The 57671-nt window shown below is 48.1% G+C and carries 53 protein-coding genes (1 of these 53 running past the window's edge); 30 read left to right on the forward strand and 23 right to left on the reverse strand.

The features are described from left to right. Positions 1 to 280: 280 nt before the first annotated feature. From ACO0LI_RS24335 to ACO0LI_RS24370, 8 genes are all read left to right on the forward strand, one after another. Positions 281 to 853, forward strand: coding sequence for an RNA polymerase sigma factor (locus ACO0LI_RS24335; RefSeq protein WP_422952394.1), 573 nt, complete (start codon positions 281 to 283; stop codon positions 851 to 853). Between the two features lie 14 nt (positions 854 to 867). Further along, positions 868 to 1290, forward strand: coding sequence for a hypothetical protein (locus ACO0LI_RS24340; protein WP_423035912.1), 423 nt, complete (start codon positions 868 to 870; stop codon positions 1288 to 1290). 1 nt (position 1291) lies between these two features. Continuing rightward, positions 1292 to 1588 carry a 4Fe-4S dicluster domain-containing protein gene (locus ACO0LI_RS24345; protein ID WP_423035914.1) on the forward strand — a complete coding sequence of 99 codons (297 nt, stop codon included), beginning with the start codon at positions 1292 to 1294 and terminating at the stop codon, positions 1586 to 1588. A gap of 113 nt (positions 1589 to 1701) precedes the next feature. Continuing rightward, on the forward strand, positions 1702 to 2181 hold the full coding sequence (locus ACO0LI_RS24350) for a GNAT family N-acetyltransferase (RefSeq protein WP_423035916.1): 480 nt from the start codon (positions 1702 to 1704) through the stop codon (positions 2179 to 2181). Positions 2182 to 2183: 2 nt separating this feature from the next. Next, complete coding sequence (locus tag ACO0LI_RS24355; protein WP_423035918.1) at positions 2184 to 3143, forward strand: AraC family transcriptional regulator; 960 nt, start codon at positions 2184 to 2186, stop codon at positions 3141 to 3143. Positions 3144 to 3323: 180 nt separating this feature from the next. Continuing rightward, the gene (locus ACO0LI_RS24360; protein ID WP_423035920.1) at positions 3324 to 4358 is read left to right on the forward strand and encodes an alpha/beta hydrolase family protein; all 1035 of its coding nucleotides are present in this window, start codon (positions 3324 to 3326) and stop codon (positions 4356 to 4358) included. 105 nt (positions 4359 to 4463) lie between these two features. Further along, entirely contained in the window at positions 4464 to 4895 is a 432-nt protein-coding gene (locus tag ACO0LI_RS24365) for a hypothetical protein (protein WP_423035922.1), read from the forward strand. A gap of 127 nt (positions 4896 to 5022) precedes the next feature. Next, positions 5023 to 5766 (forward strand): TMEM175 family protein, encoded by a 744-nt coding sequence (locus ACO0LI_RS24370; RefSeq protein WP_423035924.1) that lies wholly within the window; start codon positions 5023 to 5025, stop codon positions 5764 to 5766. A gap of 23 nt (positions 5767 to 5789) precedes the next feature. Here ACO0LI_RS24370 and ACO0LI_RS24375 read toward each other — a convergent pair whose 3' ends face one another. After that, on the reverse strand, positions 5790 to 7496 hold the full coding sequence (locus ACO0LI_RS24375; protein WP_423035926.1) for a cation:proton antiporter: 1707 nt from the start codon (positions 7494 to 7496) through the stop codon (positions 5790 to 5792). 722 nt (positions 7497 to 8218) lie between these two features. Between ACO0LI_RS24375 and ACO0LI_RS24380 the strand changes: the two genes are divergently transcribed. Beyond that, the gene (locus ACO0LI_RS24380; protein ID WP_423035928.1) at positions 8219 to 10183 is read left to right on the forward strand and encodes a PAS domain S-box protein; all 1965 of its coding nucleotides are present in this window, start codon (positions 8219 to 8221) and stop codon (positions 10181 to 10183) included. A 101-nt stretch (positions 10184 to 10284) separates the two neighbouring features. On the opposite strand, the gene ACO0LI_RS24385 is transcribed toward ACO0LI_RS24380, so the two are convergent. Continuing rightward, on the reverse strand, positions 10285 to 10464 hold the full coding sequence (locus ACO0LI_RS24385; RefSeq protein ID WP_422952382.1) for a hypothetical protein: 180 nt from the start codon (positions 10462 to 10464) through the stop codon (positions 10285 to 10287). 174 nt (positions 10465 to 10638) lie between these two features. Continuing rightward, on the reverse strand, positions 10639 to 10845 hold the full coding sequence (locus ACO0LI_RS24390) for a hypothetical protein (protein ID WP_422952381.1): 207 nt from the start codon (positions 10843 to 10845) through the stop codon (positions 10639 to 10641). Between the two features lie 490 nt (positions 10846 to 11335). Between ACO0LI_RS24390 and ACO0LI_RS24395 the strand changes: the two genes are divergently transcribed. From ACO0LI_RS24395 to ACO0LI_RS24405, 3 genes are all read left to right on the forward strand, one after another. After that, entirely contained in the window at positions 11336 to 11749 is a 414-nt protein-coding gene (locus ACO0LI_RS24395) for a BON domain-containing protein (RefSeq protein ID WP_422952380.1), read from the forward strand. 123 nt (positions 11750 to 11872) lie between these two features. Next, complete coding sequence (locus ACO0LI_RS24400; protein WP_422952379.1) at positions 11873 to 12391, forward strand: hypothetical protein; 519 nt, start codon at positions 11873 to 11875, stop codon at positions 12389 to 12391. A gap of 108 nt (positions 12392 to 12499) precedes the next feature. After that, positions 12500 to 14605: a catalase gene (locus ACO0LI_RS24405; RefSeq protein WP_422952378.1), complete on the forward strand. Its 2106-nt coding sequence runs from the start codon at positions 12500 to 12502 to the stop codon at positions 14603 to 14605. An 88-nt stretch (positions 14606 to 14693) separates the two neighbouring features. On the opposite strand, the gene ACO0LI_RS24410 is transcribed toward ACO0LI_RS24405, so the two are convergent. Beyond that, positions 14694 to 15947, reverse strand: a complete 1254-nt coding sequence (locus ACO0LI_RS24410) for an alpha/beta hydrolase family esterase (protein ID WP_422952377.1) — start codon at positions 15945 to 15947, stop codon at positions 14694 to 14696. Positions 15948 to 16042: 95 nt separating this feature from the next. After that, positions 16043 to 16456, reverse strand: coding sequence for a CopG family transcriptional regulator (locus ACO0LI_RS24415; protein WP_422952376.1), 414 nt, complete (start codon positions 16454 to 16456; stop codon positions 16043 to 16045). 346 nt (positions 16457 to 16802) lie between these two features. Between ACO0LI_RS24415 and ACO0LI_RS24420 the strand changes: the two genes are divergently transcribed. The 4 genes from ACO0LI_RS24420 (at position 16803) to ACO0LI_RS24435 (ending at position 22171) form a co-directional block, all read left to right on the forward strand. Continuing rightward, on the forward strand, positions 16803 to 17339 hold the full coding sequence (locus tag ACO0LI_RS24420; protein WP_422952375.1) for a hemerythrin domain-containing protein: 537 nt from the start codon (positions 16803 to 16805) through the stop codon (positions 17337 to 17339). 284 nt (positions 17340 to 17623) lie between these two features. Then, positions 17624 to 18814 (forward strand): mechanosensitive ion channel family protein, encoded by a 1191-nt coding sequence (locus ACO0LI_RS24425; RefSeq protein ID WP_422952374.1) that lies wholly within the window; start codon positions 17624 to 17626, stop codon positions 18812 to 18814. A gap of 276 nt (positions 18815 to 19090) precedes the next feature. After that, positions 19091 to 21472 carry an ATP-binding protein gene (locus tag ACO0LI_RS24430; RefSeq protein WP_422952373.1) on the forward strand — a complete coding sequence of 794 codons (2382 nt, stop codon included), beginning with the start codon at positions 19091 to 19093 and terminating at the stop codon, positions 21470 to 21472. Between the two features lie 273 nt (positions 21473 to 21745). After that, positions 21746 to 22171 (forward strand): response regulator, encoded by a 426-nt coding sequence (locus ACO0LI_RS24435; RefSeq protein ID WP_422952372.1) that lies wholly within the window; start codon positions 21746 to 21748, stop codon positions 22169 to 22171. 82 nt (positions 22172 to 22253) lie between these two features. Here the strand turns inward: ACO0LI_RS24435 and ACO0LI_RS24440 are convergent, their stop codons facing one another. Then, complete coding sequence (locus tag ACO0LI_RS24440; protein ID WP_423035930.1) at positions 22254 to 23906, reverse strand: response regulator; 1653 nt, start codon at positions 23904 to 23906, stop codon at positions 22254 to 22256. A 296-nt stretch (positions 23907 to 24202) separates the two neighbouring features. Between ACO0LI_RS24440 and ACO0LI_RS24445 the strand changes: the two genes are divergently transcribed. Then, positions 24203 to 30481 (forward strand): HAMP domain-containing protein, encoded by a 6279-nt coding sequence (locus tag ACO0LI_RS24445; RefSeq protein ID WP_422952370.1) that lies wholly within the window; start codon positions 24203 to 24205, stop codon positions 30479 to 30481. A gap of 11 nt (positions 30482 to 30492) precedes the next feature. Continuing rightward, complete coding sequence (locus ACO0LI_RS24450) at positions 30493 to 31320, forward strand: CheR family methyltransferase (RefSeq protein ID WP_422952369.1); 828 nt, start codon at positions 30493 to 30495, stop codon at positions 31318 to 31320. Positions 31321 to 31344: 24 nt separating this feature from the next. Here the strand turns inward: ACO0LI_RS24450 and ACO0LI_RS24455 are convergent, their stop codons facing one another. Together ACO0LI_RS24455 and ACO0LI_RS24460 are read right to left on the reverse strand one after the other, a co-directional pair. Further along, positions 31345 to 32418: a DNA topoisomerase IB gene (locus ACO0LI_RS24455; RefSeq protein WP_422952368.1), complete on the reverse strand. Its 1074-nt coding sequence runs from the start codon at positions 32416 to 32418 to the stop codon at positions 31345 to 31347. A 471-nt stretch (positions 32419 to 32889) separates the two neighbouring features. Further along, the gene (locus ACO0LI_RS24460) at positions 32890 to 33096 is read right to left on the reverse strand and encodes a hypothetical protein (RefSeq protein ID WP_422952367.1); all 207 of its coding nucleotides are present in this window, start codon (positions 33094 to 33096) and stop codon (positions 32890 to 32892) included. Positions 33097 to 33396: 300 nt separating this feature from the next. Between ACO0LI_RS24460 and ACO0LI_RS24465 the strand changes: the two genes are divergently transcribed. Genes ACO0LI_RS24465 through ACO0LI_RS24475 form a run of 3 tightly spaced genes read left to right on the forward strand, consistent with a single transcriptional unit; the run spans position 33397 to position 37243 of the window. Continuing rightward, positions 33397 to 33930 carry a (2Fe-2S)-binding protein gene (locus ACO0LI_RS24465; RefSeq protein WP_422952366.1) on the forward strand — a complete coding sequence of 178 codons (534 nt, stop codon included), beginning with the start codon at positions 33397 to 33399 and terminating at the stop codon, positions 33928 to 33930. Further along, positions 33927 to 34958 carry an FAD binding domain-containing protein gene (locus ACO0LI_RS24470; RefSeq protein ID WP_422952365.1) on the forward strand — a complete coding sequence of 344 codons (1032 nt, stop codon included), beginning with the start codon at positions 33927 to 33929 and terminating at the stop codon, positions 34956 to 34958. The genes ACO0LI_RS24465 and ACO0LI_RS24470 overlap by 4 nt, the downstream gene beginning before the upstream one ends. Beyond that, the gene (locus ACO0LI_RS24475) at positions 34955 to 37243 is read left to right on the forward strand and encodes a xanthine dehydrogenase family protein molybdopterin-binding subunit (RefSeq protein WP_422952364.1); all 2289 of its coding nucleotides are present in this window, start codon (positions 34955 to 34957) and stop codon (positions 37241 to 37243) included. Before ACO0LI_RS24470 ends, ACO0LI_RS24475 begins: the two co-directional genes overlap by 4 nt. Before the next feature lie 151 nt (positions 37244 to 37394). On the opposite strand, the gene ACO0LI_RS24480 is transcribed toward ACO0LI_RS24475, so the two are convergent. After that, positions 37395 to 37892 carry a hypothetical protein gene (locus ACO0LI_RS24480; protein ID WP_422952363.1) on the reverse strand — a complete coding sequence of 166 codons (498 nt, stop codon included), beginning with the start codon at positions 37890 to 37892 and terminating at the stop codon, positions 37395 to 37397. Positions 37893 to 38420: 528 nt separating this feature from the next. Between ACO0LI_RS24480 and ACO0LI_RS24485 the strand changes: the two genes are divergently transcribed. Further along, the gene (locus ACO0LI_RS24485) at positions 38421 to 38612 is read left to right on the forward strand and encodes a hypothetical protein (protein ID WP_422952362.1); all 192 of its coding nucleotides are present in this window, start codon (positions 38421 to 38423) and stop codon (positions 38610 to 38612) included. A 163-nt stretch (positions 38613 to 38775) separates the two neighbouring features. Next, complete coding sequence (locus ACO0LI_RS24490; protein ID WP_422952361.1) at positions 38776 to 39777, forward strand: LPO_1073/Vpar_1526 family protein; 1002 nt, start codon at positions 38776 to 38778, stop codon at positions 39775 to 39777. A 242-nt stretch (positions 39778 to 40019) separates the two neighbouring features. Here the strand turns inward: ACO0LI_RS24490 and ACO0LI_RS24495 are convergent, their stop codons facing one another. The 3 genes from ACO0LI_RS24495 to ACO0LI_RS24505 form a co-directional block, all read right to left on the reverse strand. After that, positions 40020 to 40658: a hypothetical protein gene (locus ACO0LI_RS24495; RefSeq protein WP_422952360.1), complete on the reverse strand. Its 639-nt coding sequence runs from the start codon at positions 40656 to 40658 to the stop codon at positions 40020 to 40022. Positions 40659 to 40723: 65 nt separating this feature from the next. Then, positions 40724 to 41440 carry a hypothetical protein gene (locus ACO0LI_RS24500; RefSeq protein ID WP_422952359.1) on the reverse strand — a complete coding sequence of 239 codons (717 nt, stop codon included), beginning with the start codon at positions 41438 to 41440 and terminating at the stop codon, positions 40724 to 40726. Positions 41441 to 41656: 216 nt separating this feature from the next. Next, positions 41657 to 42061, reverse strand: a complete 405-nt coding sequence (locus tag ACO0LI_RS24505; protein ID WP_422952358.1) for a hypothetical protein — start codon at positions 42059 to 42061, stop codon at positions 41657 to 41659. Positions 42062 to 42574: 513 nt separating this feature from the next. Here ACO0LI_RS24505 and ACO0LI_RS24510 point away from each other — a divergent pair. Beyond that, a complete protein-coding gene (locus tag ACO0LI_RS24510) occupies positions 42575 to 43789 on the forward strand; it encodes a tyrosine-type recombinase/integrase (RefSeq protein WP_422952356.1) in 1215 nt (404 codons plus the stop codon). Here the strand turns inward: ACO0LI_RS24510 and ACO0LI_RS24515 are convergent. Further along, complete coding sequence (locus tag ACO0LI_RS24515) at positions 43779 to 44960, reverse strand: hypothetical protein (RefSeq protein WP_422952355.1); 1182 nt, start codon at positions 44958 to 44960, stop codon at positions 43779 to 43781. The genes ACO0LI_RS24510 and ACO0LI_RS24515 overlap by 11 nt on opposite strands. Before the next feature lie 537 nt (positions 44961 to 45497). Between ACO0LI_RS24515 and ACO0LI_RS24520 the strand changes: the two genes are divergently transcribed. The 4 genes from ACO0LI_RS24520 to ACO0LI_RS24535 all read left to right on the forward strand — a co-directional run bounded on the left by ACO0LI_RS24520 (position 45498) and on the right by ACO0LI_RS24535 (position 48973). Then, the gene (locus ACO0LI_RS24520; RefSeq protein WP_422952354.1) at positions 45498 to 45743 is read left to right on the forward strand and encodes a helix-turn-helix transcriptional regulator; all 246 of its coding nucleotides are present in this window, start codon (positions 45498 to 45500) and stop codon (positions 45741 to 45743) included. Positions 45744 to 46290: 547 nt separating this feature from the next. Further along, positions 46291 to 47430 carry a hypothetical protein gene (locus ACO0LI_RS24525; RefSeq protein WP_423035932.1) on the forward strand — a complete coding sequence of 380 codons (1140 nt, stop codon included), beginning with the start codon at positions 46291 to 46293 and terminating at the stop codon, positions 47428 to 47430. A gap of 85 nt (positions 47431 to 47515) precedes the next feature. Further along, entirely contained in the window at positions 47516 to 48583 is a 1068-nt protein-coding gene (locus ACO0LI_RS24530) for a hypothetical protein (RefSeq protein ID WP_422952352.1), read from the forward strand. Between the two features lie 45 nt (positions 48584 to 48628). Beyond that, positions 48629 to 48973, forward strand: coding sequence for a hypothetical protein (locus ACO0LI_RS24535; RefSeq protein ID WP_422952351.1), 345 nt, complete (start codon positions 48629 to 48631; stop codon positions 48971 to 48973). A gap of 186 nt (positions 48974 to 49159) precedes the next feature. Here ACO0LI_RS24535 and ACO0LI_RS24540 read toward each other — a convergent pair whose 3' ends face one another. From ACO0LI_RS24540 to ACO0LI_RS24555, 4 genes are all read right to left on the reverse strand, one after another. Then, positions 49160 to 49507: a hypothetical protein gene (locus ACO0LI_RS24540; RefSeq protein WP_422952350.1), complete on the reverse strand. Its 348-nt coding sequence runs from the start codon at positions 49505 to 49507 to the stop codon at positions 49160 to 49162. 94 nt (positions 49508 to 49601) lie between these two features. After that, positions 49602 to 49943, reverse strand: coding sequence for a hypothetical protein (locus ACO0LI_RS24545; RefSeq protein WP_422952349.1), 342 nt, complete (start codon positions 49941 to 49943; stop codon positions 49602 to 49604). Positions 49944 to 50028: 85 nt separating this feature from the next. Then, positions 50029 to 50334, reverse strand: a complete 306-nt coding sequence (locus ACO0LI_RS24550) for a hypothetical protein (protein WP_422977716.1) — start codon at positions 50332 to 50334, stop codon at positions 50029 to 50031. 50 nt (positions 50335 to 50384) lie between these two features. Beyond that, positions 50385 to 50546: a hypothetical protein gene (locus tag ACO0LI_RS24555; RefSeq protein WP_423035934.1), complete on the reverse strand. Its 162-nt coding sequence runs from the start codon at positions 50544 to 50546 to the stop codon at positions 50385 to 50387. A gap of 179 nt (positions 50547 to 50725) precedes the next feature. On the opposite strand from ACO0LI_RS24555, the gene ACO0LI_RS24560 reads away from it, so the two are divergent. After that, the gene (locus tag ACO0LI_RS24560) at positions 50726 to 50971 is read left to right on the forward strand and encodes a helix-turn-helix domain-containing protein (protein WP_422952409.1); all 246 of its coding nucleotides are present in this window, start codon (positions 50726 to 50728) and stop codon (positions 50969 to 50971) included. Between the two features lie 21 nt (positions 50972 to 50992). Here the strand turns inward: ACO0LI_RS24560 and ACO0LI_RS24565 are convergent, their stop codons facing one another. From ACO0LI_RS24565 to ACO0LI_RS24590, 6 genes are all read right to left on the reverse strand, one after another. Then, entirely contained in the window at positions 50993 to 52567 is a 1575-nt protein-coding gene (locus ACO0LI_RS24565) for a DUF4942 domain-containing protein (RefSeq protein WP_423035936.1), read from the reverse strand. 52 nt (positions 52568 to 52619) lie between these two features. Continuing rightward, entirely contained in the window at positions 52620 to 53585 is a 966-nt protein-coding gene (locus ACO0LI_RS24570; RefSeq protein ID WP_423035938.1) for a hydrolase or metal-binding protein, read from the reverse strand. Between the two features lie 94 nt (positions 53586 to 53679). After that, on the reverse strand, positions 53680 to 54720 hold the full coding sequence (locus tag ACO0LI_RS24575) for a YqaJ viral recombinase family protein (protein WP_423035940.1): 1041 nt from the start codon (positions 54718 to 54720) through the stop codon (positions 53680 to 53682). A gap of 246 nt (positions 54721 to 54966) precedes the next feature. Beyond that, positions 54967 to 55926, reverse strand: coding sequence for a DUF932 domain-containing protein (locus ACO0LI_RS24580; protein ID WP_423035942.1), 960 nt, complete (start codon positions 55924 to 55926; stop codon positions 54967 to 54969). 159 nt (positions 55927 to 56085) lie between these two features. Next, positions 56086 to 56460 (reverse strand): hypothetical protein, encoded by a 375-nt coding sequence (locus ACO0LI_RS24585; RefSeq protein WP_422952342.1) that lies wholly within the window; start codon positions 56458 to 56460, stop codon positions 56086 to 56088. 105 nt (positions 56461 to 56565) lie between these two features. Then, a complete protein-coding gene (locus ACO0LI_RS24590; protein ID WP_423035944.1) occupies positions 56566 to 56895 on the reverse strand; it encodes a hypothetical protein in 330 nt (109 codons plus the stop codon). A gap of 252 nt (positions 56896 to 57147) precedes the next feature. On the opposite strand from ACO0LI_RS24590, the gene ACO0LI_RS24595 reads away from it, so the two are divergent. Then, positions 57148 to 57671: the 5' portion of a hypothetical protein gene (locus ACO0LI_RS24595; RefSeq protein WP_423035946.1), read on the forward strand. It continues 343 nt past the right edge of the window; 524 of the gene's 867 nt are visible here — the first part of the coding sequence; it begins with the start codon at positions 57148 to 57150; its stop codon lies beyond the right edge, outside the window.

A 57671-nucleotide genomic window follows, 5' to 3' on the forward strand; every position in this document is an offset into this window, starting at 1 on the left:
ACCGTCGTCTAAAAATGCGTTATGAGAAACTAGCTATGACACACGAAGCATTTCTTTCGTTGGCTTGTTCTCTCATTTGCTGGAACTTTCTTAAACCTTTAATTTAATTTCGCAACAGCTTCTTAGTTTCTGAATTTTCAATATCATCCCAGCAAACTGCGTCAGAAATAAATTGTTATTTGATAACATTTTTCTCTATCCTATGCGTTGATATGCTAGTGTTTGCCAATTATTTTGCCTGTATCTGCAATATTCGCCCTTATTGCGCGTCTTCACAGGCATGGAGACTACACATAACCCACCAGAGCTGATGGCTGACCAGAACAAAGACCTTGCTGAAACGGTCAGGCGCGAACGTGGGCGGCTGGGTAGCTTCATACGCAAGCGCGTGGCAGATGCCAGCGAGGCAGAAGACATTTTGCAAGATGTCTTTTATGAACTGGTTGAGGCTTATCGCCTGCCAGAGCCTATAGAACAGGTCGGTGCATGGCTGTTCAGGGTTGCCCGCAACCGCATCATAGACCGCTTTCGCAAGAAAAAAGAAGTCGCCCTGCCTGATGTAGAGGAGGGTAGTGAAGATGAATCCTGGCTCGACAGAGTCATGCCATCTGTAGATGAAGGACCAGAGGCCGCCTATGCACGCAATGTCATGCTGGAGGCCTTGTATGAAGCCCTGGATGAATTGCCAGAAGAGCAGCGCGATGCCTTCATAGGCCATGAAATCGAGGGGCTGAGCTTTAAGGAAATGTCCGCCGCTACTGGCTTGGGCGTAAACACTTTGCTGGCGCGCAAGCGCTATGCCGTCTTGCATCTGCGCATGCGCCTGCAAGACTTATTGGAAGAATTTAATTAAGACAGGAGTTTGATATGTTAATGCGATTTAGAGTATTAAAAATCATGGTGGTAGTGATCGCCGGCATCAGCGCACTGAGCTGGGTAGTCATGATGTTGTGGAACTGGCTCATGCCAGCTTTGTTTGTCGGTGCCCGCAGCATTGATTTCCTGCAGGCGCTGGGCTTACTTGTGCTCAGTAAAATCCTGTTTGGCGGCATGCGTGGACATGGTGGCTGGCATAAACATGGTGAACACCACTGGCATCGTCGCTGGGAAAAACTGACGCCGGAAGAAAGAGAGAAATTCCAGCACGGCATGTTTGGCCGCAGAAGGCACAGGGATGAAGCCTATGCCCAGGCTTGCCGCCATCATCAGGATCATAACAGCCATAAGCCTGAGAGTCAGCCTGACAACAAGCCTGAAAGCAAGCCTGAAAACAAGCACGAGCAGGCTTGAAATGCAGACGACAAAGGAAGTGGTTTGCAAACAGGAGCCAGGCATCATCGTCCCTGTCGTCAACTTCAGCAAGTGTGAAGGCAAGGCTGATTGCGTGCCAGTGTGCCCGGAAAATGTGTTTGAAATTCGCCGCATTGCCGCCGAAGACTACAAACTACTGGGCTTGCTGGCACAACTCAAGCAAAGAGTACATGGCATGAAGGTAGCCTATACTCCAAATGCCGATGCCTGTCGCGCTTGCGGTTTATGTGTGACAGCCTGCCCGGAAAAGGCAATTACTTTGCGGCGCTCAACATAACAGAAGCATGCATATTTAAGTAAGGCTCACACAGATGTTTTAAAATAGTCATTTTGAGCAGGTATAACAGATACCTGCGTTCCATCACTCCGCATTACCGGAGAGGAGTATTGATGACTATTGTAATTCGTGAAGCAGGGCATGCTGATCTTGAAGAAGTCTTGCAACTGCGCATGCGCCTGTTCGACAAGCTGGTCGATTTTAATAGTGGCAAAGGTGTCGATGAAGATTTGTTGCAATCGACCCGCACCTACTTCAGCGATGCCTTGCAAAATGGGGTTTGCAAAACCTGGGTAGCCGAGGCAGATGGACATCTTGTCGCCTGCGGCTCACTCGCCATCTTCATCCGCCCACCGTATCCGGGTAACGTGGCAGGCAAGGATGCTTATCTGCTCAATATGTACACCATGGCAGAGTATCGCAAGCAAGGCCTGGCCAGAAAAATATTGCAACAGGCCATGCAGTATGCCCGTGAACAGGGCTTTGCAACAATCTGGCTGCATGCCACTGAAGATGGTCAGGCTTTATATGAGTCTGAAGGGTTCGAGCCATCGGCCAAATACATGGAATGGGAAGTCGGGGCGGGAGTATAAACTTGGGCCAGCTTCCAACGGGGAAAAATGCACAGGCATCCCAGCATCAGTCACATTACCAGGCGCGCATGCACAGGGTGCTGGAACATATAGACCGTCACCTCGATCAGCCACTTGATCTGGAGGTGCTGGCCGTGGTTGCACATTTTTCACCGTATCATTTCCACCGCCTGTTTGCTGCCTGGATGGGCGAACGCCTGGGCGACTATGTGCGTCGCCGCCGTCTGGAAGCCGCAGCATTTCGCCTGTTTGCGCAAGCAGGCACACCCGTGCTGGAAATTGCCTTGTCAGTCGGCTTTGGTTCGGCAGAGGCCTTTACCCGCGCCTTCAAAGACCGGTTTGCTTATACGCCAGCGGCTTGGCGGCAATATCAAATTGATTTGCAGCGTACAAATAGCAAGAATAATCAAGCGGTAAGCAATAATGATCAGGTCCAGTCTTATGCGTCCTTTCATAATGGAGTCTCTTCCAGTTTAAAACAGGTGGCCAGCATGGACGTCAAATTAATACACAGAGAACCAGTCAATATCGCTTATCTGCGCCATATAGGGCCTTATGGGGCAGAGGTAGGCCAGTTCTGGGCAGAGGTTGTGTCACCGTGGATGGCAACACATAATTTGTTCGCAAGGGCGCGCTATGGCATCAGTCACGATGACCCCAGCATTACTGATCCGGCGCTTTGCCGCTACGACGCAGCAGTTGAGCTGCCAGAAAATTCCCCTGTCCCCGGAAATGCCTTGCTGACCAGCATACCCGGTGGAGAATATGCCTCACTGCACTTCGAAGGCAGAAGCACTGAAATCGGTGAAACCTGGGCTGCCCTCCTGCGTGACTGGTTACCTGCCAGTGGCTATCAGATCGATGCCCGACCCTGCTTTGAATACTATTCACCCGAAGCCTGTTTTGACCCGGAAACCGGCATCTTTGACTGTGACATCTGTATCCCGGTTATTCCTCTTTGATATGCCTCGCTGAGGCAGCCTTATGACCTGGGTCAGGTCGCGATAATTCTTTGCATGCACAAGGGCACATTGCTGCCGCTGCATTTCTGCGCCAATTTTTTGGAGTTCACGAATATGATGTCATTTCTTCGCTACTGCTTAGCCTCCTTGATTTTACTTGCTGCAAGCAGCCAATCTGTCATGGCCGCCGGGGCGGAGCACAATCCCTATCCCGTAGGTTTGAAGCTGGTGCAATATGAAGATGCCAGTCGCATGGCCTGGGCAGGTAATAAAGCACGTCCCCTGTCAACGGCAATCTGGTATCCGGCCCAGGCGGGAGCGGTGGAGAAAGACTGGAACGTGGCCATCTTCAAGGCGGGCCGCAATGCGATAGATGCACCCATGCTGCACACAGCCGGGAAAATGCCCTTGATCCTGCTCTCGCATGGCACTGGTGGTTCGGCAGCCTCCATCGCCTGGTTTGCCGAGAGCCTGGCAGCACACGGCTATATAGTCGCCGCCGTCAATCACCACGGCAATACCGCGTATGAAGAGCATACCAGGTTAGAAGGCTTTGTCGTCTGGTGGGACAGGCCGCATGATTTGTCAGTGCTCATCGACAAGTTGCTGGCAGACCCCGCTATTGGCCCAGGTATTGATACCCAGCGCATTGCCGTGGCAGGTTTTTCTATCGGTGGCTATACCGCTCTGGCCAGTGTAGGTGGCAGGATCAGCTACACGCAATGGCAAGAATTTTGCGGTAAATACGCCACTAACCCAAATTGCACATTGCCACCAGAAGCCAAATTCAGCCATGAAGACTTACAGACGCTGCTTAAAGAAAACCAGCGCGTCAAGGCCGAGATTGCCAAGTCTGGCGCAGACTACAGCGACAGCCGGATCAAGGCCGCCTATGCCATGGCACCTGTCATGGGCAGGGTAGTGACCAAAGACAGCATGGCTGCCATCAAAGTACCTGTGCGCATCGTGGTGGGGGCGGCTGATGATCAGGCTATTCCAGAATTTAATGCCCAGGTCTATGCGGCAAATATTGCTGGCAGCAGCCTGCTGACACTGCCTGCGGTAAGCCACTATGCTTTTTTGGCAGAGTGCAATATGCTAGGCAAATTGGCGGCGCGCCAGGTTTGTGTAGATCCTGCCAGGTTTGAACGCTCTGCCATCCATCAACAAGTAGCAGCAGATGCCAGGAAATTTTTTGAGGATAAGCTACGGTAGTTCGCTCATTGCTTATAATTGGTTAAGCTGTTTTAAGCGGCAGGGCATGATACAGTTTTCCAAGTCGAATTCTTGATATGAGTCCTGCAATATGATCCCGGTAATATGAGCCCTGTATTTCATTTCAGTTTTGAAAGCCACTGGCGTAGCGCGCCGCTGGCTTATTGGGTGCATATACCTGTAGCAGGGCAGCCAGACAGTTATTTGCCTGCTGCGCCACCGTGCATACCGCATCGAGGCTATGCCGTTCTGCATGTGGAATTTGAACAGTTTGATCTGGTGTTCAGTGCACCTGCGCAACTCGATCATTTTATTACCGTGCTATCGACCAAGCCCCTGCCCACATCTGGCCAACTGTCTGCCTTGCGTAATGCGCCGATCGGGCCAAACGGACACTGGCTCAGCCGCCTGCCAGCAGCTTTGAAAGCACCACGCAAGCGGGGCAGGCTGGTACAGCTCATCAGCGAGATACGCAGCCTGGTCGTGGATAAGGATAAGCCCGACAGGTTTGACTGGGAAAACCACGACATATCATGAAATATCACCAGCCTTCAGCGGCCTTTTGAACGATATCCAACACTTCGGCGACACAGAGCATCAGACCTGCCTTAACGGTCTGGAACTCGTTATAATTGTCTAAATAACCATCGCTGAGGATAATATCGTGTCAGATACCGTTCATCACAAGCATCAAGGTTTTATCTCCCTACACAGGCTAGAAGGTTTCAGCGACGCCGTGTTTGCCTTTGCCGTGACCCTGCTGGTGGTGTCGCTCGAAGTGCCCAAATCTGCTCATGAGCTGTTCCACCTGATGCACGGATTTATCGCCTTTGGCGTAGCCTTCGTCCTGCTGATGGTCTTGTGGTATCAGCACGGCAAATTTTTCAAGCGCTTCCCGTTGACTGATCTATGGATGATCAGCCTGAACACGGCCTTGTTGTTCGTCATCCTCCTGTATGTCTATCCCTTGAAGTTTTTATTTGCCAGCCTGTTTGACTCATGGATATGGAGAGCCAACAACGATAATTTTTCTTCAGTGTCAGAAATCAGGCAACTGATGGCTATTTATGGTGCCGGCATCATCGCAGTCAATTTTGTTTTTTTTCTCATGCATAAACATGCCTGGCGCCTGCGTGAGAAATTTAATCTCGATTTTGAACAACTCAATGAATTGCAGTCAGACATCGGAGGTAATCTCGTCAATATGGTGGTTGCCGGTCTGTCAGTATTGATCGTGGCAGTCAGCAACGACAAGGGAACCTGGTCAGGATTTATCTATTGCCTGCTGGGCCCGCTCCATTGGTGGAATGGCGCCCGTCATGCAAAGAAAAAACCGCCAAATGCTATTGAGGATGCAAAAGACGTAACTAAAGAAGCCCCCAAAGAGGCTTCCAAAGAGACTACATAAAGTCGTTCCAGGACATGGCCGGTTTAATGCCCGGCACCATCAGGCTTGAAGCGATTTACTATGTGCACAGCCATGCCTTTTGCCAGTTCTTCTTCGCCATAAAAGACATCACCTATCTCTTCCTTGCGCAAGAGTATGGATTCATCTTCGCTATGCGTGCGCAGCAAAACTTCAATACCAGGGTTTAGGGTACGGGCAGTTTTTGCCATTTGCCGCACGTTCAGGGTGTCTGGTGTTGCCACTACCAGCATCGCAGCATTGGTGATGTGTGCCTGTATCAACACTGCCGGGTCAGCAGCATTCCCTGAGACGGCAGCGATGCCTTTCTTGCGCAAATCCTCGACCACTTCACGGTTTTGTTCAGCCACCACATAAGGGATGCCACGTTCATCCATGGCCAGGGCAATACGGCGGCCAACCCTGCCATAACCCACTAGCACCACCTGGCCTTCCAGATATTTGCGTTCAGTCGTCATTGGCAATTCAGCATAGGGGTCCTGTCTCTGATCAAGCTCTCGCGCCAGATCAGAATGTGACAAGGCCCATTTTCTGAGTGGCCCTATCAGCGCAAACAAGAAGGAATTCAAGCCTATGGAAATCAGCACCCCCGCCAGTATCAAACTCATGCCTTCTTGCGGCAGCAAGCCAAGCGACAAACCCAAACCAGCCAGGATGATGGAGAACTCGCCAATCTGCCCCAGGCTTGCACCTATCGCCAGCGCCGTATTGAGTGGGTAACGCAACAAGATCACCAGCGTAGAAGAAGTAAAGAAGTTACCCAGTATGACAATCGCCACCACGCAAAGCACACGCAAGGGCTGCGCCGTCAAAATCGCAGGGTCAAATACCATGCCCACCGACACAAAAAACAAAACTGAAAACGCATCACGCAAGGGCAGTGATTCTTCTGCCGCACGATGGCTGAACTCTGACTCACGCATGACCGTGCCAGCAAAGAAGGCACCCAGCGCAAACGACACGCTGAATATCACAGATGCACCATAAGCGATACCAATTGCAGATGCGACTACTGACAGCGTGAACAATTCACGCGAACCCGTACGCGCCACCTGCCACAACAACCAGGGCAAAGCACGGCGGCCAACCACCAGCATCAAGGCAATAAAGGCAGACACCTGCAACAAGGTTTTACCTATGGTGATCCACAGTGGCGTCGTACTCGCGACCACCGCAGTTGTGCTGCCCAATACACCTGCCAATGGTGGCAGCAACACCAAAACCAGCACCGTCACCAAATCCTGCACCACCAGCCAACCGACTGCGATGCGGCCATTCATGGTGCTCAACAGATTGCGTGCTTCCAGTGACTTCAACAACACCACCGTACTGGCGCAAGCCAGCGACAAACCAAAGATCAATGAACCACCCACACTCCAGGTCCACCACGATGCAATCGCCATACCTACAGCCGTGGTAATCCCCATTTGCAATACCGCACCAGGAATAGCAATACGCCGCACCGCCAGCAAATCAGCAGGTGAGAAATGCAAGCCCACTCCAAACATCAGCAACATCACACCTATCTCTGACAACTGCGATGCAATATGTACATCCGCCACAAAGCCAGGTGTAGTAGGGCCAATCACTATCCCTGCCAGCAAATAGCCAACCAGGGCTGGTACCTTGATTTTTTCGGCGATAAAGCCAAGAACAAGCGCCCCGGCAAAAGCGGCTGCAACGGTAGTAATCAAAGAAATGCTGTGGTCCATTCGGCTCCTTAAATTAAATCACCCGCTTCATCGCGCGTGATAGAGGTTGAAGTGATTGAGTATTCGGACGCCATCATTTGCATGTGGCTTGCGGTAGGTATTGCTGTATTCCGGGTAGCTGAGTAGCAAACACTTCAAGCTATTTGAAGCAGAGCATACTTGGCTTTGTTGACGCAGTGGGAAATACTAGAGCTAATATTGCTGTTGGTCAAGAATATGTATCAGCAGGCAGTGGCTGAAAAATTGCCTGCAGCGAACTTTAAGCTCAGAGTCACTTAATGCATTAGCTTATTTGCTGCTTGCATTCACAGGATCATCCTCTACACGTATGCTTAATTGACCATTCACAATGGACAAAACATAAGTAAATTTTCCGGCTCCAGGCAAAGGCCCTTCGCCGTTACAGCCCCTTGGCCAGGCATGCTTTAAAGTGACGTTTTATTTCGACAGGTGAGATGGAAGCAATCGAGTATCATGGTCGGATGTCAGGCGCAAGAACGCACATAGGCTTTTTCTGTACCCTTACCGCACAATGAAGAGCGTATCTCAGGCTTAAAGTTGTATTGACAATACGATATAATTTTATTCGCATGAAAGTGGCAGAATCTAGTATTTCCCATTTATGACGCATCCTTGAACACCACATTTTGCAGCTTACTGGTGGAAGACGGGTAAGTTGATGCGCGCTAGTTAACAAAATTTTTTGACTGTGGAAATAGCCGATGCTCAACCAAAATTTGCCTGAAGATAAAAAATTGATTGACCTCCAGCGCTTCCAGTTATTGGTTGATGCAATTACTGACTATGCGATTTACATGCTGGATATTGATGGCCGCGTGGTAAGTTGGAACGCGGGTGCGCAGAGATTCAAGGGTTACAACTCTGAAGAAATCATTGGCAAGCATTTTTCACAGTTTCATACACCAGAGGACCAGGCCGCCGGTCTTCCCGCGCGTTCTCTCCAGATAGCGGAGACGGAAGGGCGTTACGAGACCGAAGGCTGGCGTGTGCGCAAAGACGGGTCTTATTTTTGGGCAACCGTCATCATCGATGCAATCCGGGAGAATGGCCGCTTACTTGGTTTTGCGAAAATTACCCGCGACATTACTGACCGCAGGAAAGCGGAAGAAGCCTTACGTCAAAGCGAGCAGCAATTTAGCCTGTTAGTGCAAGGTGTGACTGATTATGCGATTTATATGCTGGACAAAGATGGCTATGTCAGTAACTGGAACTCTGGTGCCCAACATATCAAAGGGTATCGACAGGAAGAGGTTATCGGTACTCATTTTTCCCGATTCTATACTCAGGAAGATCAGCATAGTGGAGTGCCGCAGCGCGCGTTATTGACTGCAAGGACTGAAGGTCGTTTTGAACAGGAAGGCTGGCGCGTGAGGAAGGATGGAAGTAAATTCCGGGCTCATGTCGTGATCGATCCTATTTACAATGCCTTCAATGAATTCGTCGGCTATGCCAAGGTTACCAAGGATATTACTGAAAAATATGAAGCAGCCATCGCTCTGAAAAAAACTGAACTGGCATTACAGCATGCACAGAAGATGGAAACCATCGGTAAATTGACCGGCGGAATAGCCCATGATTTCAATAACCTGTTGCAGATCATCTCAGGTAACCTTCAGTTATTGTCTGCCGAGATTGCAGGTAATCAACATGCAGAAAAGCGGGTCACTAATGCGTTGGCTGGTGTGCGGCGCGGTGCCAAGCTGGCCAGTTATTTATTGTCTTTTGGACGACGCCAGGCACTTGATCCCAAAGTAGTCAATATTGGCCGTTTTGTGATCGATATGGAGGATATGCTGCAACGCAGCCTGGGTGAGACTATCGAAGTGGAAACTATTCTCGCTGATAACCTGTGGAATACCTTTGTCGATGTTGCGCAAGTTGAAAATGCTTTACTTAATCTTGCTGTCAATGCGCGCGATGCCATGGAATCCGTCGGCAAGCTGACCATAGAAGCTGGTAACGTCGTACTGGACGAAAGTTATGCACGCACTCATGTAGAAGTGAATGCTGGTGAATATGTGATGCTTGCAGTGTCGGATGTTGGTTCTGGTATGCCACCAGAAGTCGTATCCCAAGCATTTGAACCATTTTTTTCGACAAAACCCGAGGGCAAAGGAACGGGTTTAGGTTTGTCCATGGTATATGGCTTTGTTAAACAGTCAGGTGGTCACATCAATATTTACAGTGAACCGGGTTATGGCACAACCGTAAAATTATATCTTCCCCGTTCGACAGAACAAGAAAGCAGGCTGGCTCTGCAGGTATTAGAAGAAATTATTGGCGGACATGAAACCATTCTGGTTGCCGAAGATGATGAGCAAGTTCGGACTACTGTAATCACGATGCTGAGCACTTTGGGGTATACCGTATTACATGCTGCCGATGCACAGAGCGCATTGGCTATTATCGAGGCTGGCGCCAAAATTGATCTTCTTTTTACCGATGTTGTCATGCCAGGACCAATGCGTAGTCCTGAGCTGGCGCGCAAAGCCCGCGAGCATTTGCCAAATCTGGCAGTATTGTTTACATCGGGCTATACACAAAATGCTATTGTGCACGGAGGGAGGCTTGATGCAGGCGTGGAATTGCTCAGCAAACCTTATAGCCGCGAAACGCTCGCGCGCAGGATCAGGTCGGTAATTGCTAATAATGCCAATAAGCATTAGTTGCAATAAGCATTCGTCGCAACAAGCATTAATGGCAAGGGCCATGAAATAGTTAACATCAAGCTCTGGTTACTTGAAAACTCTTGAAGTTTATTTCTCCGTCAGGATGAGAGCTTAGACAAAGCGATATCAATTCTGCGCAAAAACTTATCTTTGGCTGCACTTATTTCCATATCCGACATTGACGGCAACCTGCTAATCAGTTTGTCGAGTTCATCTTTAAAGTCAGCACTGCTTACATGTTTGATGTCGGAGGGATTTTCGGTGATTTTCTTTCCCATGATTATTCCTGTTTATTGAACCTCAGCCTCATGAATAGCTTGGCACTTGACTATCATTATGTGCTTATCTTCGAGCATACCTCGCTCATTCAGCATCAAGATGCAAAGCGACATGCACAGCGGCAACAGTAACGTATATAGCCATTCCCAAGTTTTTCAATCACACACAGTTTTTCAGCTGGAAAAATACATGGTTCGCAAGTTTCTGCGGTGTTCTTCCAGTTTTTTCATATGGATATGGTGGGTTGTAGAAGTCAAATTTTTCGATTTCTTAGCGTTACCCATGTCTGTCACCGTCACAACTGGAGTGACCAACTGATCATTCAGTGCAGAAATGTTTTGATTTTTAGTTGAAAAATAGAAACCGAAAAAATTTTTCATGATGACTCCTCTGAAATATGGGATGGCTGAATAATATTGTGTCCAGGAACAAAAACCAGCGAGTAGCTAGTGGTACCCCCAGTAACAACAATATTGCGAAAGAGATGTCATCATAATTAGAATTGATCTTACAAAGAACAGGACAACAGCGACCCGCTTTGTAGGAGATATCCTACCGCTACTCCATATGCATTTTCTTCATCAGATTATGCATATTTCATGTGTTTCCCTCCGCAAAAAATATTTTCACACTCATTTGAATTGATTTCAGCTTTGCTCTGAAATTGATAGAAGTATGGTGCATTTCTGCTATGAAATGCCTTGTTGTGTCTGCATTTTTTCAACGTAAAAAATAGTGATTAGTTTATTAGTAATTTTAATAATTTTCTCGGTCTGACCCTAGCTGCGTGTTGGTTACCGCACAGATGCAACGGATCAATTTTCTTAATCTATCGCTACTTGTCCACTTGGACTTAAACGGGAGAAATGAATGGGACGAATACTCAATACCATCGGCGTTACTTCATTACTGGCTCTGGCTACTTTGCCGGGTACTGGATTTGCAGCTGATCCTGTACCGGTAGTGACACAAGGTAAAGCCGCATCAAATGTGGATAACACTGAGATCAATAACCGCGACAAAAATGCCGCGAACAAAACGCCGGAAGATCAGTTCAATACGCAAGAAGATCGCCAGGTACTGGCAGCCGTCAGACGGTCAGTCGTTGGCGACAAATCACTGTCAGTCTTGGCACACAACGTCAAGATTATGGTGAATGCAGGTGCGGTCACTTTACGTGGACCAGTCAAGACGGCAGACGAGAAAGTGAAAGTTGAAAAAATTGCTCAGACTGTCAAGGGCGTCACTTCTATCAATAATTCGCTGGATGTGAAAACAAATTAAACAGGAAAAACAGACAAGCAAATAGGGATGTGAGCAAGTCTGCTAGTTAGCTATATCAGCGCTAAAAAGTAGGAAACAAAGTAAGAAACTACGTACGCAATTTACACCACCAAAGGAGTTCATATGACAACCGCAATTTACTGTATCGCAACAAACCGCGTTCAAGCTGAAAACATCGTCGATAATCTGAAACTTGCAGGATTCCCAAGTGGCGATATCTCTGTCCTGTTCCCTGATCAGACTGGTACACGGGATTTTGCGCATGAGCAAAATACCAAATTACCTGAAGGTGCAGCCACGGGTGGCGTTGCAGGCATGGGCGTAGGTGCCATCCTGGGCTGGTTGACAGGCATTGGCACGCTGGCTATCCCTGGTGTTGGTCCTTTCATTGCTGCTGGCCCTATCATGGCTGCATTGAGCGGTGCTGCACTGGTTGGTGCGGCAGGCGGCATCATTGGTGCCCTGGTCGGTCTGGGCATTCCTGAATATGAAGCAAAACTGTACGACGGCAAAATCCGCGGCGGCAACATTCTGATCTCTGTCCATACAGACAATTCTAATGAGGCTTCGAATGCAAAGGACATTTACAAAAAGGCTGGCGCTGAAGATATCAACTCCACATCCGAGGCGAGTGTTTCTTAATTTCCTGCCAGAGTAAGTGAGTAGTGACATCGTAAAAACGGACTGCTCAGATAAACAGAGCAGTCCGTTTTTTGCCTATCATCCCCATTTTTTTGTAGATTGCCTACCATGCCTAAGACCAAGACAGCCGCAGCAAAATCAGAAATAAAAGAAACAAAAAACCTGACTTCCGCCTCCATCGGCAATGGAGGGGAACTACATCAGATTGCAGGAAAAACACATCCACAATTGACGACAAATCAGGGCGTCGTTATTGCAGATGACCAAAATTCTTTAAAAGCCAGCGTCAAGGGCCCGACCTTGCTGGAAGATTTTATCCTCAGGGAAAAAATTACTCATTTTGATCATGAACGTATTCCAGAACGTATCGTCCACGCGCGCGGCACGGCTGCGCATGGCTATTTTGAGCTCACACATTCGCTGGAGAAATATACGACCGCCAAAATCCTGACTGAAGTAGGGCATCAAACTCCAGTGTTTACCCGCATTTCCACAGTTGCTGGTGGCTCTGGTTCTGTGGATACACCACGGGATGTACGCGGCTTTGCGGTCAAATTTTATACCTCTGAAGGTAATTGGGACTTGGTGGGTAATAATGTACCTGTGTTCTTTATCCAGGATGCTATTAAATTCCCCGATCTTGTCCATGCCGTGAAAATGGAACCTGACCGTGGCTTTCCGCAAGCTGCTACAGCGCATGATACCTTCTGGGATTTTATTTCACTGACGCCAGAAGCCATGCACATGGTGATGTGGATCATGTCAGACCGCACCTTGCCAAGATCCTTGCGTATGATAGAAGGTTTTGGCGTACACACTTTCCGGCTGATTAACAAGAGTGGTGAATCGACTTTTGTCAAGTTCCACTGGCGTCCAAAAGCAGGCTTGCAATCGACGGTTTGGGATGAAACAGTCAAAATTGCCGGTGCTGATCCTGATTTCCACAGACGTGATTTTTTTGAAGCTATCACTACAGGCGATTTCCCTGAATGGGAATTGGCGGTACAGTTATTTACGCAGGAAGAAGCAGATCAGTTCCCGTTTGATCATCTTGATGCGACCAAGCTCATTCCCGAAGAATTGGTACCACTGACTGTAGTAGGGCGCATGGTGCTTGACAGGTGGCCAGATAATTTCTTTGCAGAGACTGAGCAAGTGGCATTCTGCCCATCCCATATCGTTCCCGGTATCGATTTTTCGAATGACCCCTTATTGCACGGGCGTTTATTTTCTTATCTGGATACACAATTGTCCAGGCTGGGTTCGCCCAATTTCCATCAGATTCCTGTCAATGCGCCGAAGTGCCCATTCGCCAATCACCAGCGTGATGGACATATGCAAATGGGACGCCCTGTAGGCAGGGTCGCCTATGAGCCGAATTCGCTGGCAAAGGATGCGCCACGTGAGCAGCCTGCAACAGGTTTTACAAGCATGGCAGAACCTGTGGCTGGTGATAAAGGCCGTATCCGTCCTGAAAGCTTCGCCGATCATTATAGCCAGGCACGTCAATTTTATGCCAGCCAGAATGCAACTGAACAAGCGCATATAGTTTCAGCACTGGTCTTTGAATTATCAAAAGTCGAGCACGCGCATATACCTGCAGCCATGGTCGGCCATATGCGGCATATCAATGAAGACCTCGCGCAGCGCGTCGCTGCCGGACTGGGCCTCAAGAACTTGCCAGCCGCGCCAGCTACTCACGCAGAGATACAAGACTTGCCTGAGTCCCCAGCTTTGGGATTGATAGATAAAATGAAGGATACCCTGACGGGCCGCGTAGTTGGTATTCTCATCGCCGACGGTTCAGATGCCAGGATACTGGACAAAGTCAAAGCGGCTGTTGAAGCGGCAGAGGGTAAGTGCAAAGTTGTTGCTCCGCGCATCAATGGCATACTTTTATCAGATGGCAAAGAAGCCAAGGTGGATGGCCAACTGGCAGGTAGCCCTTCAGTTATCTTTGATGCTGTCGCTATTATTTTGTCTGATGCATCGGCAAAAAAATTGGAACGGGATATGGCAGCGAAAGGCTTTGTCAGTGATGCCTTCAGTCACTTGAAAGCAATAGCTTATGATGCGGGCGGCGAAGTGTTGTTGACTGCGGCAGGCATTGATAAAGACGATGCTGTCATATCGACAGATCAATTGAAAAACTTCATCGCTGCCGCAAAAACACGCTTATGGGTTCGCGAAGAATTCGTGCGGCCACCTCTATAAACTGCCTGAACGGCAAAGGCACTGGTGAACAAGAAAAAGCCTGATGCATAGTGATTGCATCAGGTTTTCTCTTTTTATTTTTATCGCATTACGCTTGATTCTGATTTACTTGCGACAAAAAGAAACGCAGCATTTCCCGGCTGGCATCCGGCCCCGCTGCATCGGTAAAACTACCTTGACTATTACCGCCCGACCAGGCGTGGCCAGCGCCATGGATGACCCATTGTTCGGCAGGTGCAGGTTTTGCGCCAGCTTGTTGTGAAGAAGCATTTTCAGCGTAGCGCGTGCGTGTATAACGCCGGCCAAGCTTGCCGTTACCGTCTTCTTTTTGGGCTTTCAATGCGCTTGACTGCTTGCTGTCCAAATATCGTGTCATGATGCGGTCAGCATTTTTGCTACTGACAGTATGATCCTGATCGCCGTGAAAGACGATGATAGGCACGGCGTTTCCTGCAACCGGTTTTTTCATCTGATTTGCTGCGCCACGCATCGCCGCCATTGCTGATGGCAAATCACTGGCTGCGCCAAATGGCAGGCCAGAATGGATGCCAACTGCGGCATAGAGCTCAGGATAGGCATCTGCCATGATGGCTGCCATGGCACCACCCGCTGACATACCAGCGATAAATACGCTGCCTGCATCGACATGATAGTTGGCCATGATGTCACGGGTGATGCCTGCGATCAGCGAGGGTTCGCCCTGGTCGCGCTGTTGATCCATCGCCTTGAACCAGTTCCAGCATTTCGATGAGTTGGCTCCGTGGTCCTGAGCAGGATAAACGACCAGGCATTGCTGTTGTTCTGCAATCAGGTTCATGCCCGTGCCGGTCGCAAAATCATCTGGCCCTTGCGTGCAACCATGCAGCATGACGATCAGAGGTAATGCTTTTCCTTTATCGCCATTGTAGCCGGAAGGGATATATAGTTTGTAGCTACGTTTGCCGTGTGCATTGACATAACTGCCGCTAACAAAACGGCCGACATCTGCCTTGCCATTTTTCTGCGTTTGCGACACATCGGCATCAATGATGTCTGCCATGTATCTTGTATTAGCTGATGGCGGGACTGGCCTTTTTTCAGGAGCTGGGTTGATATCATGTAAAGACGGCTCTTGCGATGTGTCGCCTTGTCGCCCAGGCGCAGGCTTAGCATGGCTATCTGTCTTTGCCATGCCAGGCAAGTGATCATTCAGGGTGCGTTGTATCAGTTCTGTGACGGCGGTTAATTTTTGCAATTGCTCCGGATTCATGCTGTTCTGGGCAGGTAGAGCAAATGCCTGTGCATCGCGCCAGGACAGGCTGGCCTTGCGTATGTGGGCCAGCAAATTTTGATTGAAATTCATGTGGTGCTTTCAGTGTGCATATGAAATAGCTTACGGAATGGCTTGAAGAATGACGCGAGGAATAGCGGCAATGCTTAATTGTTCATTGTTCATTGTTAATTGATGCGGTCTGCAAGGGCTGCCTTCACCGCGCTGCTGGCCTGAAATGCTCCCAGCACAGAGATGGAGGCGATGCTTGCAACTGCGAGTTCAGGGCTGACATCCGCCGCAATGCTGGCTAAACCCAGCACCTGTATTTGCAAATGCTCGCCAGCATCCCGCACGGCTTCAAGATCGGCACGGGTGTAATGCTGCATGCCTAGTACCAGACTCCTGCGCGTGACGGTCTGGCGTATAACTTCAGCATGCGTCAGCAATTGATTGCGTATCGCGGTACGTATCAGATCGGTACGATTGGAATAAAAACCTTCCTGCACCAGCAGATCTACCTGACCCAGATCAACCAGACCAAGATTGATCGTAATTTTTTCTGTATCGCTGGCCTTGGGCCGTATATCGGTAACGCTCATGGCATGCCTTTTTTGTATTTACTTTAGATTTTGCTTGTAATTAGCATCCATATGGATGGTAATTGGATGTTTAATGGAGTATATCAATGGATTTTATAATGTAAAGCTTTAATTGCAGCGACAAGAATCCCTGCTTTTTGTCCTACATGGCTTGGGGGCTGAGGCTTACTCGCATTTACAGGTACAGGTTTTAAGATGGAATCTACCTGTTCTCTTCTGTGTGACTGATTTTTTACTGAATTTGCAACAGGTATTTCTTCAGACTATTTTTTGATTAATTAGCCGAAAACCTAGGTTCATCAACGACACCATCAACGACATCATTAACGACATTGAAGGAAACATCATGCGTACTGCAACTCCTGCGGCAAAAGCCAAATCTGTAAAAATCCCTGCCGTTGTTCTCCCCAAGAAAACCAAAGGCGCTAAAGCGCAAGATGCAGTCAGCCTGCTCAAGCAAGATCATAAAAACGTCAAGGCTTTGTTCAGCAAGTTTGAAAGCCTGGGTGACACGGCATTGGTGAGCAAGAAAAAAATTGCTCACCAAATTTGCCTGGAACTCACCAAGCATACAATTGCTGAAGAAGAAATCTTTTATACAGCCGTACGCGAAGCGACGACGAATACCGACGATATGCTGGATGAAGCCACTGTTGAACATGCTGCCGCCAAGGATTTGATTGCCCAGATATTGAGCATGGAACCAGGTGACGATCTCTATGATGCCAAAGTCAAGGTATTGTCAGAACAAATTGAGCATCATGTGAAAGAAGAGGAAACAGAGATGTTTCCAAAGGCAAAAAAAGCAAAACTTGATCTGGTTTCTTTGGGTGAAGCGATACAGCAACGCAAGGACGAGATTACTCTGCCATCCCTGCAGTAACGACGCATGTTCTGGGCGCGGGACTGTAAAAATCTTTCAGCCTCGCGTTTCAGACCAGCGCTGCAGCATGTTGACGATGAACAGCGCAAATCATCAGACGCAGACTTGTCACACTATAGCCAGCGATATTGCCAGACTTCTGGCATCACACTAGCCGTCTATGCCAGTACCAATATGGCTTCGCCGGGTCAGATCAGGATTAAAGCCTGACAGCCAGTTCAATTTCCAGCCTGAGCATACAAGGGCGGTACTCATGGTGTAAATCAAAAAATTTCAGGATAATTATGGATTTTCAATCAGCCTTTCAATCAACCATCAATACGCATTTTCTCGACATTCCACTGATTAGCTGGATTACTGCTTGCGGCGTTGCCGTTTTTGCTTATTTTGTCATGCATGCCTTGATAGGTTTTTTCAAACGCAGGCTGCTTGCAGATCATGAGCCCGGTAACGGACAAATTGGAGAAAATGGGCATGAAAGTGCGCATGTTGCAAGGCTAGTGCCGCAAATCCTGGGTAGTACAAGCAATATTACACTGGTGATTACCTCTGTATTGATAGGCGTAGCCGTGCTTGATTTGCCCGCGCGCTGGAGTGACCGTGTCAATCATTTGTGGTTTCTGGCATTTGGCTTGCAACTCGCTTTGTGGATCAATAAAACCGTCAAGGTATTGAGCAAACGTTACTTTACATCGGTCGCGGAAGATGGTGCGCCAGTCAACCGTGTTTCGCATACTGTCATTGTATGGGCCTTGCAATTTGTATTGTGGGTGGTTTTTTTGCTGGCCATGTTGTCAAACGTGGGTATCAATGTATCTGCCTTCATTGCCAGTTTGGGTATAGGCGGTATTGCCATCGCGCTGGCGGTACAAAATGTGCTGGGTGACTTGTTTGCCTCTCTGGCGATTGCGGTCGATAAACCTTTTGAAGTGGGCGACGCGATCAATATCAATGGCATCTCTGGCACGGTCGAGCATGTAGGTTTGAAAACCACGCGCTTGCGTGCCGATAGTGGTGAACAGATTGTTATTGCCAATGCTGATTTGCTGAAAAATACCATACGCAATTTCAAGCGCATGAAAGACCGGCGCGTGCAATTAGTGGTCAAGGTCGCATCAGATACGCCGCCTGATGTACTGGAGCAGGTTCCACCCATGTTACGCAACATAGTCGAAGAGCAGCCAGAAGTGCGTTTTGACCGCGCCCACCTGAAATTATTCGACCGAAATTCCATCGAATTCGAGGTCATTTATTATGTGCTCAAACCAGAATATGGGCTGTACATGGACACGCAGCAGGCGGTCAATTTAAAGATTATGCGGGAACTGCTTGCGAGAGACATTTCTTTCTCTGATCCGGTACAAAAAATCAAATATCTGAATGTGGCAGAGATTGAAAAAATCGAAACCAGCGAAACCCGTGAAACCCGCAAGCCTCAGCAAGCCAGTCAGATAAAATTGTCGCGCCAGCTTTGAGCGGCTTATCAAGAATAAAAGGCGGCGCAAGCGGGCTACCCCGATGCCCGCTTCAACATTTCCGCACTTCTATCTCTACAAGGAAATTTATTGCGGAACTTTGTCGTTTTTACATCCATCTTCCACGCTAGTTGCCAATACAGCAAATTCGCGTTAACCTTGACACCCAATACATGTTAAACGCTTAGAGCTAATTACTCATGTCCCGCAGATGTACATGTTGTCCGGTAAGGATAGCGCTACAATGTTGCTGCTTACCAATTTCCAGGACCGAGTATGTCCCCGACACCGAATGACAATGCAGATGCTTCTGGCGTTCCTGTGAACAACCATCCACAGTGGGCGTTCATTGGCAGCGGGACGCCTATGCGCGATGCGGTCAGGGCGTTTGACTGGTCCAGAACAGAACTTGGCCCTATCAACAACTGGCCCGCAGCCTTAAAAACCACGGTGGCGATCGTCATGAATTCTGTGCACCCCATGTTTTTATGGTGGGGGCCAAAACTGATCCAGATATATAACGATGCCTATGTACCGAGCTTCGGTGTCGGAAAACATCCAGCTGCATTAGGTCAGGCAGGGGAGGAATGCTGGCAAGAAATCTGGCCTGTCATCTGGCCGCAGATAAGCCATGTCATGAATGGTGGCGAGGCCCACTGGTATGAAGATAATCTGGTCCCTATCTGGCGCAATTCGCGCATGGAAGATGTGTACTGGACTTATACCTATACACCTGTCTATGGCGACGATGACCGTATTGCCGGCACGCTGGTCGTGTGCACCGAGACTACATCGCGGATTCTGGCTGAACGCAGGCAACGTAGCTTGTCCACCCTGACAGAGCGACTGACGTTTTGCAAAAGCCGCGAGGAAATATTTGAGATTGTCAGTGCTGTAGCTGCCGAGAATACTGCCGACATTCTGGCCGTGGCCGTCAATCAGGAAGATGCCGCCAGCCTAAACAAGGACACGCATTTCAGTATTCATGCGCTTGAACTCCATTTCCATCATGATTGCTCACTGACTTTTGAATTGTCGCAGCGCTTGCCGTTTGATGCTGCTTACAGCAAATTCCTGCATGAATTTACTGCTGTCGTTTGTCGTGCGCTCACACATATGGAAAGTTTGCTGGCCCGTGATTTTGCGGCGGCTGAAAGAGATCGCCTGCTTTTCGATGCTCCTGTAGGAACAGCCATCATGCTGGGGGATGACCTGGTTTTTCAGCTGGCTAATCCTATTTACTGCAAAATCATTGGCCGCCCGGAAGTGATGGTGGTGGGACGTAGTTTTGATCAGGTTTTCCCGGAATTGCTTGACTCGGAAGTACGCGCAAGATTCAAGCAGGTTTTCAGGGACGGCAGTCCTTTTGTATCTGAAGAAACCAAAGTACGTATCAGTTTATATGGCGGTGAACCTGAAGACCGCTATTATATTTACAACCTGGCACCGATACGCCGTGTCGATGAAAAGGTGCATGGCTTGATGGTCATTGCGATTGACATTACATCCCAGGTGCTGGCCCGTACAGAGATCGAACGCTTGAATGACAATCTCAATGTCACTTCCCGCGCCAAGGACGAGTTCCTGGCAATGCTGGGCCATGAACTGCGTAACCCCCTGGCACCAATAGTGACTGCGCTTGAGTTGATGAAAATGCGTAACCCTACTGTCACCAAGGAGCAGGCTGTTATCCAGCGACAGGTCGATCATCTGGTGCGCCTGGTCGATGACCTGATGGATGTTTCAAGAATAACCAGCGGTAAGGTACAGCTCAGGATGGTCGCAAGCAATCTGCGCGACGTGATGAATAAGGCATTGGAGATGGCCAGCCATTTGCTGGAGAAAAAAAATCACCATCTGACGCTCGATGTCGCACCCATTACCTGGGTAGGCGACCCTGCACGTCTGGCCCAGGTCGTCGCTAACCTGCTGACCAATGCGGCAAAATATACGCCCGATGGTGGTGAAATTTCATTAGTGACTTATCACAAGGACGATGAAGTCAAGATATGTGTCAGCGACAATGGCGTTGGTATTTCTGCCAGTCTGATGCCAAATATTTTTGATCTTTTCGTGCAAGGTGGCAGGAGTGTAGACCGGTCTGATGGCGGTCTGGGAATAGGTCTTTCATTGGTCAGCAATCTGGTGCAGCTGCATCATGGCAGTGTACGGGCCGAAAGCCCGGGTGAGGGTTTGGGAAGCAGCTTTACCATTAGTTTGCCACATAAGCTGACGGTGGAAGTAGCAGAGCCTCAAGAAAAGCAGGCTCATGTACCCTCCGGTACCAAGGCGCGTATTCTCGTTGTGGATGATAATCGCGATGCTGCTGATTCCCTGCTTGAATTGCTTTCAGCCATGGGGCATGAGGTCAGGGCAGTCTATGATCCTGTACAGGCACTGAACGAAGTAAAACTCGAGATGCCGGAGTTTGCCATTCTTGACATAGGCTTGCCAGGCATGGACGGTTATGAACTTGCCAAAGCCATTCGTGAATTACCCGGTGGCAGCACAATACGGCTGATTGCATTGACTGGTTATGGGCAGCAGCATGATAAAGAACGCAGCCAGAGCGCAGGTTTTAATGCACATATGATCAAGCCTATAGAGCTTGATTATTTAGAACAGTTTATTGCGGCAAACGGGGCAAGTGAATCGTAGGTGCTTGTAGGGCTTGTCCGACAATATTTTAAGATTTCACTGCTATGGAATAATCATTTTTGCAAGTACCATTTCATCAGTGAACAAGATGGCTTAACACTAGGATGGCTTAACACTATTGCCGCAGCAGTCACGGCAACAGCCACTAAGTATGCGGTCTCTTTTAAAATAAGCAAAAATAAAATAATTACTTATATCGCTCTGACCTGGATGTGCAGTGGAGGCGCTGACAGAGCGATTACTGACAGAGCGATTCAGCTGAGATAAATAATAATGATAAATTCAATCCCCGAGAATGGACATGAAACCTCAGCCGGTACTGAAACCGGCAGTCAGGTAGAGTCAGGTTTGCATATTCTGGTTGTTGAAGACAACCCGGATTTGCTGGAAATGCTTTGCGAAATGCTGGACTTGATTGGCCATCATCCTATTCCAGCAGGTAGTGGCGAAAGGGCTTTGGAATTGCTACAGGAACGATCGTACGATGTGTTGTTGACAGATATTAATTTACCCAAGATGTCAGGTGTTGCACTTGGCAAGCAAGCGGTAGAAGATGCGCCGGACATGCATATTATTTTTTCATCCGGTCATGGTGCACATATACAAACCTATGTTAATTTCCCATGCCATGTATTGACCAAGCCTTTTGAGTTGAGTCAAGTTCAGCAAATTCTGGATGGATTTACGCGCAGGACCTGATGGTCAATCACGGCTCCGCCATTGTCCAGGGCAGAAAAAGCCGGGCTTACGTCACCAGCTTGCCCTGATTTCCGGTGATTTCTCAGCCAGCTTGCAGCGCTTCTATGACGAGTATGAGTTGCTGCAGCTTTAATGGCTTCACAAAGTGAGAGTCAAAGCCAGCTTCTGCCGTCAGGCGATGGTCTTCTCTGAGGCCATAGCCTGTTAACGCAATAAGGTACATGCTGCCGGTGTCCTTGTCAGCACGCAAATGCCTGGCCACTTCGTAACCATCCATACCGGGCAAGCCGATATCAATAAGGGCAATGCAAGGTTTTTCTTCTTTAGCCAGGATAATTCCTTCTGCTCCGGTAGCTGCCTCCAACACCTCGAAACCGTGCGCCTTCAATAATTGCGACGTCATTTCCCTGGCATCTTCATTGTCTTCAATCAGCAGCAGTTTTTTAGTTGTTTTCAGCCGTCGAATCTCTTCATGTTCAGCCAGGAGATCGCCTTGTGTAGCCTGTGGTAATACGATAGAGAAAGTGCTGCCTAAATTTTCGCCTTCGCTAAACACAAGAATATCGCCGCCATGTAATTCGACTAATTGCTTGACCAGGGCCAGCCCTATACCCAGGCCTCCTTTAGCGCGATCCAGAGAGTGCTCTCCCTGGACGAATACATTGAAAATCTGTGGTAACAAGTCTTCTGCAATGCCTATGCCAGAGTCGCTGATGATCAGGCTGACTTTGCCATTCGAAAGCATATTTTTGATAGTAATCTTGCCGCCAGCAGGCGTATATTTGATGGCATTGTCCAGCAAATTAGTAATGATTTGCTCTGCGCGGGTGGGATCTGCATCTATCCACGTGTCGATAGGGTCAATCGTCCATTGGTAACTATCGACAGGGCGACTGGCTCTGAGGCTATCGAGGCAGGACATGACAACTTCCGCAAGATTGACGGCAGTTTTGTCGAGTACGATTTTACCGGACATCACTCTCCCCAAATCCAGCAAATCATCGACTATGCGTGTCAGATGCTGTGATTGTCTGGAGAGAATTTTTTTTGCACGTTCCACACTATCTGCTTTTGCACCCGGAAACCCGATGATGGATGCTGCGCTGGTGATGGCGCTTAAGGGATTGCGCAATTCGTGGCCAAGCATGGCCAGGAATTTATCTTTCGCTTCATTCTGTTCAACAGCTATTTTTCTTTCTTTTATTTCGCGCTGAAGTTTGTCATTGGCAGTCTGCAAATCCAGAGTACGCAAACCAAGAGCATCTGTTTGTGCTTTCAATTCCAGATTTTTTTTTGCCAGCTGCACAAACACTGATACCTTGGCCTGCAACACCTGGGGAATGATGGGCGTAAAAAGATAATCGACGGCACCTTGCTGATAAGCCCTTAATTTATTCAGGTCGTCAGCGAGGAAAGCAGTAATGAAAATAATCGGTATGGAAGAGGAACGGGCGCGCTTATGTATTGCTTCTGCAGTTTCAAATCCATCCATGCCCGGCATATTGACGTCCAGCAGTATTACGGCAAAGTCATCTTGCAGTACGTGACGTAACGCGTCTTCACCAGATTTGGCTGTGACCACGGAACATTGGTTTTCATCAGCCCAAGCCGTGAGCAGACCGCTTAAGGCAAATAAGCTCGCTGTATCGTCATTCACTACCAGAATCTTGGGTCTATATTTTGCTTCCACTGAATTCCTCGCCGCTGCGTTTCCGGTTGGAGACACATTGATCATTATATAAATGCCGAATTGTCACAAATCCTTAAATTTGCAGTAAATTATGTCACCGTATTTCATTTCACGGAAAGAAAAATTACGTGAATGCCACTGAAAATTGTTTGCAGCTTTTCAATATTGCTCTCGTCGTTGCTTTCATGGTCGTTTTCATTGTTTACAGCACTGCAAAATACATGTGTCATTTTGATATTTTCAGACATTCCTTGCATCAGTATCAGTCAAACGCCAGCGAAGATACTCAGAGATAGTATCTTGCACCGTTTGCTACCAATCTCATCGCTTAAAAGGCCAGAATGAACACGCTAACTGACATTTCAGAAACACTTGATCCCAAGCTATTACTCGCCGCATTGACTGCGCTCAAGAAGGGTGATTTCTCGGTTAAGATGCCTTCTGACCTGACTGGCCTCAACGGCAAGATCGCTGACACCTTAAACGAGATCATCGAAAACAGCTCGCATATGACCCAGGGCATCCTGAATGTCAGTCAATTGGTGGGCCAGGAAGGGCGCTTGCTGCAACGTGCTTCATCCGTGCGCGCAGAGGGCGACTGGGGCACTATCGTCAATTCTGTCAATTCCCTGATCGACGATCTGGTCCGGCCCACGACGGAGATGGCCAGGGTCATCGGCGCCGTGGCAAAGGGTGATCTTTCTCAAAGCATGGCGCTGGAAGTCGATGGACGGCCTTTGCAAGGGCAATTCCTCAGTGCTGCGACGACAGCAAACACCATGGTGAGCCAGCTCAGTTCTTTCGCATCAGAAGTAACCCGGGTGGCGCGCGAAGTTGGTACTGAGGGCAAGCTCGGTGGACAGGCAAATGTGCCCAGTGTGGCGGGTATCTGGAAAGACTTGACTGACTCGGTCAACTCTATGGCGGGTAATCTGACATCGCAGGTGCGTAATATCGCCGATGTAACGACAGCGGTAGCGAATGGCGACTTGTCCAAGAAAATCACGGTCGATGTACGCGGTGAAATTTTGCAGTTGAAAGACACTATCAACACCATGGTCGATCAGTTGCGTTCGTTCGCATCCGAGGTTACGCGGGTAGCGCGTGAGGTGGGTACTGAAGGCAAGTTGGGCGGGCAGGCGTATGTGCCGGGTGTGGGTGGCACCTGGAAAGATCTGACAGATAACGTCAACTTCATGGCATCCAATCTGACCGGGCAGGTGAGGAATATCGCCGAAGTCACCACGGCAGTGGCAAATGGTGACTTGTCCAAGAAAATCGCGGCCGATGCCAAAGGCGAGATCTTGCAATTGAAAGACACCATCAACGTCATGGTAGACCAGCTCAGCTCGTTTGCATCTGAAGTAACGCGGGTGGCGCGTGAAGTGGGTACTGAAGGTAAGCTAGGTGGCCAGGCGCAGGTAAAAGGTGTGGGTGGTACCTGGAAGGATTTGACTGACTCTGTGAATTCCATGGCGGGTAACCTGACTGATCAGGTACGTAATATCGCCGAGGTAACAACAGCGGTGGCGAATGGTGACTTGTCCAAAAAAATCACGGTCGATGTTAAAGGCGAGATTCTGGAACTCAAAAACACCATCAACGTCATGGTGGATCAGTTGAACTCATTTGCGTCAGAAGTAACCCGCGTTGCACGTGAAGTGGGTACTGAGGGTAAATTGGGCGGGCAGGCCAATGTGCCAGGCGTGGCAGGTACCTGGAAGGATCTGACCGACTCGGTCAACTCTATGGCGGGTAACCTGACTGGGCAGGTGAGGAATATTGCCGACGTGACGACGGCGGTGGCGAACGGTGACTTGTCGAAAAAAATTACCGCCGATGCCAAGGGTGAGATTCTGGAATTGAAGAATACTATCAACGTCATGGTGGATCAACTGAGCTCGTTCGCGTCAGAAGTAACGCGGGTGGCGCGTGAAGTGGGTACAGAGGGTGAACTCGGTGGCCAGGCGAATGTACCTGGTGTTGCAGGTACCTGGAAAGATCTGACCGATTCGGTTAACTCCATGGCGGGTAACTTGACGGGGCAGGTGAGGAATATTGCTGATGTGACGACGGCGGTGGCGAATGGTGACTTGTCGAAAAAGATTACCGCCGATGCCAAGGGTGAGATTCTGGAATTGAAGAACACCATCAACGTCATGGTGGATCAGCTCAGTTCGTTCGCGTCTGAAGTAACGAGGGTGGCACGTGAGGTCGGTACCGAAGGTGTATTGGGCGGCCAGGCGAATGTGCCCGGCGTTGCTGGTACCTGGAAGGATTTGACCGACAACGTCAACTTCATGGCATCCAACCTGACAGGGCAGGTACGTAACATCGCTGATGTGACGACAGCGGTGGCAAAAGGTGATTTGTCGAAGAAAATCACGGTCGATGTCAAAGGTGAGATTCTGGAACTCAAAAACACCATCAACGTCATGGTGGATCAGCTCAGCTCGTTTGCGTCAGAGGTAACACGCGTTGCGCGTGAAGTAGGTACTGAAGGCAAGCTCGGTGGACAGGCCTTCGTGAAAGGCGTGGGCGGTACCTGGAAAGATTTGACCGATAACGTCAACTTCATGGCATCCAATCTGACAGGTCAGGTGCGCAATATCGCCGAGGTGACAACAGCGGTGGCGAATGGCGACTTGTCCAAGAAAATCACGGCAGACGTTAAGGGTGAAATTCTGCAATTGAAAAACACCATCAACGTCATGGTGGATCAGCTTAGCTCATTTGCATCTGAAGTAACGCGGGTAGCGCGTGAGGTGGGTACTGAAGGTAAGCTAGGCGGTCAGGCCAATGTGCCGGGCGTGGCCGGTACCTGGAAAGATTTGACAGATTCTGTGAATTCCATGGCGGGTAACCTGACATCACAGGTGCGTAATATTGCCGACGTGACGACGGCGGTGGCCAATGGCGATTTGTCCAAGAAAATTACTGTGGACGTACGTGGTGAGATTTTGCAGTTGAAAGACACCATCAATACCATGGTGGATCAGCTTAATTCCTTCGCGTCTGAGGTGACTCGTGTCGCGCGGGAGGTGGGTACTGAAGGTCGTCTGGGTGGTCAGGCGAATGTACCCGGTGCTTCCGGCACCTGGAAAGATTTGACGGATAACGTCAATTTCATGGCATCCAACCTGACAGGCCAGGTGCGCAATATTGCCGACGTGACGACGGCGGTGGCGAATGGCGACTTGTCCAAAAAAATCACGGTAGATGTCAAGGGCGAAATTCTCGAATTAAAAGACACCATCAACGTCATGGTGGATCAGCTCAGCTCATTCGCATCTGAAGTAACGCGGGTAGCGCGTGAAGTGGGGACTGAAGGCAAGCTCGGCGGGCAGGCGCAGGTAAAAGGGGTAGGCGGCACCTGGAAAGATTTGACGGAGAACGTCAACTTCATGGCAGCCAACCTGACTGAACAGGTGCGCGGTATCGCCGGTGTGGTGACTGCGGTGGCGAATGGTGATCTTAAAAAGAAACTGACGGTGGCAGCACAGGGAGAGATTGCTTCGCTGGCAAATACCATCAATGAGATGACAGATACGCTGGCCGTGTTTGCTGACCAGGTAACGACTGTTGCGCGTGAGGTGGGGGTAGAAGGCAAGCTCGGTGGCCAGGCCAGTGTGCCGGGCGCATCAGGCACCTGGAAAGATCTGACCGAAAACGTCAACCAGCTTGCCGCCAATTTATCTACTCAGGTACGTGCGATTGCAGAAGTGGCAACGGCTGTAACTCGGGGTGACTTGTCACGCTCGATTCAAGTGAAAGCACGTGGCGAGGTGTCTGACTTGAAGGACAATATCAATGAGATGATCCGTAACCTCAAAGAGACGACGCAAAAAAATGCCGAACAGGATTGGCTCAAGACCAACCTGGCGCGCTTTACCCGTTTGCTGCAAGGCCAGCGTGATCTGAGTACAGTTACCAAACTGATCCTGTCTGAACTTGCACCGCTGGTATCTGCCCATCATGGCGTGTTCTACATGATGGACTCGAATAACGACGCACCTTTGCTGGAAATGATTGCCAGCTATGGTTACCGCTCCAGCAGCAAGTTGCCAACTTCTTTCTTGCCGGGTGAAGGCCTGGTAGGGCAGTGCGCACTGGAAAAGAGCAGGGTATGGCTGACCAATGTACCGCGTGACTATATCAAGGTGTCATCCGGCCTTGGCTCTGCACCGCCTACCAATATCGTGGTCTTGCCTATCCTGTTTGAACAGCAGGTCAAGGCGGTGATTGAGATTGCTTCGCTGGACAAGTTTACACAAACACATATGGGTTTCCTTGATCAGTTGATGGAATCCATCGGCGTGGTCTTGCATACCATTGAAGCAAATAGCCGTACAGAAAGCCTGTTGACACAATCGCAGTCACTGGCGCAGAAACTGCAACAGACCAACCAGGAACTGGCAGAAAAAGCCAGTCTGCTGTCCGATCAAAATATTGAGGTGGAACGCAAAAATCGCGAAGTGGAACAAGCCAAACTGGCGCTGGAAGAAAAAGCAACGCAACTGGCTTTGTCATCCAAATACAAGTCCGAGTTTTTGGCCAATATGTCGCATGAATTGCGTACTCCACTTAACAGCCTGCTGATCCTGGCCCAGCAACTAAGCGACAATCCGCAGGGCAATCTGTCTGGTAACCAGGTCGAATACGCCAAGACCATTTTCGGCTCTGGCAGTGATTTGCTGACGCTGATCAACGATATCCTTGATTTGTCGAAGATAGAATCCGGCACGGTCACGCTGGAACTCAGTGAATCGCGCCTGCCCATACTGGCGTCTTATGTTGAACGTACTTTCCGCCATATGGCAGAAGCCAAGAACATCAATTTCTCCATCACCCTGGATCAGGGTTTGCCAGCAGCAATCAAGACCGATACAACGCGCTTGCAGCAGATTCTTAAAAACCTGCTGTCGAATGCCTTCAAATTTACTTCGCGTGGCGAAGTGAGGCTCAGCATAGGTGTCGTGCAGTCGGGCTGGACGCCTGATCTTCCGCAATTGAGTCATGCCGATGCCGTGCTGGCATTCTCTGTTGCCGACACCGGCGTTGGTATCGCCAGCGACAAGTTGCAACTGATTTTTGAAGCATTTCAGCAGGCCGACGGTAGTACTGCGCGCAAATACGGTGGTACAGGGCTGGGTCTTTCCATCAGCCGCGAACTGGCACGCCTGCTGGGAGGCGAAATTCGCGTGACCAGTATAGTCGGCAGCGGCAGTACATTTACCCTGTTCTTGCCATACAGCGGCGCAGGTCTGATTAGCCAGACACCGCAACAAAATACGGCGTCAAGCACACCCATGCTCATCAGAGTTCTGGAAGCAACTGCGAGTGCTGAAGGTACGTCACGATCCATGGCTAACGAAGCAGCAACCATGAGCCTGAACTATGCTGAAGGTGAAGCGGCATTTGATGACAGGAATATGATCGCCAGTGGTGACCCCTCTTTATTGATCGTCGAAGATGACAGTCGTTTTTCCGCCATCTTGCTGGCTTTTGCGAGAGAAAAAGGCTTCAAGGGCATAGTCAGCCAAAGCGGTGATGCTGCGCTGACACTGGCCCGTGATTACAGCCCGACCGCCATCCTGCTGGATATAGATTTGCCAGACTGCGATGGCTTCACCGTACTGGACCGCCTCAAGCGCGACCCGGGCACGCGGCATATTCCTGTGCATATTATGTCCAACTCCAATGAGCGTGAACGCGGCTTGCAGCACGGTGCCATTTCTTACCTCACCAAGCCCATCAAGCGCGAGCGACTGGAAGAAGAATTCAACCGCATACAGCAATTCCTTTTCAGAGGAAAACGCAGTTTGCTGGTAGTAGAAGATGAAGACTTGCAGCGTGCCCGCATAGTCGAACTGATAGGCGAGCATGATGTACAGATCACGGCTGTGGAAAGCGGTCAGAAAGCGCTGGAAGCATTGAAGCACACCCATTTTGATTGCATGGTGCTGGACCTGACCTTGCCCGATATTGATGGTTTTGAATTGCTGGAAACCATCAGCAAGGATAAAAAGCTCAGGGACTTGCCGGTCATCATCTATACCGCCAAGGAGTTATCGCGCAAGGAAGTCACCAAGATACGCAAGGTCGCAAAAACCATTGTCGTCAAGGACGCCCGTTCACCTGAGCGGCTGCTGGATGAAACGGCCTTATTCCTGCATCGTTCGCCTGCTGATTTGCCCGAGTTGCAAAGGCGCATGCTGGAAGACATGCATGCATCCGATGGCAGCCTGGCGGGGCGCAAAGTACTTGTCGTGGATGATGATTTGCGCAATATCTTTGCCCTCACGACCGTGCTTGAAAGGCAGGACATGATCGTGGTCTTTGCAGAAAATGGCAGGGACGGTATAGAACTGTTGGAGCAGGACCCTGATATTGAGATTGTCCTCATGGATATCATGATGCCGGAAATGGATGGCTACGACACCATGCGCGCCATCAGGAAAATACCCAAGTTCAAGAGCATGCCCATCATCACCCTGACAGCCAAGGCCATGAAAGGTGATCGGGATAAATGTTTTGAAGCAGGAGCTTCAGACTACATCACCAAACCGGTGGATAGTGCGCAATTGTTGTCATTGATGCGTGTCTGGCTGACCGAGTAAAGCAGGCTGTGATGAACGTATTAAAAGTCGAGGAGATAGAACTCGACATGCTGCTGGAAGCCATCTACCGCTATCGCGGTGATGACTTCCGCGGTTTTGACCGTCAGGTGCTGGCAGATAAATTCAGTGTGGTGATGAAGCAGTATGGGATTAAAACCTATTCTGCATTGCAAGACAGCATCTTGCATGACAGCTCGCACTGGGATGCCGTATTACGCATCCTGTTACTATGCCCGGTTGCACTGTTTGATGAGCCGCAGCGGCTGCAATTCTTGCGCAATCAATTATCGCCATGGCTGCGTTCACATGCTCATACCAGGATATGGATTGCAGATTGTTCCAGCATAGAAGAGATTTACACTCTGGTCATTTTGCTGGAAGAGGAGCAGGTCTATGACAAAGCGACAATCTATGTCACTTGTTCCAACGAATTGCTTTTGCAGGAAATGGCAGATACCGGGTTTGCTCTCGAAAAATTCCCTCAATATGAAAAAAATTATCTGCAAAGCGGAGGGCGCAGCAGCTTGATGGATTATTTTCAGGAAAAAGACGGTTATTTGATATTGAGGGATGACTTGCAAAAAAATCTTATCTGGTCACAGTTCAGTCTGGTTACCGATACTTCCTTCAATGAGTTTGAATTGATCAGTTGTCGCAAGGCACTCGCCAGTTTTGGCGTTGCTTTGCGCCACAGGGCACTACGTTTATTTGCCGCCAGCCTCACACCATTTGGCATGCTGGATGCAGATTTAGCCAGCTACAATGGCAGCAAGCTCAATCTTGCATGGCATTACCAGGCAATTTCAAATGAATTTGGCTTGTACCGACACCATCCCTAGGCAACGAACCTGATGCTTCTGAATTTATTTTTGCCATTTATCCAAAAGCCTGGCAAGTATCGCCTCATCTTCCGCCAGCGCAGTTTTCCCTTTCTTTGCTGCACGGCTGCAGGCCTGCCACTCTTCTGCCAGCGTTCCTTCCATATATGAAATTGCGACTTGCGGATGGATATAACACTTGCGGCAAACTGCCTGGGTATTACCCAGTTTCTTCGCGACCTGGCGGATTGCTACGACCAGGTTTTTACGCGCTGTCGCCTGCGTATCTGCTGCACCAATTTCCATTAAGGCTTGCACGGTAAATGTGGTTCCTGCCCAGGTCCTGAAATCTTTTGCGGTAAAATCGCCATTGGCAGCACTGCGTATGTAATCGTTTACTTCAGTGGAATTAATGGCATGTGGTTGACCATCTTCATCCAGATATTTAAACAGCGTCTGACCGGGCAGGTCCAGCATGGATTTGATGATGCGGCTTAACTTCGGCGCGCGCAGACTGATAGTGTGCTGGACCCCGCTTTTGCCACGAAAATCAAACTCAAGCTGGGTGCCATGCAAATGCACATGCTTGCCTTTCAGGGTGGTGATGCCGTATGACTGATTGGTGCGCGCATATTCATCATTGCCTATGCGCATGCTGGTATTCTCTATGAGCGACACAACAGTAGCGATTACTTTTTCGCGTGGCAAGCCCTTCATGGCCAGAGCCTTGCTTACTTTTTCACGTATCGAGGGCAAGGCCGATGCAAACTGCAGCATATTGCCGTATTTGGCTTCATCCCTGATGCTGCGCCAATTTTTATGATAACGGTATTGCTTGCGTTGTCGCGCATCCCGTGCGGTGGCTTGTATATGGCCATCGTCTTGCGCGCAAATCCAGACATCTGTCCATGCCGGAGGAATCACCAAAGACTTTATACGCGACAGTGTCAGGTCATCCTTTAATGGTTTCCCTTGTGGCGTCAGGTATCTGAATGCAGTCTTTCCACGTCGCTTGACTGGGTATCTGCGTATCCCCGGCGTCTGATCGCTGACATAAGACAAGCCTGCCTTTTTTGCAGCAAATTGCACATCACTTTTTATCAAGGAAACTGTTTGCATACTTTTAAATATGGCGTTGCTTGCAGTTTGCTTTTTTGCTGGCGTTATTTTTGATTGCGTTATGGATGTCATGTCTCAACCTGTTTTTTGTTTTTAGATTGAGTGTCAGGATAGGGTAGTGTCGTGCAGTGTTCTATCAGAGTTTTTGATATCACAAAGTAGGAGAGTGGCTAATCAGATGAATTAAAGAACCGTAGATATGTCCACTTTGTCTGAAAAAGGGCAAATGATGAAAATGTGGGGAAGTCTGATCGATGTGCAGGACATCAAGACGCATCATTAAGGCCTAACAGGTTTGGAATAGTGAAACATCGCAATGCAAGATGGCTTACACGTACTAATTTCAAATTTCCAAACCTGTTCTTTCCTTACATTCTGTTTATTGTGCTTGCTTAAGCTTACCGAATGCTTTATCCGATTGGCGTACACAAATAACAGTTGCTGCTATTTAATGTAAATAGCAATAAGGAGTTAGCGATTTTTTGAATCCGGAGCGGATTTGGAATCGTTACGTTGTTGATTGCCAGTGTTGTTGCCGCTAACAGATTTAGAACCCTGGCCTGAGCCTTGGGCATCGTTTTTGTGACTTTGTTGACCGGCTTTCACGTGTTGCTCGTGAGTGCCGCCTTGAGAGTTACCAGATTTTTGAGGTTGGTTGTTGTTTGCTTGTGTAGGCATACTAAACTCCTTAAAGTTTTCCGCTGATTGCCGCGGTCGCATACTTCACTGATCACTACTTGTAGTGCTTTGCAATCAGTAAATACATGGTAAAGAAGATATGTTTTTGAGGGAGTAGGACCAGCGTAGGAGAACGCGCACTATCCATGTCAGAAAAGGTAAGCATTGATTTTTCAGCAAATTCAGCGAATTTAGCAAATATTTATGTACGCAAACGTACAGTGAAAACCAGCTACCGGTTTTACTCTTGGCCTTAGACATACCTTAGATATAACTATCAGCTAGCCAAGAAAGATAATAATGAATGCCGCTGCCGACACTCTTTATCCCGTGCAATTTACGATCAATGGCCAGGTAGAAAAAACCGAGGTTGAGGCCTGGGTTACTTTGCTTGATCTATTGCGTGAAAAATTCAAATTAAGCGGCACCAAGAAGGGCTGCGATCATGGGCAATGTGGTGCCTGTACGGTGTTAGTGAATGGCAAACGCATCAATGCTTGCCTTACGCTCGCCGTCATGCAAAATAATGCTGACATCACTACTGTAGAAGGCCTGGCTGAAGGAAGCGTGCTGAGCCCTTTGCAACAGGCATTCATACAACATGATGCCCTGCAATGTGGTTATTGCACACCTGGTCAACTATGCTCTGCAATAGGCATGATGGCGGAAGGCGAGGCCAGAACTGCGGATGACGTTCGTGAGTTGATGAGTGGTAATTTGTGCCGTTGCGGCGCTTATCCTCAAATCGTGGCAGCTATTACCACGGTCATGGGCTTGACTATGCCAGTAAGCAATACTGCGGCGGACGTGCTGCCCGGGACGGCAGCAAAATGAATTCCTTTTCATTCTCCGCCCCTGAAGACGTTGCAGAGGCTTTGCGACAAGTAGGCATTGGAATACCAGGAGAAACAAAATTCATTGCAGGTGGCACCAATCTGATTGACTTGATGAAGGAGCATGTAGAAACACCAGTCAGTCTCGTTGATATCAGTCAATTGCCTTTGTCGCTTATAGAGCCAAGCTCCATTGGAGGCTTGCTGATTGGTGCGATGGTCCGTAATGCTGATACCGCTTACCACCCCTTGGTCAGGCAGCATTACCCCTTGCTGTCTCACGCGATACTGTCGGGAGCATCCGCCCAAATTCGCAACATGGCGAGCAATGGTGGGAATTTATTGCAAAGAACGCGTTGCGTGTATTTTTATGATGTCGCCGTGCCATGCAATAAACGGCGGCCTGGCAGTGGCTGTCCTGCCATCGCTGGCCTTAATCGCCAGCACGCGATACTTGGGACCAGCGAAATGTGTATCGCTACCCATCCTTCGGACATGTGCGTGGCCCTGGCTGCCCTGCAGGCAATCGTCCATGTCCGCTCTGTAAATGGATCAAGGCAGATTGCATTCTCAGATTTTCATCGCCTGCCGGGCGACAGACCCGATATGGATACCAGTCTGGCAGAAGGCGAACTTATTACACATATCGAATTGCCACCTGCGCAGCAATTTGTAAACCACTGCACCTATTTGAAATTGCGTGACCGCGCATCGTATGCCTTTGCACTGGTGTCAGTAGCTGTTGCACTCGACATCGCAGATGATGGCAGCATAAACGAGGCACGCATTGCCCTTGGCGGTGTCGCTCACAAACCATGGCGCTTGCCTGAGGCTGAGGCCTTGCTGGCAGGCGAACTACCAACAAGCGCAGCGTTTGTCAGGGTTGCAGACTATTTGTTGAAAGATGCGCAGGGGCAGGGCAATAATAACTTTAAGCTCAGCATGGCACATCGTGCAATTATACGTGCCCTGGAATTGGCTGCCGCTTCTTCTTGCCGCCAGGCAGATGTCGCAGGAGTGGTGACATGACAGACCTTATCCGCGCCTTGCGCAGCCCTGTCGCTGATCAAGGAACAGGTTACGTTACTACAGGCATGCCGGTCTCCCGCATTGATGGCCGTGACAAGGTCACTGGTCAGGCGCATTATGCTGCTGACCTTGATGATGCAGATATGCTGTATGGGGTAGTGGTTAATAGCAATATTTGTAAAGGACGCATCACCGATTTTGTACTGGGCCCTGCCTTGTCCGTACCAGGTGTGATCGATATCATCACCCACACAAACCGGCCCAAAATACGCTCTTTTGATCTGTTCTATAAAGACATGACTGCACCCGGTGGATCGCCATTTCGCCCTCTGTACGACGACAAGATTTTGTATAGCGGACAACCAGTGGCGTTGGTACTGGCGCAGACGTTCGAGGCCGCACGGCATGCCGCTTCGCTGGTAGAAGTTCATGCAGATATTGAAGAATATGAGACCGACCTGAAGAGCAACCTGCGGCATAGTCGGGAACCAGGCAATACGCGTGGTGGCTCGCCACCGCCCAGGGAAAAAGGTAGTGCTGATGAGGCCTATGCACAAGCGGCATTCAAAATAGACGCCGAATACGACAACGCTGCCGAACATCACAATCCCATGGAATTGTTTGCCACTACAGTAATTCGTGGTGATGACGGTCATTTGATGATCTATGACAAGACCCAGAGTTCACAAAACAGCCGCTGGTATGTCAGCCGGGTGTTCGGTCTCTCCAGTGATAAAGTCACGGTAAGAAATCCGTATGTGGGTGGTGCCTTCGGTGCTGGCTTGCGGCCGCAATATCAGCTTCCCCTGGCCGTGATGGCTGCCTTGAAATTAAAACGCTCCGTTAAAGTCGTTATGACGCGGCAGCAAATGTTTGGCATAGGCCATAGGCCTGAAACCGTGCAGACGGTGAAGCTGGCCGCCGACCAGGATGGCACGCTGAAGGCAATCATCCATAAAGCAATCACAACTACATCCCGCTTTGAAGAATATGTAGAAACCGTCGTCAATTGGTCTGGTCAGCTATACGCATGCGACAACATCAAACTCGCTTATGAACTGGTCAGTCTGGATCAATCCAGTCCAATGAATATGCGTGCACCCGGTGCTGCGCAGGGTGTTCATGCACTGGAAGTGGCGATGGATGAACTGGCTTACCAGCTACGCATGGATCCGCTCGCATTTCGTTTGAAAAATTATGCCGATATTGATCCATCCACCAGTTTGCCGTATTCGACCAAGGAACTGCGCGCCTGCTACCAACAAGGCGCCGCCCGCTTTGGCTGGCAAAACCGGCCTCTGGAGCCACGCTCCATGCGGGAGGGGAATGAACTCATCGGTTATGGCATGGCTACCGGTATATGGGATGCCATGCAACTCTTTGCACGCGTCAGTGCGGTGTTACATGCAGATGGTCATCTGGTCGTCAGCAGTGCTGCTTCTGATATAGGGACAGGCACTTACACTGCCATGGCCATGATTGCTGCAACAAGCATGGGCCTGCCGCTGGAAAAAGTCATTTTCCAGTTAGGTGACTCCACCTTGCCGACAGCACCGGTGGAAGGAGGTTCATCTCACGTCACGACGATAGGTTCGGCAGTTCAAGGCGCATGTGAGAAATTGCAAAAACACTTGTTCAAGCTGGCAAAGAAAATGCCTGAATCACGCTTTGCCAAAGCCACCTTCAAGCAGGTGGAATTTGCTGACGGCAGCATGCGCATCCGTGGAAAAGCGGATACGACAGTTACTTTGACAGAAATCATGTCTGCAGTAGGCGAAACGCGCATAGAAGAAAAATACCTGATGTTGCCATCTCTAATCAAACAGCACAAATACCAGCGCGCCACTCACTCCGCAGTATTTTGCGAAGTCAGAGTGGATGAAACATTCGGCACTGTGCGTGTTACACGTGTAGTCAGCGCAGTCGCTGCCGGGCAGATCATCAACACCAACACAGCCCGCAGCCAGATCGCCGGCGGCGTGATCTGGGGTATCAGCCAGGCATTGTTGGAAGAAAGCTGTATAGACCACAAGCTGGGGCGTTTAATGAATCACAGCTTTGCCGAATATCACATCGCCGTGAATGCAGACATCCATGATATCGATGTGATTTTTGTCGAAGAAGATGACCGCATCGTTAGCCGTCTGGGTGCAAAAGGTGTAGGCGAAATTGGTTTGATAGGCGTGGCTGCCGCAATCAGTAATGCTATCTTCCATGCAACTGGCCGTCGTTTACGTAGCTTGCCGATGAGACCCGAAAAAGTCATGCTACCGGACCCGATGTAATATTCAAAGCAGAATCGCCAAACGTATCGCTTTCAGTCAGTTTTGAGGGATTCAGGATAAGTTATTAAAAAGAAGGCTAAGTGGCCCTGTCACATGCGTACGAATACGCGGGGCTATTCGTACCTACGCGGGTTGCGCGAACCAGTTTTTATCAACTTGGCGTCGGTTTAAATGCGTTGTCTGGCCCGTAGGGTTCAATGTCAACCAAGCGAACTGTGCGATGTAACTCCCATTTTATGATGGGATCATTGGACAATTCATATAAGTCAAAACTATAAAATTTTCCGTCTTGAATACAGGCCAGATGGCCGAGCGAATTCTCTTCTTTTGTTGGATAAAGAATAGCTTTACATTGCGAGAAAATTTTTGCCATCTGCTGACTCTCTTCAACTTGTATTAGGAACTGTTTTAGTTCGTCATCGCTCGAATCTACACGTCCTTCTTTGGGATCATACTCAATGGTATTGATGTCGCTGTCAGAATAGACCAAGAAGGATATGGTCTTGCCAGAGAATTTCGGTGCTTCTTCTAACCGAACGCGGTCAGGCACGCATATTTCCATAGGTGCCTTTGGAATAGTTTTGGTTGGCGGGTTTTGCTTAGTCTTCGGCGGCTCTTGAGGTGGTTGCTTCTTAAATAAACTAAACATCTGCTGTTCCTATTGAGGGTTAATGTCGTTATATTTTCAGCATGCAAATGTAACCGTCCAAACTCGCAATAGCAATAAATTTATTTACGTTGAGGGTGCAAGGTATTGCCAATAATTAGCCGAACTGACAAATAGGCAGTGCGGCTATGTTCTAAACACGCAGGCGGAACTAACCAGCCATGGCCTCAATCATTCAATCCGCCCTTTGAATATGTAGCACTTCATTGACTTGCCAGCGATGGCGCGGTTGACAACGGTGGTTTTTAGGTAGGGGTTGTATTTGCTTAAGGTGATATTGCGGTGGATCTCCTGGCGGTTGGGGAGGGGGATTTAGGCGAGAAGTGCCACTTCGTTGATCGCGATGGCGGTGGTGTCGCGGGCGTGGTTGGTTTTTAAATAAATTATTACGGTGTGCAATAAAAAACAATTCTGTGTAATACTTAATAAAAAATCTTTCTAAATTTGCATTGTGGAAACACCCGATATTTTGTTCGAATTTACTGATATACACATTTACAGGAGCAGCACATGAATGAACTAATTGCTTGGTTTGCAAGAAATGTCGAATGGGTATTTAGCGGGATTGGCGTATTCATTATTGGGTTAATAGTTGCAGGGATTGCCAAGGGGCGTTCCAGAGGAGTAACACAGAATCAGAAAGCAGCTTCCCACTCGACTAACGTCCAGGTCGGCGGTGATGTCAAAATAAATCACGATTGATGTTCATTGGGACTGAAAAAAAATTTCTGTCATTTTTTTATTTTAAGGATGCTGCTTAGTTTTGTGTCGATTGACTTTGACCGCATCCGATTGAAGGTTAGGGAGTGCTATGTTAAATACTGGGCAAAGTCAAACAGTCGCTTAGGGCGGGGTTGCTCTGCAAGTGGGTGGTAACTTAAGTTTAGGCCTCACCTACAAAGATGTTCGAGACATTGCGCTGGACATTTACCGTGAAAATTTCAGTCAGTTATCTGGGCAGGCTAAGGAAATCGCTGAAATTAGAGTTGAAGAAATAACTGAGCGCGTAATAAATAAATTTAGTACTGAATATCCTCTTGGACTGCAAAAAGCAAATGATCCGAGTTTTCAAATTGCCCTGGGCGCCGTGCAAAAGGCATATGTGCGCAGTGGTGATCGTGACTTAGGTGATTTACTAATCGACTTGCTTGTCGACCAATGTAAGGAAGCTCCGCGAAGTATTCGAGAAATCGTTTTAAACGAATCTCTCAATGTTGCCCCTAAACTTACAGATACACAATTAGCTCTGCTAGCCGTTATGTTTTTATGTAAACATGTTACTCCAAAGAATGTAATTAACTTTGATACTTTTGGCGATTATCTGGATATTCATATAAAGCCGTTCATTTCAAAGATGTCAAAAAATACAACAAATTTTCAACATTTGCAATTTGCTGGGTGTGGTGCTATGGGAGTTGCTGGATCGCGTTTGGCTGGGACTTTGGGAATTGCCTTTCACGGCCTTTTTTTAGAGGGATTTGATATTCAAACGATTGAATCCTTAGATATATCGCCCGAAGTGATTACTAAGTTTGTTATCCCATACCTAAATAACCCGGATCGTCTACAGATTAAAAGCTTGAATAAAATGAGTCTGGACGCGAGTTTCTCCAAGGAAAACGTTTCGGAACTAGATCGAGAAAAGATTTTTAGTCTATTTCAACGTGGAAAAATCGACGATAAAGCTGTGCAAAAGTTGATTGTCAATCTTCGACCATATATGGAGAAATTATTTGATGTATGGGATAACTCCTCTATGCCAACTTTTCTATTGACCACAGTTGGTTTTGCTATCGCACATGCAAACATTAAACGACAGGTAAACGGCTTCGGTGGTATCGAAATTTGGATTGATGACCAGTTGTAATATTGGTAATAAGTAAGTGATTTAGCGCTTTAGGTATTTCGCACAAGCCAAAATAATCTTTCTTTTTTGGGAGTTACGAGTCATCCGGTAAGAGGGCCAGAATGCAATTTACAATAGCCTCTCTCATAATTTTGAAACCCTTCATTTGCTGGTCGAATTCTATAAAAAATCAATAATCATCACAAGTCATGCGTGCGAATACGCGAGGCTATTCGCACCTACGCGGGTTGAAAGGATAAATTTCATTTCCACAGTGAATAGATGCTGGCTACCGAGCCCACTGCACCAAGTGCTCCCCAGAACCAATGTGAGAAGACAAATTTGCTAACACCGCCTTCACCGGAATACTTTTTCCCGCGAAATTCAAGATACCTGATGCGTAGCCTGTCCAGGCGCGACTCTGCAAGCACTGCACTTGAAACCCGCATGTATGTAAAGAAATCTTTCGTCGCGGTATTGAGAACCCTAGTGGTAATGTCTTTCGGGCTGTCGAAGACTTTCCAAATGATGTGGTCGCACGTTCGCTTTTGCTTCTGCGATTTGTATGGGTATAGGATGATCGCGGGATAGCCGATTGTTGACTGAGAAACTACCAGTGCTGCACCTTCCTCGATGTGAACTTGAAGCCCAGCTTTTGCGCCGTATTTATCGCGCTTGTGCGTTACATCTACAGGGTGTGCTCCGCTAAAAAGCTGAACAAGACGTTCACTGTCATCTATATGAATGTACAGAATCTCTGGGTAGTTTTCATCTCTTGCCTTTTGCACCACGTGACCAAAGTACTCGGCAACTGTTGCTGCAAGTGCGGGCCATAGTTTTTGTTTCACCAACCTAGTCGCCATCGCTTGTTTGGTCTTTTGACTTTCTTTTTGTATGGGCATAGTGCTAATGAAATTTTAAGTTCGAGCTACGATTCGTGCTGTAGCGGGTAAGCGTGAATGAGGGGTTAGGCCTCGCACGCCAGTTTTGTGCGTTCATGTTCCCAAAAGTCTCTATGAGTCTGACTCCAAAGCAATCCACGATCCTGCGCAATTGAGGCTATTTGTTTGCCTGAGTCCGTGATGAAACAATTTAAGTAACCTTTATATTTTTTTGCCACTAGCCCTTCTGTGATTAACGCTTCAATATCTTGAACAAACACTTCGTGCTCTGCCCATTCCTTAACTATTTTCGTCCAAGTCTCGGGCGAGAGAAAGAGTTCGGATAAGGAGCGCGAATCGCCAAACCGAGTCACCAGTGACTCAAACTGCGACTCTCGCAGAATGTTTACAATGGGCTGTTCTTGGCCTTTCGCTGCCGCACCAAGCTTCAATGTGATTTTCTCGGCTGTCTTTGCGATCGACTGTTCAACAACATCAACTGGTAGACTTTGAGTTGGGGGCATCTGACTATATTCACGCTCAGTCTTGAGGTATTGAGCATAGAACGAATCCTCCTGCATTTGCGGACGAAACTTTGTCTGAAGCAGGAAGAGCGCAATGATAAATATTGGAACGTTCGCAACTGCCGCAACTACCAACAGGGAACTGGCCCATGGTGGGTTCGTAATTTGCTGAGCACCCAACAAAAAGGAGGCGTTCACTACGATCAGGCCCACCAGCCAAGCAGCAAGGAGTTGAATGGGTTTTGTTACCTTGTCGGGGCGAATTTGTGCGTCGGTCATGATGAGATGTAGTTGCGAGGCCTAACGTGTTTTAATTTTCAAAATGGCAACTTAACCGGCAACGGAAAAACAGGTGTTCTGTTGTTTGCCTCTGGAAACTGTGATGTTGCCTACCTCAAATCTATTGTGCGTCAAGCATAGATGCATAACTGAATCGACATAAGATGCTTGAGGAATCGGTTTCATTCTACTATTGAAATTGTCTACTTTGCAATTCTATTTTTGACAATAAAACTGCTTACTTCGGATTGAATTCATACAATTTAGAAAAGAAACTTTGTTCTGAGGCACTTGTATCTGGTAATCCCAAAACCCGTCGATCTTCATACAGGGTGTCACCCCCACCCGCCACAACCCTTTCCCGTAACCCATATTGATGCACCTACGGGCTACGCGGCTATAGAAACCCGCTTCCAGCCCGTTGCCGTCTGCCTTTGCTTTGAGGCGGGTGTTTGTGCGCAGCTTGTTGAACATGCTGGCTTTTTGCTTTTTGATGCGGCCTTGTTTGCCCCTGATGTTTTTGCGTTGCTTGCGCGGTGCGTAGGGGCTGCCGTTTTTTTTGTGCCTGGATGCGGGTTTGTTGCTGGCCCATGTCTCTAGAGCGGTGAGGTCGTCTTGCATTATGTAGGTGAGATGGGTTGCACTTACCACTCGGTAGCAGCTCGTTGTCGTTGTAGGGTTGCCAGGGGGGGGCTGTGACTTCGCCTGCGTGGGCGATGTCAAGCAGGCTGCCGGTTATTTAACGATGACGCGTTCGGTTGAGTCTAACTCCAGGCTGATATCGACGCTATTGTGGTTGTTGAAGTCGACCATGAAGCATGAAGATGCTTTCCTCAACGGTGAAGTCGGTGATGATGAGGTCTGAGGGCTTTAAATGGGTATGATTTTGTGATGATTGATTGCAGTGTGACTGCGCAAATATTCCAAACGTGAGCCAAAACAAAAAGCCCTTGGAATCATCCAAGGGCTTTCATATTCATGGCGGAGAAGGGGTCTGCCAAGATGTATTCCAATACATTCCAATTTATTCCATTAATGTTAAATAAATCAATGGGTTATGTAATTTTTAGTCCGATGTGTTCCAATTCATTCTTGTGAAATCCAATCATTAGTGGCACACTGAATGGCACACTGATGAAAAGAAATTGGAATATCATGGCAATCCTTACTGATGCAAAAGCACGCAATATGAAACCAGATTCAGAAATTCTTCCCCATGGAGGAATTACTGGTCTGGCACTACATCCATCAACAACAAAAGGATCGGGTAAATGGGTTCTGCGTTTTACTAGTCCCGTCACCGACAAACGTCGTAAGGCCGGTTTAGGTAGCTATCCAGAAGTTGGGATTGCTGAGGCTGCGAAGTTGGCCGCGCAGATGCGAGAACTACTTGCGAAAGGTATAGATCCGCTTTTAGAAAAGGAAAAAGATAAAGACTCGCCAAAGATCCCTACCTTTCAAAAGGCTGCCGAAATTCTGCATGCGGATTTGCTCCCAGGTTGGAAAAGTAAAAAGCATGGTCAGCAGTGGATTAATACATTGGTTGAATATGCTTTTCCTGCGATTGGCAATTTGCCTTTAGATAAGATTCAACCACGTCACATTGCTGACGTATTGAGACCGATCTGGCTTGATAAGGCTGAAACTGCTAGCCGAGTAAAGCAGCGTTTGCATGCGGTGATAGCCTGGGGCTGGGCGCATGGTCATTGCCAGTCTAATCCCGTTGACGTTGTAACTCATCTATTGCCTCAGCAGCCGAGCAAGTCAGTTCGCACTCAACATCATCCTGCGATGCCATGGAGAAACATTCCTGCCTTTCTGGAAAAGTATGTGTGTTCAGAAGAATTTGAAAATGTGACCCGCACCATGCTGGAATTTTTAATTCTGACAGCTGCGCGCTCAGGGGAGGTGAGGGGAATGAAATGGTCTGAAGTGGATTTTGGGAAGGCGATTTGGACCGTTCCGGCAGAGCGGATGAAAGCCCCCTTTGTACATCGAGTTCCGTTGTCGCAACCAGCGATTTCAATTCTTAAGAAACAAATGGGTAAGCATGATGAACTGGTATTTCCGTCACCGAGAGACGAAGTGGAGCTGTCAGATATGGCGCTTACCGAATTTTTACGTGATGCTAATGCACTGAGTGACACGCCTAATCGTGTTGCAACCGCCCATGGATTCCGTTCCAGTTTTCGAGACTGGTGCAGTGAAAACGGACATTCACGGGATCTGGCAGAGCGCTCGCTTGCTCACCAAGTTGAAAACAAAGTCGAAGCGGCCTATCACCGGACCGATCTGTTAGAACAGCGTCGGCCTTTGATGCAAGCATGGGCTGATTTTCTCAAGAGTTAGGTAAATCTGTTTGTTTCGGTGGGCGACGTTTGGGCGCTTGAAATTTTGGTGCTGGTCGGTCAAGATTTGATTCAGAATGAGGGTTCGCGGCCTCAATTGTTTTTAACCTTAGCATGCTTTGAAAGTGGAATTTCTTTTCTATTATTTGCTTTTCCCACCAAGCTGAGAGAGCTTTTCGGTCATCATCGTAATCAAGCCACCGAAGACTGCCAGCTTGTTTTTTTATATATGACTCAATGAAATCTTGCCGGAAGCTACTGTGCCTATTGGCAACATACTGAAAGAACAGAGTAAACGCTTCCAGTTGAATGGGATAGCCTGTCCAGATCATGCGAAGTTTTGAAACTATCCGCTTTATACTTTCTTCCCTGCCTAAGGTTTTCATTCTGTGAAATATTGACTGGTAAGGGTTTGATGCCTGTTGGGGTACTAGTGCCAGAATCGCTTGGGTGGTCGCATTTGTCAAAAGAACAGAAAATGGTTGTTCATTGGGCTGACCTTGATATAAAAGAATTGTTGCTCTTTTTATTTTGTCGGGTTGCAATATGTCAGTTAAATAATCGGGGAGTAATAGTTTCCCGTGTGATGAATTTAGTAACTCATCAAGACTGAGGGGGGTCGATAGCATCGTCCAGATGATGGTGTAAATCTCAAGATCTAATCCGTCTGATGCTCTGTTCTGGAATGCGAATTTGCTGTGCATAAGTTCTTTGTATAGCGCCTCAGAAAACTGCCTGGCATCTATATAACTCTTAAAGCAGGGCATGGTCTCTTCTTTCTGGCCTTTCATCTTTGAAAGTGCAACTTCAACCTTTTTGTTGCGCTGTAACTGGGAAGGTTTTTTCGCTAGTCTTTCAATCTCCTTCTTGGCTTGTTCCTCTGTCATCTTTCCTAGGGAAATATTCATGGAGATGCCATTGATCATTTTCCTGAATTGATAGCCTGCGAATTCACCATCTTTGAATTTTTCATGAAGCCCATCCCCTATTTTCCTCTTTGAGTATTTGCTTTTTGGGACGGTTTTTCCTTCGGCCTTTTCGGTCAGTGTCTGTTGCGTTTCTGTGATCAGATCTTCTTGTATGGAATTATTGACAATGGTTTTCGGGTTGACAGTCGTGTTGCCTGGGATCGCTACAGCTGAATTTTGATTGGGGTTTGAGTCGGGAGTCATATTTATTTTCATGCAATTAATTAATAATTTGAAAATATATTTATTTGAAATAAAATCAATATTTAATATAAATATGTACAAAAATAAGAATGAAAATTATCAAATTTAGAGCAAATATATATCGTAAATAGTACAAAATTCAGACAAATTTAAATATACATATATAGTAACTATAAGGGGCTTGGGATGGCAAATTCAGTGAAATTGTCACTATTCTTGTTTATTATTATAAGGAGATTTTTGATTCAAAAAAGATTCAAATGATTTCGACATCTATTTGCCGAATTCAGATTGCGGGAGGGTAGGGGGAGTGAATTGACACTGGAGTGGGTTTTTAAAATCGACAAGGCTTGGACGATGTCTCCTGCAATTCATGGCGAACTACTCTTTGGGTTACCACTTTACGTTTGCGGAATTGGGATTAAAGCTCTGAAGGTAAAACTACTGAAAAGCGATGTTGTAAAAAAATATTGCACAAGGTCATGATGTGCAGAGAGCACCGGCGATCTGCATACCCCAACCTCGGAGCCATTCAACATGCAAACCCCAATCCAACCCCAATTGCTGCGTCGCCAACAAGTCGAAGTTCTAACAGGACTGAAGCGCAGCAGCATTTACGGCCGCATCAACCCTGGCTGCAAACAATATGATCCAGATTTCCCTAAGCCAATATCTTTATCGACCGGCGCTAAAGGCGGCGTCGCTTGGGTCGCGTCTGAAGTAACTGACTGGATCGAGGCGCGCATAGCAGCGAGCCGTGGTGGTGCGGCAGGTTTGAAGTAAGTTATCATTTATTCTGCTACCGTTGGAGCTAACTCTGCATACCGCCCCAACACTTGAATCATGGCTTGGCTGCTGTATTTTTACCAAGAGTTAGATTCAGCGTACTGATTTCATGGATCCAAGATTTCGGTTATTTATGTTATTAAATAAGAAATTAAATAACCAATAGGAAACTGACACGTCAAACGTCAGTGAGCTTGCCAAACATTTACTCAGGGGAAGATGATCAAATATCAATCTGTCTTCACTAGCTTAAAAGCATATCAATTCCCAATTCACTAATTAGTAAATAATGTTTTTCTAATATCAGTCCATCATCGTTGACTGACAATTCAAGTCCATGAAGTAGCGTTAGTGATAAAACGCTGACGATATTGACTATTTGATCAAACAGATAAGTTCGCAAAGTTTGATCTGTTCATTTTTCATACCAGCTCTACCCATCCCTCACTCACTCACCTTAGCCCATCTGGCTGTAACCAGATGAGTCGTCATAACTTTTTCATCTCGCTTGACCGGTTAAGTATATTTCTTTGGAGTAATAATCATGCCGTACCGACATCTTCCTTTTTTACCTGAATTGAATAACCAGGGTTTGCCTGGTCAATTGCTCTATCAGCAATCTGACTCGGTCTCTGAACCTCAAATGCCGCGACTGTTTTTCAGTGAACGTCTCGCGGAATTGCAGGACTGGATTAAACATCTATGTCGAATGGGGGAGATTGATCATGCTTCAGGCAATCATATTGCCTGGTCTATTTCAGTGAGTTCATGCCTGCAGTATCAGGCCATGTTTGAACGCATGGAGGGCTATTTGGCTACAGTCGTCCTTTTGCCAATGGAGTTTGAATACAGCGAATATCTGAACGTCTTTATACAAAGTTGTCTGCAGTTACAGATATTGACAAAAAAGAATGGGAACTTTGTCATGGACGTTTCTCTCTCGGTATCAACTCAACTGCGCGATGTAACGCTTGACTGGACTAGTTTTTGTCAGTTACTGGATTTGATTTGTGCCAAGAGCAGGACGGCTGAATTCAAGGCAAAGCTCCGTTTTCAAGCCAAGGAAGCGAATGAGCGTTACACGGACTATTGTAACTATGTAAATGCTTTATTTGATTGCTGTGACCGGTTAGTCGTATTACGGGTAGATCTGGTCTATCACAAAGAACTGACTGGCAAAACATCTCTGGAAATGGCGCTGGCTGATTTGGATAGGCTATTTGCAAATATGCGCAACAACTACCTATTTGAGTCTCTGGAAGGCTATATTGTCAAAACTGAGTACGGCATAGAGAGGGGAATTCATTTTCATCTGGTGCTGTTTTTTAATGGGTCAGCGCGGAATGGCAGCAGCCATATTTTTCATGCCAGACAGATTGGGCAATACTGGAGCGAAGTCATTACGAGAGGGCGTGGTTGGTATTGGAATTGCAACCGGGACGCCAAAAATTACCAGAAGATGGGCCGTCTGGGCGTAGGTTTGATTCACTGGAGTGATACGGATTTGCGCAATAACCTGTTAGAGCACGTTGTTGGTTATGTCTGTAAACAAGATCAGTGTTTCCGGTCTTTATTACTCCCCAGAGCCAAACTGATCCGTCGTGGTCAATATCCGGCAATACTGAATGTAAAACGCGGCAGACCTCGCATGCTCAGCCAGACAGATGGCGTTCAGGTAAGCTAAGGGAATGACTAGGTGACGGTAGCATCCTACCGTCACATGTTTGCAAATCCTACACAGCCGTATTCAAACTTGGAATAAAGAGCGCATGAAAGAGAAAAGTAAAAAATCGGCTAAAAGTAGCAACAAAAAAATAGAAATTTCAGTTGGCGATATCTTTCGGCATATGGGCATAGATCATGGTCATATTTTTGTGCCGAATGAAGAAGATACTCGCAAGTCAGAGCCATTTTTCCCTGTTGGTTCAGTTAGCACAATACACCAAATTGTCGATAAGATTATTAAGACTGCAAGTCCCGGCTTTGAGGTAAGTTGCCAAAAAAATGGTAGGAGACTCGTTAGTTGTGATTACTCATTGAGCCTGCATTTCCAAACGATGTCATATTGCAGGCATACGTACCCCGCGTATTTTCAGCCAAGCGAATTGACCAATCTTTTTTTTGAAATTGCGAGCAAAGCGGAATTTTTTAGCGAAGAGTTTCGGAACGAAAATCACCCATCAAATCAGCCAGGCAAAATTCAGGCTGATGTCTACAACGAATTTATTGAGCAAATACGGCACGCTGCAGCCGCCAAGGAGTTTAAACAAAGGGTGCACAAACGAGCCTATACATCAACTAAGAATTTCAACAGCGCTTACACATATGTGAATGAACTTTTTGAATCACATGGAACGCTTCAAGTTGTGAGGTTGAATTGCTATTTACCTTGGCTGAACGATGATGTGGCAATGGTGAAGCAAGCGAAAGGCTATCTGAGACAGTTCTCCAATAACAAGCGCAACAATCAACTTTTCGCAGATATGGCCGGCTTTTTATGGAAACTCGAATTTCACCACAAGCATGGGTATTATTTCCATTTTATTTTCTTTTACCCAGGTGCTGATGGTGATAAACACAGCGATCTGGCAAATCAGATTGGGCAGTATTGGATAGCACGTCTGACGAAAGGGAAAGGCAGCTATCAGAGCTGTGCAGGTTTATTGAACAAGTTTTTATCTTCGTGTATCGGTATCATGGAGCAAACTGACGTAGATTCGCGTGGCCAACTGGACCAGGCACTCTATTACATGACCATGAAAGATCAGTACCTTAGATTGGGGGGAGCTGAGGAAGGCAAGAGATTTGGGAGGGGCAGTGGAGTGATTAATCAGTAGAATGGATTGTTGTCTATGTTATCCGTAACAAAAAAAGGAACCTCAATGATCGTCACGGATTTCACGGAGTATTTTTCAGAAAATGAAGCGCGCTTTAAGGAGCTTGTCCAAGCTTTAACAAACGATGGATACGTCACCGATGAAAGTTTTGGTGTGTCTCGCTGCTTGTTCGAAAGAGTCGATCATCACGAATTCGAAATGGTCTTTCGGTTACATTTTCCAGGCCGGTCAATGGCGATTCAGGCGGCATCAACTGCATTTCAGCGTTACTTCGGCGAGTTTGTTTATGTCATTTACGATGAATCGATATTCGAGGGGCGAGCGCAGATCGAGTCTAAACTACGGCGAGCTGGTGTGCTTGACATTGATCCAGACAATTACCCGAGATAGTCTGGGGGATAGCGCGCTGCAAAGCTCGGGCGCAATGAGCTTTGCTGGGTACCGGATTTAGCGAGCAACACACTTTCGTCTAAAACTGTTGATACCGGTTGACTTTTTAGTGACGACTAGCAATTTGAGAATTCATTCTGCTTGGAAATAAATCCAAGCAGATATACTGCGGCTTAATCAAGCAGTTCAGTTACAGTTACGCATATCTTGAAATTCAAAGTCAGATAACTTCGCCCATCCAACTACTTTTCCCGCACTTTTTTCTGGGTCTGGTTTTTCATAATCAGGCACAGTGACCAGTTGGATATAGCCATCAGCTTCTGCTTTGATGGTGAATGAGGAAAATGTTTTCAGTTCCTGCTGATCTGTTGATTTTGGGCTGGATAACAGGAAAATTGGTTTTTTAAATTCGAGACGACCATTCTTGCCAGGTTTTGTTTTTGGTGCCACGCATTGCCCGACATGCCCAGCAGCGTAGACATTCAATGAACTGAAGAAACTTATCGCTGCGATGGTGATGATGATTTTTTTCATTTGTGATTCCCGTTAAAAGTTTTAAAGCGTTGTGATAGCCTGGCTATACTTACTGGCTGGCCATGATGATCCTGGAATACTGAGGCAGAAGAGATCAGAAAAGTCCACGATAGCCCAGGACATTACCCATAAAGCCATTCGTGCACATCAGGCCGATAAACCAGCCGATGCACTGCGGCCCGATCATCCAAAATAGTTTTGTCTTGACCGTTTCCGTGGCATTACTTGTGACGAACATGTCTGGTTGTGCAAAGCGCCGCACGACATCGCCGATAAAAACACCAATTGTCGTGAAGAATGTCCCGGACAATAAAAGTGCAATGAGTCCGAAAAAACCAATGTGAACTTTTGGAGAGAATATAGAGATGAGGGTGATTAAGAAAAATATGCCGAAACAAATAATGGCATGCTTGATGAGTCTGTCTTTTGCGTTCATGTGTACTCCTTTGTAGTTAAACGATGGTGTGGGTATCGGGGAATTCGGAGCCAGCGCAGTTGAGATGCGCAGCTCCCCGGTAAGACTAGATTTTAGATTTATCAGATGCTTTTGAACGAATGCCCTCCAGCTTTGCACGTTGTGCGTCACTGAGATCAGGGTCTTTTAATTGTTTGTCTGCCTGCCTTGCCGTTGATGTCGCAGCAGCATTGGTGACGGCTGGCAGTACTTCTTTTGCGGTGTATTTCACGGCGTTAAACAATCCCTTGCCCAAGATTTTGAGACCGGCTACTGCCTTCTCTCGCTTGCCAAATGACTCGAAGCGTAATTCGTCGACGGCGGCAGACATATTGAAATAACTGCGTTTCTTTTCTTCTTCGCTTTCACTCATGGTGACTATCTCCTGGTCATGGTTAAGTGGAATAAGGCTGATTAAGTCGGCTACACCTTGCCGCTGCTTTCACATTCAGGGCAGGGGACGCGTACCTTTTTGTCGCCTGCACATACAGGGCAGTTACTGGGATGTTCGTCATCGCCATATTCCATAGGGCAGGGGATGACACCTTTTCCTTTGCATTCTGGGCATTTTTCGGATTTGCTCATGGTGATTTTCTCTTTCGTTAATTAATGAAGGTGTGCTGTTTCAGATAGTAATTCGGTGAATGTCGTTGCTTCTTGATAAAGATTTTTGAATTCTAGGGACTTGATGTCTCTGGCCGTAATACTAAAATGGGTCGTAAATGCCGTGGTCGTTTGAGCATCATATCGCGATCATGGAAACCATGGCAAGAGTTTCTGGAAAACTTGATAAAGACAATTACCTGGTTCAGCTAGGTGCGGCTGTCCGTGCGCGGCGGGTTGCCCTCGCGCTATCGCAAGAAGCTTTGGCTGATTACGCAGAAATAGATCGCTCGCATATGGGGAAAATTGAGCGTGGAGAGAGAAACGTTACATTTTTGAATTTGGTTAAAATCGCTAAGGCGTTTCAATGCAAGCCCTCCGATCTGTTTATTGATGCCGGGTTATAGCCAGGTCGTGATATTGAATTTTTACTTTCTCTCTGCGCTCATCATCACCACCGAAACATTGGTCCCCGCGAACTCATTCTCATAAACTCGCACCCAGTTAAGATTCCAACCCGGCAGTACATCCTTCCCTTTCGTTGACGCAGGCAGTATTGCCACAATTCGCCCCTGCGGTTTCACCAGACCTGCTGCCGCCTCCAGATGAGCAAGCGCTCTCCCATCAGAAAACGGCGGGTTCATCAGCACCCTGTCAAAGCGCTCCGTCGTTGTTCTGGCATACTCCAGGAAATCCATCTGCAAGACGTTAAAGCCCTTTTCTGCAAGAATGTGTGCATGCAATCTGCTGATTTCGACGCAGCGTGTTTGCTCTTTGGGCAAGTGCAAGGCCAGGTTCCCTGTACCTGCACTCGGTTCTAGACAAAAGTCCCCCTCGTTGATACCCAGCTCAGTTGCCGCATCTTTTGCCATCTCTGCCGGAGTCGCAAAAAACTGATAGGTCGCCCGGTCAGGCAGGCAGCCACTGGCAATCACTTCATTGAGCACGCCATCCAGCTTAAAATCAAATTCGACATTCCCCTTTTTATTGATGGCCCCTCCAAGATATTGCAATACCCTGATTGCCTCCACTTTGGCAGGTGAAGAGAGGCAATGCTGATAACTGAATTGAAACTCCAGCGGATTGTGTCGGCTAGCCCGCAACTCAGACAGCACCTCAATAACAGAAAATGGCAATGGCCGGTTCATCAACTGATAGTGTTTATCCTGCTTCACCGGCTTCTTGCGGAACTGTGCAGGAATCGCTTGAGGATAGAGAGAATGCAGCACCTGATTCAAGCGCCAGGCCATCTCAGGATGAACCTCCAGATGCGCTGTTCCCTTCAGGTAGCAACGCAGCTTCAATGCACCACCATCGAGGATCAGCCACTCACCATGACGCTGCCTTGCCATGCTGACAATTCCCGAGGTCGCATTCCACTTAGGTTCATCCCTGAACATGAACTTCGCGATTACCGCACGCAGGTCATTGATCAGCCCGGCCCTGCTGGTATTGGTACTCCACTCACTGGTGACATAACCAATAATCATCCGTTTGCTAAAGCCCGCAGGCGAGTTCGTCACATGCTCCCCGGACAAGCCCCGGAATATTCCCTCCACCCGCTCAGCAAAAAACTTCTGGCGAGATGCCAGCAAATCACCGATAGTAGGGCGGACTGCTTCAGCCGTGAAATCGGGGGATGTCATCTCACTGATGATCTTGTTCCATTCATCACGACGCTTTTGCGGCATCACACTCAACACATCCGTCATTGCAAGTGTCTTCGACCAATATGCAGCATTCAAGGCAGCAATCGCACCGGCAGGATTAAACAGCTTCTGGACACTGGGCTTGAAGCGGTTGTGTTCATCGCCATTCCCGTCCAGAAAGTACTCCATGCCCGCCGACAATTCACCATCAATCATCCCGGCAATATGGGTGATACGCTGGCGCATACTGTTGTATTGCGCCAGCAGACCATCAATCAGGTCAGATGACACCGGCGCAAAAAACGGCGTCGCGTCATCCACGCTATTAAAATCTGTTATGTCCATGTCTGTCATGGAATCTTCTCCTAGAATTCATTGATCATTTATTGATTTAAAGACGCACGCCTTAAGGCCGAGTGAGCAAGGCAGAAGGTGGCGAACCAAATTTCTTGTCCAGCTTGTCCACCAGACTGGGTTTGGACCTGACTAGTGCCGCAAGCGGCTTGCCCGCAGCCGTGCTGTCAAATAGTGCAGCAGAGACAGCAGATTCAGCGGATTCAGCATCGCCAGACTCAGGATAAAATTCCTCCAGCGTTTCCAAGGATTCCTCTGCACTCTCCTCAAAGGCCCCATTGGCAAACCCCTGCACCGCAGCCCCATCCAATGCAGTCTGATCAAACCCGCACTCCCTGCGCCTTTGATCCGTATCCCTCGCCTGAGTTATCGCCGCCTCCAGCGACATACCTTCCCGCACAGTTAAATCCACGTAATAGATCGCAGACCTATGACTCATGGTCGTGCTTTTCCCCCTGAGCCTAAGTTCTAGCGGCAGACAGGCCAGCAAGTTGCCCGACACTGCCTGGTAATAGCTGAGCCGTGCCGCCAGAGTGCGTATGCTATTAAACCCTGTAGTCCTGAAAATAAACGACCCCAGCTCATCCTCATCCCCGATCTGCACATTCAGGCGACCATACGGCTTGCAGGCGCTATTCTTAGCCAGCTCACAGCCATCCGGCGAAGGGCAGGGCAGGCTTTGCATCCCTGAGTCTGTGAACCGCTTGCAAGTCTCCCCGTTCCCCACACACAGAGGCCGCCCTGTCTGCCGGTCAAACATGCTGTATTCGGCTCGCAAGTTCAGGTCAGGCTCATTGAACAGAACTCTCACTGGGATAGAGCGCAGCTTGTCCACTCCCGCCTTCTTGCGCAATTCCTCATCCAGTGGATGATTGACCCAGCCATTGCGCCCCTGTACCTGTGACGTGATCGTGAAAAAATCCTCCTTCACCGGCAGGCGTTTACCATTCTTTTCAACGACACTGCCAATAGAGATGCGCCCTAAAATCGGTGGCGTGATTGCAAGTCCTTTAATCATGATGTTTCCTTGAAATAAAAAAGAAAGCCTGTTCTGGTATTCAGGAACAGGCTGTGAATTGGTTTGACTTATTACTGATGGATGGCACTTTGGGTTATTGTCCAGAGTCGATATCACCATTCATGGTCTTGGTCGTCAGCAAAAATCTCCTGCTGCCTGGCCTGATCAAAGGATATTGTTGCAGCAGGCCTGGCTGATCGAGCAACAGCTTCTCTACATCAAGACGCTTACTGTCCTTAGATCGCTTCCAACTGACACGCCCGCTATCGAAGCTTGCTGTGCTGGCGTCTCCCAGGCGTTGTTGAATCTGCTGTGTCAGCAAAGCTGCCAGTTCTTCCCGGTTCTCTATATCCGCCCGGAGATTGACCAAATCCGCAAAGAGAGCTGACATTTCTGTGTCAGTGGTGAAGTCAAGATGATTGCCAGAGTCACGTGGATACAGACAGCGCAAAGCCATATCGGCTGATTCTGACCCATCTGCCGGTGGTGGCGTATCCGTTTCCACGTAATGCCAGAACTGCCTTTCCAGTTCTATTAGCCTGGCGATCAGTTCATCATCACGGGTAATCCGGTAAATCCTGATTTCCTGACCGCACACCAGCACACAGACATCTGCAGCCGCTTTGCCAGTGACAGCAAGCTGATGCTGCACCTGGCAGACGATGTATTCAGGCACGCCATCCCGCCACAATCGGACACCAAATTCACCCGCAGTCTTGCATTCGAGTATCTGCACATCTGGTGCGCCAGTCACTTCCCTGTCTATATTTGCCAGCATCCAGGACTTGTCTGGATCAGGATGCTGTAGCACTGCATTGATCTTGCGCACCCGGTTGCCGGTACGGCGGGTGTAGTGGGCTGCGACTATGGGTTCCAGCAAACTTCCCCAGTAGGTAGGACTGGTTTCATCATTGGGATCAATCTTGGGTAAATCCGCATCCCGGCCAGTCTTGACCATCCACAATTCCAGTGGTGACTGATAGGGATTCAGACCTACTGCAGTACCTGCATCACTGCTGCCTATGCCTTGCTTGCGGACTGTCAGCCAGTCATCCCGGCTGAGTTCCTTGGTCTTGACCAGTTTCAGGGCTGGCCGGTTTGGTTTGGGTACAGCGGTTTTTTCTACGACAGACATACAAGCTCCGGTGTGAATTTGATGGATTGGTGAAGGAGAAAACAAAGAAATAAAGAAGAGCCAGGTCTTAAAGGCAAAAAGAACGGCAAGCGGATGCTGCCGGGCAGGGGGAGTGGTGTTTTCAGTTTTTGGTGCCCATAACACCCAAAGACACTTGTTTTTATTCATACTGCGGAACAGCCATGCAAATGCACTTGCCTGGCTGTTTTCTGTCAGAACCTGCTTCTTCCCGTGACGTGGATATGCTCAGGCCACCATCAGCAAAGCCTGATCCAGCGCTTTCTGCTTCAGGGACGCACCCTGACCAAACCAGGCTGACTCCAGCCTGTGGTCAGTGGTACGTGCTCTTTTCTGATGATCGACATATTCAGTGACAGAATTCAGCAAACCAAAGGCTGTTCCCTTGGAAGAGCTCAGTTCAGCGCCTTTGCCCTGACCGTCATACAGCTCCTGTACCTTCTTCATCGCACGTTCATTGGTCAGGCCTGAGGCAGTATTGCTGGGATCAGTGAAGACACGCAGGAAGTAGTTCATTGCCTCATGCGATTTCACCTTGCGTTCGGACAGGGTTTTCATGCGGTACATAAAGGTATCCCAGGAAGCGACAGAGATGCCTAACTGACGTTTGACAGCTTGTGCATCAAAGTTCGTGTTGTGTGGCACCTTGACTGCACCACTGCTATTGTTGAGTGCAACTGCCAATGTGTTATTGCATACCACCCGTATGCTTGTGAATTGGGCTGTAGTCGCCAGACTGCCGTCGCAGGCTGTTGCCAGCAGCAGATATGCATTCACGACATCATTACCTTTGAGGGTGGCGGACTGATTGGTTTTAGCAAGCGCCCAGACCTTGCGGCCTTCTTTCAGGACCCCGGCAGTTTCCAGTTCGAATCCCGATACTTCCGTCAGGTCACGGTAAAACTCCAGGATTTCACGGGGTTGTACAACCTGGTAGCGATTGGACACGACTGACAAAGCTGCCTTGGTATCTGAGCGGTACAGCACCTTTTGTTCGGGGAAGGTCATGATAGCCCCGAGACTGCCAACGCTTTCAGTCATAAAACGGACAGGGGACTCCTTGATTTCAAATGCCATACCGGCTTGCTTTGCCCATACTTCTATAGGTTGTTTGGCAGTGAGTTGGTTGCCCAGGCCATGCCAGGGGACTTCATTAACGTATGCCATGGTTTCGATGAGGTGTGCCATAAAGAATTTTCCTAATAAAAGACGCACGTTGTCATGCCGCTGAGACAGAACAGCAGAAACAAAACAACTAAATGAATACGATGCGAGAAGGGATTGAATGAAGGTGTTGCTTGAAGGGTAAAGCGAAGGATAAAGCAGAAGGTGATAATAATTGCAGAGTTACCGGGTTTGCATACTGAAGTGATAGCCACAATCCTGGCACTCGTAATTGTCCAGGATACGGTCATCCACGGCCTGACCCAGTTTGACGCCTACCGAACAACCGGTAGCGCCGCCGATCAGGCCGCCAATAATGGCACCGGCGAGCGTGCCAAGGGCGATGCCCAGAGGACCACCGGCGACACCGATAGAAGCGCCGACCTCAGCACCACCGACCAAGCTGGCTGTGCCTGCGGCGACACCGGCAACTGCACCGACTGTGCCACCAGTTTTCTTGCCATAGTTCTTAATGCGGATGCGGGTTGAATTGCAGCAGGGGCAGGCAGGATCTGCTGCCGCTGATATGTTTATTGCGGACGTGTTGATTTCTGACATGAAATGCCTTTTGTTTTGAAGAGTTGATAGGGAAGGGTAGTACTAGAAAGTGAAACTAGGTTCGAATGAATTTTTTGAGCGAATTACAAGAAAAGTAAAACTAACTCAGGGTTTGCCAAGCATCATTCTAAGCATCCAGACTCTGGAGAGTGACACCAGGAACAAGACAAACAATGTAAAGGCTGCAAAGTCCATGTCCACATTGTCGTGGACGGCAAGGAACATGTAAGTAATTAGGGAAATGAAAAAGTACAGACAGACACGGAGATAGCTGCGGTTGCTCTTGCGGACGAGGGCTCTTGCAAGCACAGGGCGAGACTTGATTGCTTCGTGCAATGCCTCGCCGCTCGATGCTTTAAGGAGCGGGTGGTAAAGGATAATAGTCGCTAGTGTGAGTACGGCATTGACGATAGAGAAGAAAATGTTGTGATCCATGAGGATTTCCTTTATTGAATATTCTGAAGAGGGAAGGGACTGGGTATCAGAGAGATACAACGCCTGATTCCAATTCAGTGATATGTGACTGAGAATTTTTAGAATACCTCTTGGAGAGACTTGAAATCTGCTACTAAATTATTGGGGCGGCGATATAATTTAGGACACACTCGCGATAGATTCTTAACGTCGCGGCGAGGGCGGCAATTGGAAGATATCTGTTGAACTGATTTTGAGGTTATTTAAAGCGATATGGCTAACAACGATACAAAACAGAATAAGAGATCAAGTGAAATGAGTAATCGGGTTTCCGACTACTGGAAATATTTCCTGCTTACTCTTAGCGCAATAGCTTTAGTTACTGGAATCAGCTATCTGTTGTATGGATTCACAGCAAATGGCACAGCCCTGGCTGTGTTAGGCATGGCAAGATCCGTATTGGCTATTCCAGAGCGATTCGATTCATTCAAGGCTTTAGGATTTGAAGCAAAATTGAGGGAGGTCAAAAATGATCTCCATGATCAATTAAAAGCAGAATTCCTTGAGTCATCCCGAATTCATGCAAATTTCTTGTTTCAGCAATTGTCCTTACTTGGACGGCGGGAAACCGAGCCAAGAGTGCAGAGTCTGGAGAAAGCCAAAAGAATCTTCAATCATTTGTCAGATATTGGAATGTCTGCGGAAGAACTGGAAGAAGTGAGCAAGCCCTGGCATCGGTCTGTTTTTATTGATCTTATTTCACCAGCGGATAAAGCTATTCATGCCTGTTTAAGTCT

This window comes from Undibacterium sp. Tian12W (genome assembly GCF_049339405.1).
GTDB lineage: Bacteria > Pseudomonadota > Gammaproteobacteria > Burkholderiales > Burkholderiaceae_D > Undibacterium.

What these genes read in the sequence shown, in the direction of transcription:
- ACO0LI_RS24525 (WP_423035932.1), top strand. Translation starts at nt 46,291, where the DNA reads ATGCCGTACCGACATCTTCCTTTTTTACCTGAATTGAATAACCAGGGT.
- ACO0LI_RS24545 (WP_422952349.1), bottom strand. Translation starts at nt 49,943, where the DNA reads ATGAACGCAAAAGACAGACTCATCAAGCATGCCATTATTTGTTTCGGC.
- ACO0LI_RS24445 (WP_422952370.1), top strand. Translation starts at nt 24,203, where the DNA reads ATGAACACGCTAACTGACATTTCAGAAACACTTGATCCCAAGCTATTA.
- ACO0LI_RS24415 (WP_422952376.1), bottom strand. Translation starts at nt 16,456, where the DNA reads ATGAGCGTTACCGATATACGGCCCAAGGCCAGCGATACAGAAAAAATT.
- ACO0LI_RS24385 (WP_422952382.1), bottom strand. Translation starts at nt 10,464, where the DNA reads ATGGGAAAGAAAATCACCGAAAATCCCTCCGACATCAAACATGTAAGC.
- ACO0LI_RS24505 (WP_422952358.1), bottom strand. Translation starts at nt 42,061, where the DNA reads ATGCAAGACGACCTCACCGCTCTAGAGACATGGGCCAGCAACAAACCC.
- ACO0LI_RS24350 (WP_423035916.1), top strand. Translation starts at nt 1,702, where the DNA reads ATGACTATTGTAATTCGTGAAGCAGGGCATGCTGATCTTGAAGAAGTC.
- ACO0LI_RS24345 (WP_423035914.1), top strand. Translation starts at nt 1,292, where the DNA reads ATGCAGACGACAAAGGAAGTGGTTTGCAAACAGGAGCCAGGCATCATC.
- ACO0LI_RS24585 (WP_422952342.1), bottom strand. Translation starts at nt 56,460, where the DNA reads ATGTCAGAAATCAACACGTCCGCAATAAACATATCAGCGGCAGCAGAT.
- ACO0LI_RS24520 (WP_422952354.1), top strand. Translation starts at nt 45,498, where the DNA reads ATGCAAACCCCAATCCAACCCCAATTGCTGCGTCGCCAACAAGTCGAA.
- ACO0LI_RS24360 (WP_423035920.1), top strand. Translation starts at nt 3,324, where the DNA reads ATGGCCGCCGGGGCGGAGCACAATCCCTATCCCGTAGGTTTGAAGCTG.
- ACO0LI_RS24570 (WP_423035938.1), bottom strand. Translation starts at nt 53,585, where the DNA reads ATGATTAAAGGACTTGCAATCACGCCACCGATTTTAGGGCGCATCTCT.
- ACO0LI_RS24420 (WP_422952375.1), top strand. Translation starts at nt 16,803, where the DNA reads ATGCGTACTGCAACTCCTGCGGCAAAAGCCAAATCTGTAAAAATCCCT.
- ACO0LI_RS24365 (WP_423035922.1), top strand. Translation starts at nt 4,464, where the DNA reads ATGAGCCCTGTATTTCATTTCAGTTTTGAAAGCCACTGGCGTAGCGCG.
- ACO0LI_RS24460 (WP_422952367.1), bottom strand. Translation starts at nt 33,096, where the DNA reads ATGCCTACACAAGCAAACAACAACCAACCTCAAAAATCTGGTAACTCT.
- ACO0LI_RS24335 (WP_422952394.1), top strand. Translation starts at nt 281, where the DNA reads ATGGAGACTACACATAACCCACCAGAGCTGATGGCTGACCAGAACAAA.
- ACO0LI_RS24465 (WP_422952366.1), top strand. Translation starts at nt 33,397, where the DNA reads ATGAATGCCGCTGCCGACACTCTTTATCCCGTGCAATTTACGATCAAT.
- ACO0LI_RS24450 (WP_422952369.1), top strand. Translation starts at nt 30,493, where the DNA reads ATGAACGTATTAAAAGTCGAGGAGATAGAACTCGACATGCTGCTGGAA.
- ACO0LI_RS24455 (WP_422952368.1), bottom strand. Translation starts at nt 32,418, where the DNA reads ATGCAAACAGTTTCCTTGATAAAAAGTGATGTGCAATTTGCTGCAAAA.
- ACO0LI_RS24565 (WP_423035936.1), bottom strand. Translation starts at nt 52,567, where the DNA reads ATGACAGACATGGACATAACAGATTTTAATAGCGTGGATGACGCGACG.
- ACO0LI_RS24580 (WP_423035942.1), bottom strand. Translation starts at nt 55,926, where the DNA reads ATGGCACACCTCATCGAAACCATGGCATACGTTAATGAAGTCCCCTGG.
- ACO0LI_RS24430 (WP_422952373.1), top strand. Translation starts at nt 19,091, where the DNA reads ATGTCCCCGACACCGAATGACAATGCAGATGCTTCTGGCGTTCCTGTG.
- ACO0LI_RS24590 (WP_423035944.1), bottom strand. Translation starts at nt 56,895, where the DNA reads ATGGATCACAACATTTTCTTCTCTATCGTCAATGCCGTACTCACACTA.
- ACO0LI_RS24495 (WP_422952360.1), bottom strand. Translation starts at nt 40,658, where the DNA reads ATGCCCATACAAAAAGAAAGTCAAAAGACCAAACAAGCGATGGCGACT.
- ACO0LI_RS24475 (WP_422952364.1), top strand. Translation starts at nt 34,955, where the DNA reads ATGACAGACCTTATCCGCGCCTTGCGCAGCCCTGTCGCTGATCAAGGA.
- ACO0LI_RS24560 (WP_422952409.1), top strand. Translation starts at nt 50,726, where the DNA reads ATGGCAAGAGTTTCTGGAAAACTTGATAAAGACAATTACCTGGTTCAG.
- ACO0LI_RS24410 (WP_422952377.1), bottom strand. Translation starts at nt 15,947, where the DNA reads ATGAATTTCAATCAAAATTTGCTGGCCCACATACGCAAGGCCAGCCTG.
- ACO0LI_RS24390 (WP_422952381.1), bottom strand. Translation starts at nt 10,845, where the DNA reads ATGAAAAATTTTTTCGGTTTCTATTTTTCAACTAAAAATCAAAACATT.
- ACO0LI_RS24485 (WP_422952362.1), top strand. Translation starts at nt 38,421, where the DNA reads ATGAATGAACTAATTGCTTGGTTTGCAAGAAATGTCGAATGGGTATTT.
- ACO0LI_RS24470 (WP_422952365.1), top strand. Translation starts at nt 33,927, where the DNA reads ATGAATTCCTTTTCATTCTCCGCCCCTGAAGACGTTGCAGAGGCTTTG.
- ACO0LI_RS24575 (WP_423035940.1), bottom strand. Translation starts at nt 54,720, where the DNA reads ATGTCTGTCGTAGAAAAAACCGCTGTACCCAAACCAAACCGGCCAGCC.
- ACO0LI_RS24340 (WP_423035912.1), top strand. Translation starts at nt 868, where the DNA reads ATGTTAATGCGATTTAGAGTATTAAAAATCATGGTGGTAGTGATCGCC.
- ACO0LI_RS24425 (WP_422952374.1), top strand. Translation starts at nt 17,624, where the DNA reads ATGGATTTTCAATCAGCCTTTCAATCAACCATCAATACGCATTTTCTC.
- ACO0LI_RS24535 (WP_422952351.1), top strand. Translation starts at nt 48,629, where the DNA reads ATGATCGTCACGGATTTCACGGAGTATTTTTCAGAAAATGAAGCGCGC.
- ACO0LI_RS24400 (WP_422952379.1), top strand. Translation starts at nt 11,873, where the DNA reads ATGACAACCGCAATTTACTGTATCGCAACAAACCGCGTTCAAGCTGAA.
- ACO0LI_RS24380 (WP_423035928.1), top strand. Translation starts at nt 8,219, where the DNA reads ATGCTCAACCAAAATTTGCCTGAAGATAAAAAATTGATTGACCTCCAG.
- ACO0LI_RS24500 (WP_422952359.1), bottom strand. Translation starts at nt 41,440, where the DNA reads ATGACCGACGCACAAATTCGCCCCGACAAGGTAACAAAACCCATTCAA.
- ACO0LI_RS24375 (WP_423035926.1), bottom strand. Translation starts at nt 7,496, where the DNA reads ATGGACCACAGCATTTCTTTGATTACTACCGTTGCAGCCGCTTTTGCC.
- ACO0LI_RS24550 (WP_422977716.1), bottom strand. Translation starts at nt 50,334, where the DNA reads ATGAGTGAAAGCGAAGAAGAAAAGAAACGCAGTTATTTCAATATGTCT.
- ACO0LI_RS24435 (WP_422952372.1), top strand. Translation starts at nt 21,746, where the DNA reads ATGATAAATTCAATCCCCGAGAATGGACATGAAACCTCAGCCGGTACT.
- ACO0LI_RS24480 (WP_422952363.1), bottom strand. Translation starts at nt 37,892, where the DNA reads ATGTTTAGTTTATTTAAGAAGCAACCACCTCAAGAGCCGCCGAAGACT.
- ACO0LI_RS24405 (WP_422952378.1), top strand. Translation starts at nt 12,500, where the DNA reads ATGCCTAAGACCAAGACAGCCGCAGCAAAATCAGAAATAAAAGAAACA.
- ACO0LI_RS24540 (WP_422952350.1), bottom strand. Translation starts at nt 49,507, where the DNA reads ATGAAAAAAATCATCATCACCATCGCAGCGATAAGTTTCTTCAGTTCA.
- ACO0LI_RS24555 (WP_423035934.1), bottom strand. Translation starts at nt 50,546, where the DNA reads ATGAGCAAATCCGAAAAATGCCCAGAATGCAAAGGAAAAGGTGTCATC.
- ACO0LI_RS24395 (WP_422952380.1), top strand. Translation starts at nt 11,336, where the DNA reads ATGGGACGAATACTCAATACCATCGGCGTTACTTCATTACTGGCTCTG.
- ACO0LI_RS24510 (WP_422952356.1), top strand. Translation starts at nt 42,575, where the DNA reads ATGAAAAGAAATTGGAATATCATGGCAATCCTTACTGATGCAAAAGCA.
- ACO0LI_RS24515 (WP_422952355.1), bottom strand. Translation starts at nt 44,960, where the DNA reads ATGACTCCCGACTCAAACCCCAATCAAAATTCAGCTGTAGCGATCCCA.
- ACO0LI_RS24440 (WP_423035930.1), bottom strand. Translation starts at nt 23,906, where the DNA reads ATGATCAATGTGTCTCCAACCGGAAACGCAGCGGCGAGGAATTCAGTG.
- ACO0LI_RS24530 (WP_422952352.1), top strand. Translation starts at nt 47,516, where the DNA reads ATGAAAGAGAAAAGTAAAAAATCGGCTAAAAGTAGCAACAAAAAAATA.